Source organism: Inhella sp. (genome assembly GCF_041912635.1).
Lineage (GTDB): Bacteria > Pseudomonadota > Gammaproteobacteria > Burkholderiales > Burkholderiaceae_C > Inhella.
Genome location: NZ_JAYRMO010000026.1, coordinates 1 through 55,662, shown reverse-complemented (window position 1 = coordinate 55,662; position 55,662 = coordinate 1). Strand labels below are relative to the sequence as shown.

Below are 55,662 nucleotides of genomic sequence, written 5' to 3'. Positions count from 1 at the left end.
TCTCAGCGAGGGAGAAGTGCGAGCTTTTGGTTGCGATGGCCTGCGGTTCCTGCGTCGCTCCTGCAGACTCCAAAATCAGCACAAGGGCATTGCCTTGAAGCTCAGCTCTGTAGTTTGCCGAATTGCGAAGATTCAGAACCAAACGTGCCCTATCTCCTGCCTGGGCAATCGCCACCGAGCGCACATTGCCCTGATTGATATCGACTGAGTTCTTACCAATAGCATTACTCACGCCCGGCAAGTCAATGGCGATTCTTGCCGGCGCTTGGATTGTGAACCCTCGAGGCACATCCTTTAAGGGTTTGTCAAAATCCACTCTTACGACCTCAGCCCCAGCCTGCTGCGTTGCCTGAATTGATTTCATCAGGTTCTGCGCCCAGCCCAAGCCGGGGAAGCAGAATGTCAGCACCACGGTGAGTATTGCTCCACTTCGCTTCACAAGGTTCTCCTGCTTAGTATTCATCGCACTGCCTCCTGAAGCGTCAGGGTACTGGTCTTTTCAACCCACTCACCAGAGGGATCCTGGACAATTTCCCGGAGTACGACCTCTGCCTCACTGATCTTGAGGACTTTTCCAAAATTTTGTCCGAGGTAGTCACCAGGCTTGACGTAGTAAAGTAGGCTGTCCACCTTCAAGATAGCGTGGCGCACACCCTGACGAGCCATACTCCCTACCATATGCATACTATCAAGCGGGTATGCCTCAAGCGGCTCGCGGCGGCGATTCATTTCGGCAGCAAGCGCTGAGTTTGGCTGGGCAGCTTCTTGTTTTGACGCTACGCTGAGCTTCTGAATACTGAAGGGCTCAACTCCATCAAGACCATCGTAACTCTGAGGCAAAAATTTCTTAGGCGGAACCAGAGCTTGCACGCTAGGCTTGGCTGCACGACGCTCCGACTCGGTCCACTGCTGCAACTCGTCCAGGTTCGCCGAGCACGCCGCGAGTAAGAGCAGTGGAAGGACAGAACCACGAATCGATCCCGGCTTCATTTTTTCGCCCCCGTACCGGATCTCGTCTTTTGCTGCGCCAAAACCTCAGAGGGATCTAGGTACCTATACGTCCTGGCCGTGGCCTCTAGGACCAATATGCCGCCAACATCTTTGGCGGCCTGAGGGAAAACTTGAAGATTGTGCAACGTAACAATCCTCGAAAGATTGGAAATATCCGCAGCAAATGACCCGAAGTCATGGTATCTGCCGGCTATCCGAAGAGATATTGGCTGCTCAGCATAGTAGTCTTTCACAATCTCGGAGTTAGGCCTGAAGAGCTCAAACTGCAAGCCTCTACCCACGCCAGACTGATTGATGTCAGACAGCAGCGCATCCATTTCGGCCTTTCCAGGCAACTGCTTCTCAAGCTGCGTCACATACTCTTCGACTTGACTCTTTTGCTTTCGAAGCTCTGGCAAATTGACAGCCTGCGCGACTTTATTCTTGAAGTCCGCCTGGAGTTGCGGCTCTTTGGCAGCTTCCCCCTCAAGGATCGCTTGCTCGTCAGAAAGAACCAGGACATAGCCCAAAACGATGGCAATTACTGCAGCCACCGTAAAGCTCGCGAGTTTTGGCAAAGGCGGCCATTGCCCCGGCTCGTTTGGATTTAGGCCACGAAACTGCTCGGCAACCTCGCGACCCCACGTATTGAGATCGAACTGCGCTTTAGAGGCCATGTCAGCCCTTCCTTGCCGCAGGAGCAGCATCATTAGAAGGGTCGGGATTCAGGCCCTTGAAAGTTAGCTTGAGCGTAAAGTCGAACAGGCGCTTCGAATCGCGCGCACTAGTGGCGACATTTGTTAGCTTGATTTCCGCCAATTCCGGTCGCTCCAACCATTGCGCTTCACGGGATGCATTTCGCATGAATTCTGAAACCCGTTCTTGCGTTTGAGCCAAGCCCGTCAATGTCACCGACTTTTCTGACTGCCTGATACTGCTCAGGTATACACCCTCGGGTGTAAGACGAGCAAGTTCGTTCAGCAAGTGGACCGGCATATTTCTCTCAGCCTGCAAGGCCTCGACCGCCTTTTGGCGCCTAGTGAGCGCGTCGATCTCCTCACGAAGATTAGCAATGTCTTTGATCTGGGCGTCGAGTTGACTAATTTGCGTCTGGAGAAAAGTGTTGCGCGTCCGCTGCTGCTCGATCATGGTCTGCAGCATCAGCCAGCCCAGCGCCGCGACCCCCACGCCAACACCGAACGAAAGCGCAAGCCCCACGAAGAAGGCTTGCTTGCGCCGCTTACGACGCTCTTCGCGATACGGAAGTAGATTGATGAGGATCATTCGTGGAACCTCCGCATGGCCAGGCCGCAGGCCGTCAAATAGGAAGGTGCTTCGCGCTGGACACCACCTTCGCGCACCCCACTGCCGATCACCATATTCTCGAAGGGGTTGACCACCATACAGGCGAAGCCGGTCAGATCAGTAACCCGTTCCTTGAGCCCCCCAAGCGTTGCAGTGCCTCCAGCCAACATCACGTAATGCACCTTGTGATGGGGCGTGGATGTGAAGAAATACTGCAGGGCTCTCCCAATCTCCTGCGAGAGGCTATCCACAAAAGGCTCCAGCACCTCAGCCCGGTAGTCCTCGGGCAAATCGCCGGACAGCTTCTTTTGCTCCGCCTCCTCGAACGAAAGCCCGTACTGGCGAGATATCAGCTGAGTGAGTTGCGCCCCACCAAACGCCTGATCGCGGTCATAGAGCAACTCGTCATCGCGCAGGACTTTCAGGCTGGTGGTATCCGCGCCAATTTCGAACAGTGCCACCAGCGCATCCTTGCCCTCGCTGGGCAGCGCCTTGATCAGGCGCGACATGGCCAGTCGGGAGGCGTGCGACTCAACGTCCAGAATGACAGGTTTGAGCCCAGCAGCCTCAGCCAGACCTTGGCGATCTTGGACACGGTCCTTGCGCGACGCGGCAATCAGGACTTCAACATCCCCCACCGACGTCGGACTGGGCCCGACCACGCAAAAGTCCAGACTCACTTCGTCCAGGGAGAAGGGGATGTATTGGTTGGCCTCAGCCTCAACCTGGATCTCCATCTCCTCTTCGCGCAGCCCTGCCGGCAACATGATCTTCTTCGTGATCACCGCCGACGCGGGCATCGCTAGCACCGCCTGACGGGTGCGGGTGCCGCTTCGCGACACCACGCGCCGCACGGCGTCCGCAACCTCGTCGAACTTCTCAATGTGCCCGTCCGCAATCCAGCCCTTCTCGAAGGACTCGGAAGCGAAGCGCTCCAGCACGAATTCCCCAGACTTGTTCTGGCTCAGTTCAACCAACTTCACGCTGGTGGAACTGATATCAAGTCCAAGCATGGGCGGGCTCTTGCGCCCCAGCAACCCATCCAGTATTCCCATGCCGACACCCTTTGCCCCAACGACGGAGCGACTTAAGAACTTACTTGCATGCTAGCAGTAAAGCCTTTGTGGCCAATGGAAAAACCGGCCACTCGGGGTTTCCCACGTTGCAACCCGAGCACGTCCGAAGGGTTGGGTGTAACTCGTTGTGAAGGGAGCAGCAAGCGAAAAGGTCGCCACACTGGGGATTTCTATAATGGGTGCGCCCATGAGCAAAGCATCCGAGCCCCTGCCCCCTCCCTCTTCCGCCCCACGGGCTCGCACTTGGCACCGCGCCGCCCTGCAGTTGCTTGTGGCGGGGCTGTGCCTCTTGCTCGCCGGGCTGGTGACTGGCGCGCTTGTGATCGTTACGGCCTACCCGAACCTGCCGGACATCTCCGGACTGAGCCAGTACCGACCACATCAACCCCTGCGCATCTGGTCGGCCGATGGCAAGCTGCTGGCCGAGTTCGGGGAAGAGCGGCGGCAGTACCTGCCGATCGACCAGATTCCCAAAGTGATGCAGGACGCCGTGCTAGCCATCGAAGATGCACGCTTCTACGAACACGGCGGTGTGGACTATCTGGGTGTGCTGCGCGCAGGCTTGGCGAATTTGCAGGAATCACGCAGCCAAGGCGCTTCGACCATCACGATGCAGGTCGCGCGCAATTTCTACCTGAGCACCGAGAAGACTTTGGCGCGCAAGCTGTACGAGATCCTGCTGGCGCTGCGCATTGAATCCGAGCTCTCAAAGCGCAAGATTCTTGAGATTTACATGAATCAGATCTTCCTGGGGCATCGGGCGTATGGCTTCGCTGCCGCCAGCGAGGTGTATTTCGGCAAACCGCTGCACCAGATCAGCGCCGCGGAAGCCGCCATGCTGGCGGGATTGCCGAAGGCCCCGTCTGCCTACAACCCGATCACCAACCCCAAGCGGGCTCGTATCCGGCAGCAGTACATCCTGGACCGCATGCTGGAGAACCACTTCTTGACCGCGGCGGCGCATGCGCAGGCCAAGGCCGAAACGCTCAAGATTCGCAGCAGCCAACCGGCCCAGGTTGGCGCTGACTACGCTGCCGAGGCCGCCCGCCAGCTGTTGCTCAGTCGCTACGGCGACGACCTCTACTCCCGTGGCTTGAACGTCACCTTGAGCGTACGTGCTGATGAGCAGGCAGTTGCCTACAAGGCGCTGCGAAAGGGCCTGATGGACTACGAGCGCCGTCAGTTCTACCGCGGGCCAGAAGCCCATGCGGATCTGCCTGCCGATCCCAAGCTGGTCGATGTCCGGGTGGCGGAGGTGCTGTCCGAACACCCACCCAATGGGGAATTGCTCGCCGCCGTCGTGCTGGAAGCCGGACCGCGCAAGGTGGTGGCCGCTCTGCAGAATGGTGACTCGATCACGGTGACCGGGGAAGGCCTGAAACCCGTCGCTTCGGGTCTGGCGGAGAACGGCAACCCCAAGGTCCAGATCCGGCGCGGCTCAGTCGTGCGGGTGCAGGCCGATGCCAAGCTCGGCTGGGTGCTTACGCAACTGCCGGAAGTGGAAGGGGCTCTCGTGGCCCTGGACCCCCGCACTGGTGCCATCCGGGCCATGGTGGGTGGCTTCGATTTCGCCAAGAACAAGTTCAACCATGTGACCCAGGCGTGGCGCCAACCGGGCTCCAGCTTCAAACCCTTCATCTACTCAGCTGCTCTGGAGCGCGGCTTCACGCCGGCCACGATCGTGAATGACGCCCCGCTGTTCTTTGACGCCGGCACCACCGGCAGCCAGCCGTGGGAGCCCAAGAATTACGACGGAACCTTCGACGGCCCGATGACCCTGCGTCGCGCATTGGCCAAGTCCAAGAACATGGTGTCGATTCGCGTGCTGCGCGCGGTAGGAGCGCGGGAGGCGCAGGAGTGGATCGGCCGTTTTGGCTTCCCTGCGGCCAAGCACCCGGCCTACCTGACCATGGCACTTGGCGCAGGATCGGTCACGCCGCTGCAGATGGCCGAGGCCTATGCCGTATTTGCGAACGGTGGGCATTTGTTGCCCTCTTCCCTGATCCAGAGGGTGGTGGACGACCAAGGGCGCGTACTGTTCAGCAACCCGGCACCCGTCTTGGACGACGGCACCCGCACGCTGGATGCGCGCAACGCCTTCCTCATGAGCAGCCTGCTGCAAGAGGTGACGCGCAGTGGCACCGCGGCGCGGGCGCAGGGAACCCTTAAGCGCCCGGACCTGTACGGCAAGACCGGCACAACCAATGATTCGATGGACGCTTGGTTCGCCGGCTACCAGCCTGAGTTGGTGACCGTCGTCTGGGTGGGTTATGACCAGCCGCGCAAGCTGGGCAGCCGCGAAACGGGGGGTGGGCTGGCGTTGCCGATCTGGATCGACTTCATGCAATTCGCCTTGCGCAGCACGGCGGTGGCCGAAATCCCGCCCCCCGAGGGTGTAGTTCAGATCAACGGCGAATGGTTCTTCGATGAGTACGCCGGCCCGCAGGGTGTGAGCCGGATCGAGAACGACGACCCCAATCTGCCGCCTCCGGCGAATGCCGAGGAGAAGAAGGGCATCCTAGATCTGTTCAAGCAGTGAGGCTGAGCGTCCGCCCCGCCTGGGCGCTGGCCTCGCGGTTGAACACGCTGACGAACTCAGACCCGCTCTTGGTGTCGCGCCACGCGCCGTCCTGCCACTGGAAGTGAAACCCACCGGCGCGGCTGGCCAGCCAGATCTCGTGCAGTGGTGGTTGCTTGTTGATGACCAGCTTGCTGCCGTTGGGCAAGCTCAGCTCCAGCAGCCCGCCCGCGCGCTGGGTATCGATATCGATCACATCGTCCTGGAGCCAGGCGTCGGCCTGGGCTTCGATGCGGCGAAGCAGGGCATCAGCCCGGTCGTGGTATTCGGAATCGTTCATGCCGCTGCCTACACTGGCGCAATGAAAACAACTTGCAGTGTAGAAAGCCGTGCCCAGCGCGGCATGGCCGGCTGGGCTTTGGCCTTATCCGCATTGATGCTGCTTGGCGCCTGCGGGCAGAAGGGGCCGCTGCGGCAGCCCCCACCCGCGCAGCAGGCCACCGCAGCCTAGATCCGTGCTTCGGCTACCGCGTGGCAGGCCACGCGGATGCCCTTGAAGTCCTGCAGAGCGGGGCGTTCTTGCTTGCAGCGCTCGTTGGCGTGCGGGCAGCGCGGGTGAAAGCTGCAACCGCTGGGCGGGCTCAGCGGGTTCGGTACCTCACCCTGAACCGCGACGCGGTCACGGCCGGTCAGATGGATGTCGGGAATCGCATCCAGCAGCATGCGCGTGTACGGGTGACGCGGGTTGGCAAACAAAGCGGCCTTGTCAGCCAGTTCCACCAGGCGACCCAGATACATCACGCCGATCTGGTCCGCCATGTGCCGCACCACCGCCAGGTTGTGCGAGATGAATAGATAGGTCAGCCCCTGCTTGGCCTGCAGGTCCTTCATGATGTTCAGCACCTGGGCCTGCACCGATACGTCGAGCGCACTGGTGGGCTCGTCGCAGACCAAAATCTCGGGGGCCGTGGCCAGGGCACGGGCGATGGAGATGCGTTGGCGCTGCCCACCGCTGAACTGGTGCGGGTACTTGGCGCCATCGAGCGGGTTCAGGCCGACCATGCTGAGCAACTCGGCCACGCGGGCGCGGATGGCAGCCGGGTCCTTCAGGACGCCCTGTTCAGTCAGCGGCTCGGCCACGATGTCGGCCACCTTCCAGCGCGGGTTTAGGCTGGCATAGGGGTCCTGGAAGATCATCTGCAGGCGGCGGCGCAAGCTCAGCGAATCCTTGGCACCGAACCACTCGCGGGTGTCGCGCCCATCGAAGGCGACGCTGCCGCCGCTGGGTTTGTACAGGCCCACCAGCAGGCGCGCCACCGTGCTCTTGCCACAGCCGGACTCACCCACCAGGGCCAGGGTCTTGCCCTTGGGGATGTCGAAGCTGATGCCGTCGACGGCATGCACGAACTGCTTGGACTTGCGCTCCAGCACCCGGTTCAGCCAGGGCGCGGACACGTCAAAACGCATCGCCAGGTCTTTGACTTGCACGAGCGGGTTCATGCACGGGCCTCCGCGTGGTGCAGCCAGCAGGCCGCACGGGTGGCGCCCACCTCAATGAGCGGCGGCACATCCTGCTTGCAGCGCGGCAGGGCCTGCGGGCAGCGGGGATGGAAGGCGCAGCCGCCGGGCATGGCATTCAGGCGCGGCATCGCGCCATCGATCTGCTGCAGGCGCTCGCGATCCTCGTCCATCGCCGGAATGGAGCCCATCAAACCGATCGTGTAGGGGTGAGCCGGGCAATGGATCACCTGCTGCACGGGGCCCAGTTCAACGACGCGGCCGGCATACATCACCGCCACACGGTCACAGGTCTCGGCGATCACGCCCATGTCGTGGGTCACCAGCATCACCGCTGCGCCATGCTGGCGGCAGACGCGCTTGAGCAGTTGAATGATCTGCGCCTGGATGGAGACATCCAGCGCCGTGGTCGGCTCATCGGCCACGATCAGCTTCGGTTCGGCCGCCAGCGCCAGGGCAATGACCACGCGCTGGCGCATGCCGCCACTGAACTGGTGCGGGTACTGGTCGATGCGCGCTTCGGGCGCCGGGATGCCGGTCTGCCGCAGCAGGTCGATGGCACGCTCGCGCGCCTGTGCGGCATTCAGGGGCAGGTGCGTCAGGATGGTCTCCGTCAGCTGCTGCCCCACGGTGAAGAGCGGATTCAGCGAAGTCAGCGGGTCCTGGAAGATCGCACCGATCTTCTTGCCCCGCAGCGAGCGCATGGCAGCCGCACTCAAGTTGTCGATGCGCTGGCCCTCGAACCAGATCTCGCCGCCGCTTATGCGCCCCGGCGGCTCCAGCAGGCCGATCAGGGCCGTGCCCGTCAGGGACTTGCCTGCGCCCGATTCGCCCACCACGCCGAGGATCTCACCCGGCGCAATGTCGAAGGACACGCGGTCCAGAGCCTTGAGCACCCCTTGCCGGGTCGGGAACTCGACGCTGAGTTCGCGCACCTGCAGCAAGGCTTCCTTGTGATTCGTCGTCATCTGCAGACCCTCTAATGCAGGCGCGGATTGAGCGCGTCGCGCAGCCAGTCGCCCAGCAGGTTCACCGAGAGCGAGATCAGCACCAGCATCAAGCCCGGGAAGATCGTGATCCACCAATGGCCCGAGTACAGGAATTCATTGCCGATGCGGATCAAGGTGCCCAGCGAAGGACTGGTGGGCGGCACACCCACGCCCAGGAAGGACAGCGTGGCCTCGGTGATGATGGCCAGGGCAACTTGCAGGGTGGCGATCACCAGCACCGGCCCCAGCACATTGGGCAGCACATGGCGGCGCATGATGCGCAGCGAACCCACGCCGACCACACGCGCGGCCTGCACATATTCCTTGTTGCGCTCCACCAGGGTCGAACCGCGCACGGTGCGGGCGTACTGCACCCAGCCAGTCAGTGCGATGGCCAGGATCAGCACCGAGAAGGCCAAGGTTTCGCCGGCGTCCGGGAACAGGGTCTTGCCCACGCCGTTGATCAGCAGTGCGACCAGGATGGACGGGAAGCTCAGCATCACGTCGCACACGCGCATGATGAAGCCGTCCACCTTGCCGCCCACAAAGCCGGCCAGCAGGCCCAGCGAGACGCCGATCACCACCGAAAGCAGCACCGAGCCCAGGCCGATGAAAAGCGAGATGCGCGCGCCATAGAACAGCGCCGAGAGGATGTCGCGCCCGTAGCCGTCGGTGCCGAGCAGGAACTTCGTGCTGCCTTCAGCCATCCAGGCCGGCGGCAACGTGGCGTCCATCAGGTTCAGCGTGGCCAGATCGAGCGGGTTGTGCGGCGCGATCTGCGGTGCGAACACCGCGCAGATCACGCAGGTCAGCAGGATCAGGCTGGCCAGCAGGGCCACCGGCGAGCGCCGGAAGGAGTACCAGAGATTGCTGGCCAGGAAGCGCTGCCAGCGCGTGGGTTGAGCGCTCATGATCAGTGTCCGGTGCTGTGAACACGCAGGCGTGGGTCCACGGCGAAATACAAGAGGTCCACCACCAGATTGATGGTCACGAAGATCAGCGAGATCAAACAGAGGTAGGCGGCCATCACCGGGATGTCGGCGTTCTGCACCGCCTGGATGAACAGCAGGCCCATGCCGGGCCACTGGAACACCGTCTCGGTGATGATGGCGAAGGCGATCAGCGAACCGAGCTGCAGGCCGGTGATGGTGATGACGGGCACCAGCGTGTTGCGCAGCGCGTGGCGGAAATGCACGACCCGCTCGCTCAAGCCGCGGGCGCGCGCGAATTTGATGTAGTCGGTGCGCAGCACCTCCAGCATCTCGGAGCGCACCAGGCGCATGATCAGCGTCAGCTGGAACAGTGAGAGCGTGAGTGCCGGCAGGATCAGGTACTTGAAGCTCGTCCAACTGTGGAAGCTGGTGGTCCAGAAGCCCAGGCTCAGTACCTCATGGCGGCCATTGCTCGGCAGCCATTGCAGGTTCACCGCGAACACCATGATGAGCAGGATGCCGATCAGGAAGGTCGGCAGCGAAACGCCCACTAGCGAGAGCGCCATCACCAGCTGCGCGAAGAAGCGCCCGCGCCGGAGCGCCGCATACACACCCAGCGGAATGCCCACGCCCACCGCGATCACGGCAGCCATCAGGGCCAGTTCGATGGTGGCCGGAAAAGCCTCGGCGATCAGCGTGGAGACCTTGCGCCCCTGGCGCAGGGAAAGCCCGAATTCGCCCTGCGCGGCATTACCCAGAAAGCTGCCGAACTGAACCACGAAGCTGCGGTCCAGGCCCAGGTCGCGGCGCAGCTGATCACGCTGTTCGGGCGTGGCGTCCTGACCCAGCATGTTCGCCACCGGATCGCCCACGAACTGGAACAGGCTGAAGGCGATGAAGGCGACCGACAGCATCACCACGCCCGCCTGCAGCAATCTGCGAAGAATGAAAACCAACATGAGCGATCCTGGAGTCCAGCCGCCCGGCGGCAGCGGGCGCGCATCATGCCAGGGTTACGCGGGGGTACCGATCGGCACCAACCCCGCGTGATGCAGTTGCGCCTCCTGGCAGCAGCGGCAAAGAAAAAGCCGCCCGAGGGCGGCTTGGCTCGATGCGACCGAAGGTCGATCAGAAGCTGTGGCGGATGCCCACTTCGTAGCCGGTCGAATCGCCGGCATTGCTGGTGGCGGTAGCGGCGCGCGGAGCGGCCACGCCCTTGGTGCCACCCAGCGAGAAAGTGGTGGCGCCGTTGTTGTCCACCTTGGCCACGGTGGTGTACAGCGTGGTGCGCTTGGACATGGCGTAGTCGTAGCCCAGGGCCAGAAGCTTGGCGTCGTTGATCTGCTTGCCCGCGATGGCGCCGGTGCCGGTGGCATTGCCGTCAGCCTTGGCGAACGACAGGATCAGCTTGCCCTGGCCCATCTTGACGGTGGCGCCGAGGTTGATGATGTCCTGGTCCAGCGCGCCACGCTCGCTCTTGGTGTACATGCCGCTGAGCGCGAAGCTGCCGAAGTCATAGGCCGCGCCCAGAGTACCGGTCTTCAGCTTGTTGCCGGAGCCGTGTTGGCCGTAGGCGGCCGAGAGGTGCAGCGCCTTGTCCTTGTAGCCCAGGCGGAAGGTGTTGGCCTTGTTGGCGTCGGTGCCTTCGCCCAGCGAGGTGTCGAAGCTGCCGTAGAAGCTGCCCATGGCCGGCAGGTAGTAGGCGATCTGGTTGTCGCTACGGTTCACATAGCCGCCGCTCAGCGAGCTGTAGATGCGGTCGATGGAGGCCATGCCGCTGGTGCCGAACGGATCGAAGTCGTCCACGATGGTGCGGTCCGACAGCTTGTGACGGCCCAGGCGGATTTCGCCGAAGGAGCCCATCAGGCTGACGGTGGCACGACGGCCCCAGAACGGGCTACCGGCTTCACCGGTGTCAGGCACCACGCCATGCTCGATGTTGAAGCCTGCCTTGAGGCCGCCACCGATGTCCTCCACGCCGCGGAAACCCAGGCGGCTGGCCGAACGGCCTTCATTGACCAGCTGGTTCAGCGAGTCGGCGCCCTTCAGGTTGCGCACCGCGAGATCCATGATGCCGTACACCGTCACCGACGACTGGGCTGCAGCCAGACCCGACACCAGACTCAGGGCCGCAAAGGCCAGAACGCTCTTCTTCATGCATTGCTCCTGTTGGAAGTCACACACCGGGTAATCCCGGACTGCGGAGAATTGAACCAGACTCCTGTGACAGCTCCCTGACAAGCAAGCCTTCTCGTTGCGCACCGGCAACGAACTCGGGATTTCCTAAACTGAGCTGATGCGTCGCATCAATGAACTGGATCAGCTCTTTGTCGTTTTGGACCAGGGGCTGCGTACCCTGCTCGCCACACCCCATGCGGCGCGGGAGCGCCCCAGGCCCAGCGAAGCCGACGCCGAGCTGACCGCCGAAGAGCGCCGTGAGGCGGCGGCACTGATGCGCGTGAACCATGTGGGCGAGGTGTGCGCGCAGGCGCTCTACAGCGCCCAAGCCCTGAGCACGCGCGACGCCGCGCTGCGCGTGCACCTGGAGCACGCCGCACAAGAAGAGGAGGACCACCTGCAGTGGACCTCCGAGCGGATTGCCGAACTGGGGGGGCGCACCAGCCTGCTCAACCCGCTCTGGTGGGGCGGCGCCTTCGGCATTGGCCTGGCGGCCGGCTTGGCGGGCGATCGCTGGTCACTCGGCTTCGTCGTCGAAACCGAGCGGCAGGTCGAAGCGCATCTGCACTCGCATCTCACACGGCTGCCGGCGGGCGATCAAAGCTCCCGTGCCATCGTGGCGCAAATGGCCGCGGACGAGGCCGCCCACGGCCTGGCGGCGCAGCAAGCCGGCGCAGCCGAGTTGCCGGCCCCGATCAAACAACTGATGCGCTTGGCCGCCAAGGTGATGACCCGGACGGCCCACCACGTTTGATCAATCCGCTTCGAGCACCTCGAAGCTGGTCGTGACCTCGGCCGTGCGGCCGAGCATCACGGTGGCCGAGCAGTACTTCTCGTGCGAGAGCGCCACCGCACGGCCCACCGCCTCGGCATTCAATTGCCGCCCCTTGACGACGAAGTGCATGTGGATCTTGGTGAAGACCTTGGGGTCCACGTCGGCGCGCTCGGCCTGCAGCTTGACCTCGCAGCCCAGCACCTTGTGGCGGCCACGCTGCAGGATCAGCACCACGTCATAGGCGCTGCAGCCACCGGCCCCAACCAGCATCATTTCCATCGGCCGGGGCGCCAGGTTGCGGCCGCCGCCCTCGGGCGCGCCGTCCATATTGACCCAGTGCCCGCTGCCGGTGGCGGCATGAAAGCTCATGCTGCCCGGCCCATTCCATTGAACTGTGCATTCCATTTGACGAATCCTAGGCTGGCATGATGGCTCGCCCCTTCGCCACATAGAAATAGCCCCATGGCCAGCCGCCCTGCCCTGACCCCCGGCCCCGACAGCTACCTGCAGCGCATCCTGCGCGCCCGCGTCTACGAAGTGGCCAAGCAGACTGCGCTGGAGCCGGCGCGCAAGCTCAGCAAGCGCCTGGACAACAAGGTGCTGCTCAAGCGCGAGGACCAGCAGCCGGTGTTCAGCTTCAAGCTGCGCGGCGCCTACAACAAGATGGCGCAGCTGGCGCCCGAGCAGCTGGCGCGCGGTGTCATCTGCGCCAGCGCCGGCAATCATGCGCAGGGCGTGGCGCTGGCGGCGCGCAAACTTGGCTGCAAGGCCCGCATCGTCATGCCCGTGACCACCCCGCGCATGAAGAGCGACGCGGTGCAGGCCCTGGGCGGCGACGTGGTGTTGCACGGCGATTCCTTCTCCGACGCCTACACCGAGGCCCTGCGCCTGCAGGCCGCCGAGGACCTCGTGTTCGTGCACCCCTTCGATGACCCCGACGTCATCGCCGGCCAGGGCACGGTGGCGCTGGAAATGCTGCAGCAGCACACCGGCCCCTTGGATGCGGTTTTCGTGGCCGTTGGCGGCGGCGGTCTGATCGCCGGCGTGGCGGCCTACATCAAGGCAGTGCGCCCGGAGGTGCAGGTGATCGGCGTGCAGATGACCGATTCCGACGCCATGGCCCGCTCCATCGAGACCGGGCGGCGCGTGATGCTGGACGACGTCGGCCTGTTCTCGGACGGCACCGCCGTCAAGCAGGTGGGCGCCGAGACCCTGCGCGTGGCCAAGGCCCTGGTGGACGACTGGGTGCGCGTGGACACCGACGCCGTCTGCGCCGCCATCAAGGACATCTTCGAGGACACCCGCAGCATCGTCGAGCCAGCCGGCGCGATGGGCGTGGCCGCCATCAAGCAGCATGTGGCGCGCACGGGCAGCAAGGGCAAGACCTTTGCCGCCATCACCTGCGGCGCCAACATGAACTTCGACCGCCTGCGCTTCGTGGCCGAACGGGCCGAGGTGGGCGAGCAGCGCGAAGCCCTGTTTGCCGTCACCATCCCCGAGGCACGCGGCAGCCTGAAGCGCTTCTGCCAGTTGATCGGCTCGCGCAGCGTCACCGAGTTCAATTACCGCATCTCGGACGAGGCCCAGGCGCACATTTTTGTCGGCCTCTCGATGAGCCGGCGCGACGACGCCGAACGCTTGGTGCACACGCTGGGCAAGCATGGCTTCGCGGCCCTGGATCTGACGCATGACGAGATGGCCAAGCAGCACCTGCGCCATCTGGTGGGCGGCCGCAGCAGCCTGGCCGAGCACGAATGCCTGGTGCGCTGCGAATTCCCCGAGCGCCCCGGCGCGCTGATGCGCTTCCTGGATGCCATGCACCCGAACTGGAACATCAGCCTGTTCCATTACCGCAACCAGGGTGCGGACTACGGCCGTGTGCTGGTGGGGGTGCAGGTGCCCAGCAAGGAGCGCGCCGCGTTCCGGCGCTTCCTGGAGCAGCTGGGCTACCCCTATGTGGATGAAAGTGAGAACCCGGCCTACCGCCTGTTCCTTCGCTAGCATCGGCGCGGCAACATTTCGTAGCCGCCGCCATGACCATCCATGAATCGCTGATCTCGCCCACCGCCAACCCGGAGCTGGAGCGCGCGCTGCGCGAACGCCTGGCGCGGCGCAGCGCCATTGCCGGCGGCTTCGGGGAGCTGGAGCCGCTGGCGGTGCGCCTGGGCCTGATTCAGAACACGCTCACGCCCAAGTTCCAGAACCCGGTGCTGGCCTTGTTCGCGGCCGACCATGGCCTGGCCGTGGAAGGCGTGGGCGCGCAGTGGGGCCGCAGCACGCACGACCAGGCCATGCTGGCCCTGCAGGGCCGGCTGCCCAGCGCCGTGCTGGCCCGCCTGCATGGCCTGCATCTGCAGGTAATCGACTGCGGCATCGCCGAGGACATGGCGCCGCACCCCAAGCTGCAGCTGCGCAAGGTGGCGCATGGCACGCGCAACAGCATCTTTGGCCCGGCCATGTCGCGCGAGAACCTGCATGCCGCGCTGCGCGTGGGCATGGAAATCGCCAACAACCTGGACGGCAATGTGCTTGCCTGCGCCGGCATGGGCATGGCCTCGAACGAATGTGCGGCCCTGCTGCTTTCGCGCCTGGACGCCCGCCTGCTACGCGAGCTGCTGAGCCCGCAGTCGATGGCGACGCTGGACTTGCTGGAGGCGGTGCTGAGCCGCCACCGCGAGGCCCTGGATGCCATGGAGGCGATGGCCGCCTTCGGCGGGTATGAAATCGCGGTGATGGCCGGCGCCATGCTGGTGGCCGCCAGCAAGCGCATGCTGATCCTGGTGGATGGCCTGCCGGCCTGTGCAGCCCTGCGCTGCGCGGCCTCGATCGCCGCCCCCGTCACCGACTACGTGCTGTTCTGCCGCAGCAACCGCGAACCCGGCCTGGACACCGCCCTGCACGGCTTCCACGCCGGAGCACTGCTCTCGCTGGGCATGGACAGCGCCGACGGCACGGGCGCCACGCTGGCCTGGCCACTGGTGCGCAGCGCTGCCGCCCTGCTGTCGGACGTGCATGAATTTCCGATGCAGTCGGCCATCGCCGGCGGCACGGCTCCGGTCGCCGCACTGCAGGACGCCGAAGCGGATGGACCGGATCCCACCGCCACCACGCCGGCCGACTTCACCGAAGCCACCACGGTACCGGCCAGCGCCACCGAGCTTCTGCCACTGGCCGAACGCAGCACCTATCCCGGCAATCCCTTGCTGGACTAGGACCGGCTAGCGCAAGGTTTCCACCGGGTTGCGCCGGCGCGGCAGGCCGTCGACAGGAGCTGGCATGGGGCCGCTGATGGGCGGAGCCGCCTGGGGCGGCGCGCCGAAGGCCGTTGGTGCCGGGTTGGCGGCCGGCTGCGGCGCTTGCGCGCCGAAGGCGGCGGGCGGTGCCCCGGGCGTGGGCTGCGCCATCGGTGCCATCGGCAGCCCCTGGGGCGCGCCTGGCACCGGCGCCAGGCTCAGGCTGGGCAGGCTGCCTTGGGCGGCCGGAGGCGGCGGGTCCAGGCGCAGTTGCACCTGCACCGCGCCCTGGCGGCCGAGCGAGACACCGGTGGGCTCGACGCGCAGCAGCTGCAAGTCACCCTCTACCACCTGCCCGACGCGCACGCTGCGCGGCGTGCCGCCGTCCACGGCCAGCAGAGCAAGGCCTTCACGGTCCTGACGTTCGGGCTGACGCGCCGCAACCAGGCCCAGCAGCTGGAAGCGGGCATCGGCCGGCGCGGCCGGGGCCTGCGCGGCCTCGGGGGGCGGGCTGCTCGGCCCCAGCAGTCGATCCAGCGAAGGCGCCGCCAGGCGTTCGCTCGCGGCCAGCGGCACGGCGGGGGCGGAGCCCTGCGGCCACAGGCGCAGAGCCAGCGCGCCGGCGCTGCAGCCCACCAACGTCCACACCAGGAAGGTAGCAATTCGTTCACTCATGGCCGCCGATTATCATGAGCCGACTCCCTTGAGCTGGCCGCCGTGGCCCTTGATTCCATGCGTGTTTACTCCGGTCCCGGCGCGCGCCGTCGCGGCTTCACCCTGATCGAACTGCTGGTGGTGATCGTCATCATCGGCGTGCTGGGCGCCATGGTGGTGCCCAATCTGCTCAGCCGCGCGGACGACGCGCGCATCACCGCCGCGCGCGGCGACATCGCCCAGCTGATGCAGAACCTGAAGATGTACAAGCTGGACAACCAGCGCTTCCCCAGTGCCGAGCAAGGCCTCGAAGCTCTGGTGCAGAAGCCCACCGTGGGCAGCATCCCACCCAACTGGCGGCCCTACATCGAGAAGCTGCCCAAGGACCCTTGGGGCCACCCTTACCAGTACGCCAACCCCGGCGTGAAGGGCGAGATCGATGTCTTCAGCCTGGGCGCCGACAACCGCCCGGGCGGCGAAGGCACGGACGCCGACATTGGCTCCTGGCAGTAAGCGCCGCGGCTTCACCCTGATCGAGCTGCTGGTGGTGGTGATGCTGATCGCCATCGCCAGCGTCACGGTCAGCATGGCCCTGCGCGACCCCGCCGCCAGCCAGCTGGAACGCGAGGGCGAACGACTGGTGTCGCTGCTGGAAATGGCGCGCGCCGAAGCGCGCGCCAGCGGCCAAATCGTGCGCTGGCGGCCCGGGCCGGACAGCCAGGGCCGGCATTTCCGCTTCCTCGGCCTGAGCGAGCGCCAAAGCCTACCCACGCAATGGCTGGGCGACCCGCCGGCGGTGCTGCTGGAAGGCAACCAGACCGAGCTGCTGCTCGGCCCCGAGCCCCTGATTCCGCCGCAGGCCCTTCGCCTGAGCCTGGGGCCGCGGCAGCTGCGCATCGCCACCGATGGCCTGGCCCCCTTCAGCAGCCAGGCAGTGGAATGAAACCCGCACGCGGCTTCACCTTGATCGAAGTGCTGGTGGCCCTGACCCTGGTGGCCGTGGCCCTGGGCGCGGGCATGCGCGCCGCCGGCGCGCTGACGGACAACGCCGAGCGCTTCCAGCTGATGAGCGCCGCCCAGTGGTGCGCCGAGAACCAGCTGGTGGAGCTGCGCCTGTCGCGCCAGTTCCCGGGCGTGGGCGAAAGCCGATTCGAGTGCCAGCAGCTCGGCCGCAGCCTGCAGGGCCGGCTGCAGGTGCAGGCCACGCCGAACCCGAACTTCCGCCGCGTGGATGCCGTGGTCGGCAGCGGCGAGCACGCCAGCCTGCTGACGCTGTCGACCATCGTGGGGCGCTTCTGATGCGACGCGGTTTCACCTTGGTCGAGGTGCTGGTGGCCTTGCTGATCCTGGCGCTGATGGCCACCCTGGCCTGGCGCGGCGTGGACGGCATGCTGCGCGCGCGCGACATCAGCCAGGCCCAGCTGGACCGCAGCGCCCGCCTGCACACGGTGATGGCGCAGTGGCAGCAGGACCTGGAGCAGGTGCAGGACACCCAGCTGATCCCGGCGCTGCGCTTCGACGGCCGGCATTTGCGCCTGACACGCCGCCAGCCCGAGGGCCTGCAGGTGGTGGTGTGGTGGCTGGCCGAGGGCAAGCTGCAGCGCTGGGCCAGTGCGCCGGTGCGCAATCTGCAGGCGCTGCGGCAGAGCTTCGAAGAGAGCCAGCAGCCGCTGGCGCTGGCCAGCCGCTCGCTCAGCACCCTGGAAGGCGTGGCCGGCTGGCAGATGGCCTACTACTTCAACAATGCCTGGGCCAATGCGCAGTCGAGCGGCGACCTGGTGGAAGACGCGGCGCTACGCGACAAGCGGGAGCGCGAGGCCGGCAGCAAGCCGCAGCAGCCTGACCCGCAGAACCCTCAAGGTGGTCAAGGGGGTCAAGGTGGCCAGGCCGGTCAAGGCACGCAGGGCCCCACCCGCGCCACTCTGCCCAAGGCCGTGCGCATGCAGCTGGATTTCGAACCCGGCCAGTTCGGCGGCCCCCTGGTGCGCCAGGTCCTGCTGGGGGCTTCCTGATGCGAACCCGCCAGCGCGGGGCGGCCCTGCTGACCGCCTTGCTCATCGTCAGCTTGGTGGCCACTCTGGCCGCGGCCATGGTGTGGCGGCAATTGCGCGCCGTGCACCTGGAAGCGGCGGACCGCGCGCGCGCCCAGGCGCATTGGGTGCTGCTGGGCGCGCTGGACTGGGCCCGCCTGATCCTGCGCGAGGACCAACGCGCCAATACCAGCGAGCCGGTCGATCATCTCGGTGAGGTCTGGGCCGTGCCCCTGGCCGAGGCACGCCTGTCAACCTTCCTGGCCGCGGACAAGCAGAACGCCAAGGAGGATGAAGGCCCCGAGGCCTTTCTGTCCGGCCGCATCGACGACGCCCAGGCGCGCTACAACCTCAGAAACCTGATAGATAGCAGCAAGGACATCCCGGCGCTGGAAAAGCGCACCGTGGGGCGCCTGTTCCAGTCCGCCGGCCTGCCGGCCGACATGGCCGAGCAGTTTGTTCAGCAACTGAACCGCGCCCTACAGGCCAGCGACGACAGCGCCGACGCCCCGATGCGCCCGCAGACCGTGGCCCAACTGGCCTGGCTGGGCCTGCCGCCGGATGCGGTGCGCGCGCTGGAGCCCTGGGTGGTGATCCTGCCGCAGCCCAGCCCGGTCAACGTCAACACGGCGCCGCGCGAGGTGCTGGCGGCGCTGTTCGACAACATGGACCTCGCCACCGCCGAGCGCCTGGTGCAGCAGCGGCGCACTCAACCCTTCCGCAACGTCGCCGAGATCCAGCGGGTGCTGGGGCGCGCCGCAGAGGGCGGCGTGGACGCCAAGCGCATTGATGTCAAGAGCGACCACTTCCTCGTCACCGGCCGGCTGCGCCTGGACGACCGGGTGGTGGAACAGCGCTCGCTGGTGCAGCGCACCAACGACTCCGAAGTCAAGCTGCTCTGGCGCGAACGCGTCAGCCCGCCACCCGGTACTAGCACCCAGACCGGCGCCCTGGGCGCTCCCTAGAATCGCCCGCCCTCTGCTCCGAGCCCTTCCAGCCCCTGCGGGCCGACGCCTGATTCCTTCATGAGCACCCTGCTGATCCTGCTGCCACCCCGAGAACGCCTGCAGGCCGGCGCACGCAGCGCCCGGGCCGGCGCCACGGCGCGGGCGTCGGAGTTCGACTGGGTGCTGCAGCGCGGTGACACCCTGGAGCAGGGCCGCAGCCCCGCCGCTGCCCTGCCCAAGGCCGATCAACTGGTGCTGCAACCCCATGCGCTGGACTGCAGCTTCCACCGCGCCACGCTGCCGCGCGCGCCCGCCGCGCGCTGGCGCGCCGCGCTGGCCGGGCTGCTGGAAGAACAGCTGCTGGAAGAACCGGAGCAGCTGCATTTCGCGCTGCCACCGGGCGCCGCACCGGGGCAGGAACTCTGGGTCTGCGTGACCGCCCGCGCGCCGCTGGAGCAGGCCGTGGCCACCCTGGAAGCGGCGCAGCGCTTTGTGGATCGCATCGTGCCGCCCGGCACTCCGCTGGCTTCGGCAGACGAAACCCCGCGCGCCCATGTGCTGGCCGACGAGCAAGGCGCCCCGCTGCTGCTGCTGGCGCAGGCCGAGGGCCTGCTGCTGCGGCCGCTGCGCGGCCCGGCCCCGCTGCTGCCCGCAGGCACGCAGTGCAGCGCCGAGCCCGAAGTGGCCGCCGCGGCCACCGCCCAGCTGGGCGCCGCGGGCGAGGCCCTGCCGCTGCGCAGCCGCGCCCAGTTCGCGCTGGATGCGCTGGGCTCGGGCTGGGACTTGCGCCAGTTCGAGCTACGCCCGCGCATCCAGGGCCTGCAGCGCATCCACCAGGCCCTGCACCGCTTCATGCAGCCGGCCTGGCGGCCGGTGCGCATCGGCCTGCTGGCCCTGCTGGGCCTGCAGCTGGTTGGCCTGAATGCGCTGGCGTGGCAGCAGCGGCAGCAGATCCGCAGCCAGCAGCTGGCCATCGACCAGACCCTGACCCAGACCTTCCCGCAGGTGCGCGCGGTGCTGGATGCGCCGGTGCAGATGCAGCGCCAGATGGACCTGCTGCGCGCGCAGGCCGGGGCGCTGGGTCCGCAGGACCTGGAGCCGCTGCTGGCCGCCGCCGCCAGCGCCTGGCCCGAGGACCGCGGCCCCGCCGAGGCCCTGGGCTTCGAACCCGGCCAGCTCAGCCTGGCCAGCGCGGGCTGGACCGAGGCCCAGATCGAGCTGCTGCGCCAACGCCTGGCCAGCGAAGGCTGGAGCCTGGCCCACGAGCAGGGCCGGCTGATCCTGCGCCGCGCCAAGAATTGATTCCCTCATGAACGCCCCCCGTCTGCCCACCGCCCTGCAACCCGCCTGGGCCCGCGCCCGGCAACAGTGGCAGGGCCTGGCGCCGCGCGAGCGCCTGGGCCTGCAGCTGGCCGCGGCTGCCCTGCTGGTGCTGGCCCTGTTCTGGCTTGGCATCCAGCCCGCCTGGCGCACCTTGCGTCAGGGCCCGGCCCAAGCATCCCAGTTGGAGGCCCAGCTGCAGCAGATGCAGCAATGGGCAGCCGAGGCGCAGCAGCTGCGCCAGCTGCCCGCCGTGCCGCCGGCCCAGGCCCAGCAGGCCTTGAAGGCCGCCACCGATTTCCTCGGCCCCGGCGCACGCCTGGACCTGCAGGGCGAACGCGCCCGCGTCAGCGTCACCGAACTCAACGGCGAGGCCCTGAACCGCTGGCTGGCCGAGGTGCGCAGCAGCGCCCGCGCCCGTCCCATCGAGGCCCAGCTGCAGCGCGGCCCGCGGGGCTACAGCGGCCACATCGTGCTGGCGCTCGGGGGTGGGCTGTGACGAAGCGCTGGGTCGTGATCGGCCTGGTCTGCGGCCTGCTCATCGCATTGATCTGGCAGGCCCCGGCACGCTGGCTCAGCAGCTGGGTGGCCCAGGGCAGCGAAGGGCGGCTGCAGCTGGTGGAGCCGCGCGGCAGCCTGTGGCGCGGCAGTGCTGGCCTGGTGTTGAGCGGTGGCGCGGGCAGCCGCGACGCCAGCCGCCTGCCCGGTCGCCTGCACTGGCGCCTGAGCTGGCGCAGCGGCCCGCAGCTGCGCCTGAACCTGGACTGCTGCAGTGCCGGCGAGCTGGCGCTGCCGCTCAAGCCCAGCTGGGGTCGCCTGCGCGTGGAACTGCCGCAGCAGCAGGGCCCGCTGCTGCGCCTGCCGGCCGCCTGGCTGAACGGCCTGGGCACGCCCTGGAACACCTTGCAGCCCAGCGGCCAGCTGCGCCTCTCGGCCCAGGCAGCAGCCTTCGAATACCAGGGCGGCCGCTGGCAGCCGCAGGGTCAACTGGACCTGGAGCTGCACCAGTTCGGCTCGCGTCTTTCCACCCTGCCCAGCCTGGGCAGCTACCGCTTGCAGCTGCTGGCCGTGCCGCAGGGCCCGGTGCAGCTGCAATTGCAGACCCTGGAAGGCGCGCTGCAGCTGCAGGGCAGCGGCCGCCTGGAAGGACGCCTGCAGTTCCAGGGCGAAGCGCGCGCCAACCCGGGCCAGGAAGCGGCCTTGAACAATTTGCTGAACATCATCGGCCGCCGCCAGGGCGAGCGCTCGGTGATCACGATCGGATGACGATGAAGACCTCCATCACCCTGCTGCGCGCCGCCACGCTGGGCCTGAGCCTGGCCCTGCCCACGCTGCCCGCGCTGGCCACTGGCCCGGCGCTCAAGTCCGACGCCCCGGTGGCGCTGAACTTCGTCAATGCCGACATCGAGGCCGTCAGCCGCGCGATGGGCAATCTGCTGGGCCGCAACATCCTCGTCGACCCGCGCGTCAAGGGCACCATCACGCTCTATGCCGAGCAGCCGCTGAAGGCCCAGGACGCCTTTGCGCAGTACCTGGCGGCGCTGCGCGGCCTGGGCTTCTCAGTGGTGGACGTGGCCGGCATCCTCAAGGTGCTGCCCGAGGCCGACGCCAAGCTGCAAGCCACCACGGTGGCGGTGGACGAGCTGAAGGTGCGCGGTGATCAGATCCTGACCCAGGTCTTCCTGCTCAAGCATGAGAACGCCAACAACCTGGTGGCGGTGCTGCGGCCCCTGGTCAACGTCAACAACACCATCAACGCCAACCCGGGTAACAACAGCCTGGTCATCACCGACTACGCCGACAACCTCAAGCGCATTGCCAAGATCGTGGCGGCGCTCGACAGCCCCGCCAGCTCGGATGTCGAGGTCGTGCCGCTGCAGCATGCGGTAGCCAGCGACATTGCCGGCCTGGTGCAGAAGCTTGGCGAAGGCGCGGCCATTCCCGGCGCCGCGCCGGGCGCTGGCGGCACCACCAGCGTGATTGCCGACCCGCGCGCCAACACCCTGATCCTGCGCGCCCCCAATGCCGCACGCCTGGAGGCGCTGAAGGCCCTTGTGCTGAAGCTGGACCGCCCGGGTGGCGGCGCCACAGGGGGCATCCACGTCGTCTACCTGAAGAACGCCGACGCCGCCAAGCTGGCCCAGGTCCTGCGGGCGGCCTTCGGCGCCCAGAGCAGCGGCAGTTCGGGCGGCAGCAGCGGCGCGGTGGGCTTTGCTGCAGCGGTGGGCGCGGCGGCTCAGCCGCAAATGCCCAATTTGGCCAATGCGGGCAACAACAGCGGTGCCACCAGTGCTGCGGCCACGGCCCCGGTCGCGCAATCCGCGGGCCCTTCGACCGGCGGCTTCATCCAGGCCGATCCCTCGACCAATTCGCTCATCATCACGGCGCCGGAACCGCTCTACAAACAGGTCCGCGCCGTTATCGACCAGCTCGATGGCCGCCGTGCTCAGGTCTACGTCGAAACCATGATCGTCAAGGTGGATGCCAGCAAGGCCGGCCAGTTCGGCGTGCAATGGCAGCACCTGTTCGGCACCGACAGCAAGACCGGCGGCATCTCCGGCACTAACTTCGGCAGCGGCAACTCGAACATCCTGGGCCTGATTGCCAGCGTGATTTCCGCCAAGGGAGGCACGCTGCCCAGCACCGGCCCCTCGGCCGGCCTGAACCTGGGTCTGGCGCACAAGGTGGGCGAGCGCTTCACACTGGCCGCACTGGCCAACTTCCTGGAAACCGAGACCGGCGCCAACATCCTCTCCACGCCCAATCTGGTGGCGCTGGACAACGAGGAGGCCAAGATCGTCGTCGGCCAGAACGTGCCCTTCGTGACCGGCAGCTTCACCAATACCGGCGGTACGGGCAACGCCGCCAACCCCTTCCAAACCATTGAGCGCAAGGACGTCGGCCTGGTGCTGCGCGTCAAAGCGCAGATCGGTGAAGGCGGCGCCATCCGCATGGTGGTCTATCACGAGAACTCGTCGGTGGTGCCAGGCAGCTCCAGCAGCGCCGGCCTGATCACCGACAAGAACGCCATCGAGACCACGGTAACGGTGGATGACGGCGGCCTGCTGGTGCTGGGCGGCCTGATCAAGGACGAATACACGGACGGCAACGACGGCGTGCCTGGCCTGTCCAAGATTCCACTGCTGGGCAATCTGTTCAAGAGCGAAAGCCGCAAACGCGTGCGCTCCAACCTGATGGTCTTCCTGCGCCCCACGGTGCTGCGCACGGCCGACGAGGCCACCGGCCTGACTCTGAGCCGCTACGAGCAGATCCGCGCGCACCAGCAGGCGGCGCAGCCGGCCGCCACAGCCGTGCTGCCCGACACCGGCGCCCCGGTCCTGCCCGCTCAAACCACCGTGCCGCCCAAGTCCACCGGCCCGGTCGCCCCCTGATGGCCACCAGCCGCTACCCCCTGCCCTACGCCTTCGCCAAGGCGCAGCTGCTGCTGCTGGAGGACACCCAGGACGAACTGATCCTGTGGGCCCCGCAGCCCTTGCCGCTCAGCGCCGTGTCCGAGGTGCAGCGTCTCCATGCCGTCGACCGCCTGGAACATGAGGACCCGGGGCGGCTGCGCGAGCGCATCAGCGCGGCCTATGCTGGTAACGAAAGCAGCGCCGCCACCGTGGTGGGCGAAGTGGAATCGGCAGTGGACCTGAGCCGTCTGCTGCAGGACCTGCCCGCGGTGGAAGACCTGCTCGAGGCCGCCAACGACGCGCCCATCATCCGCATGCTCAATGCGCTGCTGACGCAGGCCGCCAAGGACGGCGCCAGCGACATCCACATCGAGCCCTACGAGCGCAGCAGCTCGGTGCGCTTCCGTGTCGACGGCTCGCTGCGCGAGATCGTGCAGCCCAACCGCGCGCTGCACGCTGCGCTGATCAGCCGCCTGAAGATCATGGCCGAGCTGGACATCGCCGAGAAACGCCTGCCGCAGGATGGCCGCATCTCGCTGCGCATTGGCGGACGTGCCATCGATGTGCGCGTCTCCACGCTGCCTTCCGCTCACGGCGAGCGTGCGGTGCTGCGTCTGCTCGACAAGAGCGAGAGCAAGTTCAGCCTGGAAGGCCTGGGCATGGACGGCGCGGTACTGAGCCAGTTCAAGCGCCTGACCGCGCAGCCCCATGGCATCGTGCTCGTCACCGGCCCCACCGGCTCGGGCAAAACGACCACGCTCTACGCCGCGCTGCAGACGGTGGACACCGCCGGCACCAATGTGCTCACCGTCGAAGACCCGATCGAGTACGAGCTGCCGGGCATCGGCCAGACCCAGGTCAACGCCAAGATCGAATTGACCTTCGCCAAGGCCCTGCGCGCCATCCTGCGCCAGGACCCGGACGTCATCATGATTGGCGAAATCCGCGACTTCGAGACCGCGCAGATCGCCATCCAGGCCTCGCTGACCGGTCACCTGGTGCTGGCCACCCTGCACACCAACGACGCGCCCTCGGCCGTCACCCGCCTGACCGATATGGGCGTCGAACCCTTCCTGCTGAGCTCCAGCCTGCTGGGCGTACAGGCGCAGCGCCTGGTGCGCAAGCTCTGCGGCAGCTGCAAGCGCCAGGACGAGCAAGGCCATTGGCACCCGGTGGGCTGCCCGGAATGCAGCCACACCGGCTACAAGGGCCGCACCGGCGTGTACGAACTGATGGTGGCCGACGATGCCATCCGCGGCCTGATCCACAACCGCGCTGCCGAGTCCGAACTCTGGGCGGCGGCGCGAGCCAAGGGCATGCGTTCGATGCGCGAGGACGGCGAGCGCCTGGTCAAGGCCGGCGTCACCTCGCTGGAAGAAGTCTTGCGCGCGACCCGCGACTGAAGTCATCGCCCGCTGACCCATGCCCGCCTTCAAGTACGAAGCCCTGAACGCCGCCGGCAAGACGCAGAACGGCCTGATCGAGGCCGACAACGCGCGCGCCGCACGCGCCCTGCTGCGCGAGCAGAAGCTCACCCCGCTGGCCGTCGAGCAGGTGGCGCAGCAGAGTGGTCAGGAGGGCCGTTGGACGCTCAAGGCCAAGGTGTTCTCCAGCAGCAGCTTGGCCGTGTGGACGCGCCAGCTCGCCGGTCTGGTGGGCAGCGGTTTGCCGCTGGAGCGTGCGCTCACCGCCCTGGCGGACGAAGGCGAGCACCCACGCCAGCGCGAGCTGATCGCCCAGCTCAAGGCCGAGGTCAACGCCGGCGCCTCCTTCGCCCATGCGCTCAGCCAGGCACCGCGCGAGTTCGACGAGGTCTACCGCGGCGTGGTGGCGGCCGGTGAGTCGAGCGGCGCCCTGGGCGCGGTGCTCGAATCCCTGGCCGACGACCTGGAGGAACGCCAGGCCTTGCGCGCCAAGCTGGTGGGGGCGATGGCCTATCCGGCCATCGTCAGCGTCATCGCCATCGTCATCGTCACCTTCTTGGTCACCTACGTGGTGCCGCAGGTGGCGCAGGCCTTCACCACCACCAAGAAGGCCCTGCCGGCACTCACCGTCTTCATGCTGGCCTTGAGCGCCTTCGTGCGCAACTGGGGTTGGGTGTTGCTGCTGGCGCTGACCGGCGGCGGCATCGCGTTGGCGCTGGCGCTGCGTGGCGAAGCCTTCCGCCAGCGCTTCGATGCCGCCTGGCTAAACCTGCCCTTGCTGGGCCGGCTCTCGCGCGGCTACAACGGCGCGCGCTTTGCCGCCACCCTGGGCATGCTGGCGGGCGCCGGGGTGCCCATCCTCAAGGCCCTGCAGGCCGCGGCCGAAACGCTCTCCAACCGTGCCATGCGGGCCGATGCGCTCGACGCCCTGGTGCAGGTGCGCGAAGGCGCCCCGCTGGGCGCGGCCCTGGCCGGCAAGAAGCGCTTTCCCGGCCTGCTGGCCATGTTCGCCCGCCTGGGTGAGCAGACCGGCAAGCTGCCCGAGATGCTGAGCCGCGCCGGCCGTCAGCTCGGCAACGAAGTGCAGCGCCGCGCGCTGGCCCTGGCCACGCTGCTGGAGCCCTTGCTGATCGTGGTGATGGGTGCGGTGGTGATGGTGATCGTGCTCTCAGTGCTGCAGCCCATCATCCAGTTGCAGAGTTTTGTGAAGTAAGGAAGGTGCCGACCATGGCCATGAAGACGCACCAGATCGAAGTCCAGAAGTTCAAGTCCGCCAGCAATTCCAGCCACGGCAGCGTGAGCTTTCGCGTCGACGCCCTCGTCAGCCCCCGGCGGCCGGATGAAGACGACATCGACCCGGCCAGCGTGCTGACGATGAGTGAGGCCAATGCCCGCGTCTTGATGGCCCTGCTGAAAACCCAGCTCGCCGCCTTCGACGGCCGCAAGGCACGCAGCCAGCGCTGAAACGAAAAGGGCAGCCGAAGCTGCCCTTGTTTCGCTTGCGCGGCCTTGCGGCCGCTGCAATCAGAAGCGGTGACGCATGCCGACCGCGAAGTTGTTCGAGTCCTCGCCCGCCTTGGCGGTGAAACCGCCCAGGAAGCCGGCCTGACCCGGGGCAGCCTGGCCCAGCCCCTTGTTGTTGAAGTGGGTCATCACGACATTGAAGTCGGTGCGCTTGGACAGCGAGTAGGTGTAGACCGCGCCGTACGAGTCGGTGTCCGCATTGAAGCGGGTCTTGTCGTCGAAGCGGTTGTAGGCCACGTACACGGTGTGCGGGCCGGTCATCAGCTTGTAGCCGATGCTCATGGCCTGGCCGTCCATGACGAAGGCCTGCTTATACATGCCCACCAGCGAGTTGGTATCGATCTGCGCAGCCAGCACCGTGCCCAGGTTGGAGTTGGGCACCGCAGCGTTCGAGGCGGCGTTGATCTGGGTACGCAGGCCCGGGATGATCTGACCGTTCAGTGCGTTGGTCAGGCCGCTCAGCAGCGCAGACAAGCCCGAGGGGTTCGGGTCGCTGACGTCGTTGTAGAGGAAGCTCAGCTTGCCCGGGCCGACATCCATCGACAGGCCCAGGGTCTGGGTGCGCAAGGAACGCTGGCCCAGCTCGTTCTTCTTGGTGTTGTAGCCCAGGCCAATGGCGAAGGGGCCGCTCTTGTACTGCGCCATGGCGCCGTAGAAGCTGCCTTGCGAGCTGGAACCCTCACCGGCGGCGGCCATGAAGTTGGCCGTCAGGCCGCCGGTCTGGATGCGGTACTGCACCGAGTTGCTCTGGCGGATGTCGATCACCGCCGGTACGGCGGCCACCTGGCCGGCAGCCAGGCTGGACTGGGTGTTCAGCGGATCGAAGGTGGCGTTGATTTCATAGGCCGGCGTGTACTGACGGCCGGCCATGATGGCGCCGGCAGGAGTGACCAGACCCACAAAGGCCTGACGGTCCCAGAAGCGGGCGTTGCCGATGTTGACGCCGAAGGCCGAAGCGGCCAGGCCGCTACCCAGGGTGCCCAGGGCGCTCTGCAGCGCGCCATTCAGGCCGGCGGTGGCGCCACCGATCAGTTGCGCGGCCACCGGGGCCGGGATCTGTGCGGGCAGGGCGAAGGCGACCGGGGTGGCGCCGAAGATGATCTCGCGCTTGCCCCAGCGGTCAGGCACCTGCTGGCCCGAGGGCGGCACATTGCTGTTGGAGCCGGTATCCACTTCGAGGCGGTTTTCCAGCACAGCCAGGGCACGCCAGCCGCCGCCGATGTCTTCATTGACGCGGATGCCCAGGCGCGAGCCGTCCATGATGCCGCTGATGACATGGGTCTTGTCGCCGCCCAGCAGGCCGGTGGTGCGGCTGACGCCGGCATCCAGAACGCCGTAAATGGTGACGCTGGACTGGGCCCAGACCGGGGCCATGGCTGCGGCCAGGGTGCAAAGGGCGAAAGCCGATTTCTTCACAAGGGTCTCCTGCGGGTGGAATAGGGTTGGCGCGCATTGTGACGGCGGCCTCTCGCGGCGCCGGGCGACGTTGCTGAGTTCCAACAGAGCGCGCGGCCAGCGAAGATCCGGCTTTCCCCGATTGCGCCTTGCACCATGCAGCTCCCTCAGTACCAACCCGAATCGCCGCTCGATCCGCTCTCCGACGACGAGCTGTCCGCCCTGGATGATCAGCTTGCCGATCTGCCCGGCGACGGCGCCCTGAACATCGAGGCCCTGGACGGCTATTTGTGCGGCCTTCTGCTGAGCCCGCAGCCGCTGGCCGAGCGCCCCGGCGCGGACTGGCTGCCGCTGATCTGGGGCAGCGAAGGCGCTGATGCCGACCCCTTTGCCAGCGGCAAGCAACGCAAGCGCCTGGTGCTGGCTGTGCTGCGCCATCTGCGCGCGCTCGACCACGAACTGCACCAGAACCCCCAGGCCTGGGAACCCATCCTGAGCGTGGCGGAGGACGATGAGGGCGAATGGGTGGACGCGTTGGACTGGTGCGCCGGCTTCATGCTGGCGGTCGATCTGGATGCTCAGGCCTGGACGGCCCGCTTCCAGGACCCGGAATGGGCGGAGCTTCTGGCCCCCATCGCCCTGCTGGGCGCCGATGAAGAGACGCTGACGGATGCCGACCGCGCACGTCTTGACGATTTGTCCGAGTTGGACGCCTTGAGCCGCAGCGTGCCCGAAGCTGTGTTGGGCATGGCGGCGCGCTGAACCCGGCCGGGGCGTGCATCTGCCGCGCCGGATCGACCCGCTGCGGGCTGCTCCGCCTTCACAAATCGGCCCGGCGTCCGTAAAAGAAGGCGTCCGCTGATTTCCGGAGGCGCTGATGAGCCGTACCGCCCTGGCCTGTGTGCCCTGCCCCCACCCGCGCATCCCGCTGGCGCAGATGCGTACCGTCTACGACTGTGAGGAGGTCCAGACCAAGCTGGACAAGCTCATCGCCCAGGAGCACGCGCCGCTCAAGGCCACCTACGAGCGCATGCTGTCCAAGGGCGCGCAGCGCTTCCAGGTCAAGCCCAGTGGCCTGCCGGTGATGGCCGAGCTCTACGAGGAGCTGCCGAACTTCCACGACGTGCTGGACGACGTGCGGCGCCAGATTGCGCTGTGCGCCGACAGCGGCGACGCCCTGGAGATCACGCCCTTGCTGCTGCTCGGCCCGCCCGGCGTGGGCAAGACCCACTTCGCCCGCCAGCTTGCCGAGCTGCTGGGCACCGGCATGGGCTTTGTCTCGATGAGTTCGCTCACCGCTGGCTGGCTGATCGGCGGCGCCTCCAGCCAATGGAAGGGCGCCAAGCCCGGCAAGGTCTTCGAAGCCCTGGTGGACGGCCAGTACGCCAACCCGGTGATGGTGGTCGACGAGATCGACAAGGCCGCCGCCGAAGCCAGCTACGACCCGCTGGGCGCGCTCTACAGCCTGCTTGAGCACGACACCGCCCGCGCCTTCACCGACGAATTCGCCGAGGTGGCGCTGGACGCCAGCCAGCTGATCTGGGTCGCCACCGCCAACGATGCCCGCGCCATCCCCGAGCCCATCCTGAACCGCTGCAATGTGTACGAGATCGAAGCGCCCGATTTCGAGGCGGCGCGCGGCATTGCCCGGCGGCTGTACCGGAACATCCGCGGCGCACACGAGTGGGGCCGGCAGTTTGGCGAGGAGCCGCTGGAGTCCGTGCTGGATGCGCTGGCCGCCGTGCCGCCCCGCGAGATGCGACGCGCCTGGATGACGGGCTTTGGCAATGCCAAGCTGGCCGCACGCGGAGAGGTGCAGCTGGCTGACCTGCCGGCGGCCGGCAGCGGCCGGCGCGGGCCGCTGGGATTCACCAGCTGACCCGCCCCCTTCTCTTCACTTCGCCCACCCCACCGCCGGCCGTGCGCCGGCGGTTTTGTTTCGGCACCCCCTTGAAGCCTGGAGAGGCGCCCCTATACTTGCGTCTACTAGCACTCACAACCATTGAGTGCTAACAGTTCGGCGGCCCTGGTCCCCACCTCGCGCCGCTCCGTTTTTTCTGCAAGGAGAACCCATGAAGCTGCGTCCCCTGCACGATCGCGTGATCGTGAAGCGCCTGGAAAACGAAACCAAGACCGCCTCGGGCATCGTGATCCCCGACAACGCCGCCGAGAAGCCCGACCAGGGCGAGGTGCTGGCCGTCGGCCCGGGCAAGCGCAATGACAAGGGTGATTTCGTTGCCCTGAACATCAAGGTCGGTGACCGCGTGCTGTTCGGCAAGTACAGCGGCCAGACTGTCAAGGTCGATGGCGAAGAGCTGCTGGTGATGAAGGAAGACGACCTGTTCGCGGTCGTTGAAAAGTAATCCGGCACCCGCCTCACTGAACTGAATTCGGAGATAGACACATGGCAGCAAAAGACGTCATTTTCGGCGGCGAAGCCCGCGCTCGCATGGTTGAAGGCGTGAACATCCTGGCCAACGCGGTCAAGGTCACGCTGGGCCCCAAGGGCCGCAATGTGGTGCTGGAGCGCTCGTTCGGCGCCCCCACCGTGACCAAGGACGGTGTGTCCGTGGCCAAGGAAATCGAGCTGAAGGACAAGCTCCAGAACATGGGCGCCCAGATGGTCAAGGAAGTGGCTTCCAAGACCAGCGACAACGCCGGTGACGGCACCACCACCGCCACCGTGCTGGCCCAGGCCATCGTGCGCGAAGGCATGAAGTACGTGGCCGCCGGCATGAACCCGATGGACCTGAAGCGCGGCATCGACAAGGCGGTCACCGCCCTGGTCGCCGAGCTGAAGAAGGCCTCCAAGGCCACCACCACCAGCAAGGAAATCGCCCAAGTCGGTTCGATCTCGGCCAACAGCGACGAGTCGATCGGCCAGATCATTGCCGACGCGATGGACAAGGTTGGCAAGGAAGGCGTCATCACCGTCGAAGACGGCAAGAGCCTGAACAACGAGCTGGATGTCGTCGAAGGCATGCAGTTCGACCGCGGCTACCTGTCGCCCTACTTCATCAACCAGCCGGAAAAGCAAGTTGCCCTGCTGGACAACCCCTTCGTGCTGCTGCACGACAAGAAGATCAGCAACATCCGTGACCTGCTGCCGACGCTGGAAGCCGTCGCCAAGGCTGGCCGTCCGCTGCTGATCGTCGCCGAAGAGGTCGACGGTGAAGCCCTGGCCACCCTGGTGGTCAACACCATCCGCGGCATCCTGAAGGTCGTCGCCGTCAAGGCTCCGGGCTTCGGCGACCGCCGCAAGGCCATGCTGGAAGACATCGCCATCCTGACCGGTGGCAAGGTCATCGCCGAGGAAGTCGGCCTGACGCTGGAGAAGGTCACCCTGGCCGATCTGGGCCAGGCCAAGCGCATCGAAGTCGCCAAGGAAAACACCACCATCATCGATGGCGCCGGTGCCGCGGCCGACATCGAAGCCCGCGTCAAGCAGATCCGCATCCAGATCGAGGAAGCCACCAGCGACTACGACCGCGAGAAGCTGCAAGAGCGCGTGGCCAAGCTGGCCGGCGGCGTGGCCGTCATCAAGGTCGGTGCCGCCACCGAAGTCGAGATGAAGGAAAAGAAGGCCCGCGTGGAAGACGCGCTGCACGCCACCCGTGCCGCCGTTGAAGAAGGCATCGTCGCCGGCGGCGGCGTGGCCCTGCTGCGTGCCCGTCAGGCTGCTGGCGAGATCAAGGGCGCCAACGCCGACCAGGACGCCGGCATCAAGCTGGTCCTGAAGGCCATCGAAGCGCCGCTGCGCGAGATCGTGTTCAACGCCGGTGGCGAGCCGAGCGTGGTCGTCAACGCCGTGCTGAACGGCTCGGGCAACTACGGTTTCAATGCCGCCAACGACACCTACGGCGACATGATCGAGATGGGCATCCTGGATCCGACCAAGGTGACCCGCACCGCGCTGCAGAACGCCGCCTCGGTGGCCTCGCTGATGCTGACGACCGAAGCCATGGTCGCCGAAGCGCCGAAGGAAGACGCTGCTCCGGCCATGCCGGGTGGCGGCATGGGCGGCATGGGCGGCATGGACATGTAAGACCCGCACGCGTACCCCTTGGGGTGCGCACTGCGGCAATCCTGCCTGTGTGGAAGGGCTTCGCCTTAGGGCGAAGCCCTTTTTGCTTTTCATAATGCAGCGCATGAACCCGCATCCGCTGCTAGGCCCGCTGGTCGACATCGTTCTGGCGAAATTGCCCGAGTTGGGTCGCAATCTGCAGGAATCGATCCAGCAGGCCATCAAGCTCAAGCACCTCGGGCTGCAGGAGGCCTGGAACCGCCGCCGTTCGCGCTTCCAGTTCGAGTTCGAGACCAGCCTGCGCCCGCTGCTCGCGCAGGCCCGTCAAGGCGTGGACCCGCTGGCGCCGAAGCGTCATGTCGGCATGAACGAGCTGGCCCTCGTGGACGAGCACCAGGCGCTGCGTGATGTGGGCGTGGCCCATGTGGTGGAGTTGGCCAACGAGGCCAGCCGCACCGAGCTGTTCCAGCTCAACAACTTCTTCGCTGGCCTGGCGCGCAAGGATGCGCGGCCGGCGCGCGAACCCAATCTCTTGCGCCCGGCCCTGTTCGCGCGCGCGCTGGCCGACGCCCTGGCCGGCCCCGATCTGCGCGCCGATGGCCATTACGCGCTGATGCAGGCCGTAGCGCCTGCCATGGCCGGCGCGCTGGTGCCGGTCTACCAGGCGCTCACCGCGGAACTGCAGCGGCACAACCTGACGGAGCTGGTCAGCACCACGGACATCAGCCGGGCCGACCGGCGCCCCTACAGCAGCGTGCCCGGTGGCCTGGACCAGTTGCGCGCGCGCGTCGACGCCATCGAAGCGCACGATGCGGCGACAAGTGCGTCCAAGCCCGGCGGGGGCGATCTGCTGAAGCGTCTCTACGACCAGATGCTGGCGGACCCCAAGTTGCTCCCCCCGGTCAAGGCCCAGCTTGCACGCCTGCAGGTGGTGGTGGCCCGCCTGGCTCAGCAAGACCCGCAGCTGCTGCGCCAACAGGACCACCCGACCTGGCGTCTGATCAATGCCGTGGCGGCCTACGGCGCTGCCTTCCACGACGGCAGCGACAAGCGCCTGCGCGACTTCCTGCAGTTCCTTGACGATCAGACAGAGATGCTGCTGGCCGCGCCCGCCCTGGGACGCCAGCAGTTCGAAAACCTTCAGCGCCTGCTGGACGCCTTCATTGCACGCCAGGCACGCGAGCGCAGCACGCCTTCCACCGTGGCCCTGGCCGCCCTGGAGCGCGAACGCCAGCGCCATGAGTGGACGAACATGCTGCGCGAGCAGCTTGACGCCCAGCTGCACGGCGCACGCATCAGCCCCTCGGTGCGCGAGTTCCTGCTCGGCATCTGGATCGAGGTGATCGTGCAGGCCATGGTGCTGGACGGGCATGAGTCACCGGCCGTGATGTCGCTGATCCAGGTCGTCGACGACCTGGTGGACAGCCTGCAGCCGGTGCGCACCGACGAGGAACGCGAGCGCTTGCGCCAGCGCCTGCCGGCGCTGATCGCGCGCATCTCGCATGGGCTGAGCGGCATCGCGCTGTCGGACAGCAAGCGCGAGGCCATCCTCAACGGGCTGGCCGGCCAGCATGCGCGCGCGCTGCGCGGAGTGGCGGCCGAGCCACGCCGCGCAGCCGCGCCGCCCATCCAGCCCGCCGGCGGGGCGCAAGACAGCGAGGTGCGACGCCTGCTGGACGAACGCGAGAGCCAGTACTCGTCGGTGTGGGCGCACGCCGAAGTCAATCGCGCCGAGTTGCCGACCCAGCCTCTGCCCCTCACAGGCGTGCCCGACGAACAGGCGCGCCAATCCATCGAGGTCTGGATGCGCCAGCTGGCGGTCGGCGGCTGGTTCCACATGTTCGTGCAGAGCCATTGGCTGACCACCCAGCTGGTCTGGATCAGCGAAGGCCGGCAGTTCTTCGCCTTTGTCGGCCAGGATGCCGACGAGCGCCACTCACTCACCGCGGGGGCGCTGGAGCAGCTCTACGCCAAGGGTCTGGTGATGTACCTGGAGCAGGAAGGCCTGCTGGAGCGCGCGGTTGCCACGCTGATGCAGAACCTCGACCCGTGAGGTGGGTGTGGGGAATTGCCCTGCTGCTGATTGCGGCCGGGGCAGGTGCGGCCGAAGTGCCCGGCGTGGCCGAGCGCCCGCGCATCGGCCTGGTGCTCTCGGGCGGCGGTGCGCGCGGGCTCACGCACATCGGCGTGCTCAAGGTGCTGGAGCGCGAGCGCATCCCGGTCGACCTGATCGCCGGCACCTCGATGGGCGCCATCATCGGCGGCCTCTATGCCAGCGGCATGGACGCCGCCAGCCTGGAACGCGAGCTGCTGCTGCTGGACTGGGCGCAGGTGTTTGCCAGCCGCGTCGACCGCCAGCACCTCTCGCTGCGCCGCAAGGAAGAGGACTTCGCGTTCTCAGATGCGGTGGAACTCGGCGCCCGCAACGGCGAGCTGCGCGCCCCGCAGGGCACGGTCTCCAGCCGCGGCCTCGAGGTGCTGCTGCGCCGGCTGACGCTGCCGGTGCGGGAGCACACCCATTTCGACCGCCTGCCCACGCCCTTTCGCGCTGTGGCCACCGACATGGAGACCGGCGAGGCCCTGGTGATGGACCAAGGCGACCTGGCGCTGGCCCTGCGCGCCTCGATGAGCGTGCCCGGCGTGTTCGCCCCCATCGAGCGCGAGGACCGTCTGCTGGGCGACGGCGGCCTGGTCAACAACCTGCCCGTTGACGTGGTGCGGCGCATGGGCGCGCAGCGGGTGATTGCCGTGAATGTGGGCACGCCGCTCTCGGGCCGCGCTGCGCTCGGCAGCCTGCTGGGCCTGACGACCCAGATGATCAACATCCTCACCGAGCAAAACGTCAAGCGCAGCCTGGCCACCCTCTGGGATGAGGACGTGCTCATCAGCCCCGGCCTCGGCGAGCTGAGCTCGGCGGACTTCGAGCGCGCGGCCGAATTCATTCGCATCGGCGAGGCCAGCACCGAGGCCCTGCTGGCCGAGCTGCGCCCGCTCGCGCTGGGCCCGGCCGACTACGCGCGCTGGCGCCAAGCGCGCAGCCGCAGCGAGCCTCCCAGCCCGCGCCTGGCCGCGCTGCGCTTCGAGGGCAGCGAGATCACCCGCCCCGAGCGCTGGCTGCCGGTGCTGGCCAGCCAGGCCGGCGCCGCCTTCGACGCCACCAAAGCCGTGCGCGACACCCGCCTGCTGGCGGCCAGTGGCGACTACGCGCGCGTCGACTTCCGCCTCGAACCCGGCCCCGCGGGCGACACCCTGGTGTTCGATCTGGAAGACAAGCCCTGGGGGCCGCACTACTTCAAGATCGGTCTGGACCTGGCCACCGATTCCGAAGGCCTGGGCAGCTTCAATCTGCGCCTGACGCACAACCGCCACTGGCTCAACCGGCTCGGCGCGGAATGGCGCAACCAGCTGGCCATCGGCCGCTCGCCCCGCCTGTTCAGCGAGTGGTACCAGCCCCTTTCCAGCCAATCGGGCACCGGCAGCGACTGGTTCGGCTCCGCCTGGGGCGAGCTGCTGCTGCGCCGCGTGCGGCTGTTTGACGAGCAGGGCACCGAATACGCGCAGTTGCGCCGGCGCGCCTTTGCCACCGGCGTGGACCTGGGCAAGCCCTTCGGGCGCATGGGCGAGCTGCGCATCGGCCCCTGGCAGGAGGCCACCCGCTGGACACGCCTGCTGGGCGAGCTGAGCGCACCCGCCCCGGCCCTGCGTCAGTTGCAGCATCTCTACGGCCTGCGTGCGCAGGCTCGGGTCGATCAGCTGGACGAGGCCAACTTCCCGCGCGAGGGCTGGCGCCTGGTGATGAGCGGCGTGCTGGGCCACCAGACTGGGGTGGACGAACGCGCCCACCGCCTGGAACTGGAGGCCACACAGGCACGCAGCTGGGGCCCCGACACGCTGAACCTGCATGCCCGCCTGGCCCGCACGGAACCGGTGCCAGGCATCCCCGGCGGGCCTTATGCACTGGGCGGCTTCCTGCAGCTCTCGGGCTTGCGCAGCGAGCAGCTCAGCGGCAATGCCCTGCTGCTGTTGCGCGCCGGCTGGTACCGGCGCCTGGCCGACGCGCCGGTGCTGACGCGTGGCTGGTTTTTGGGAGGCTCGCTGGAGGCGGGCAACACCTGGCTGGCGCCGCGGGATATCAGTCTGCGTGGCCTGCGCTGGGGCGCCTCGGCCTATCTGGGCGCAGACACCGGCATCGGGCCGCTCTATCTGGCGCTGGGGCGCGCAAACGACGGCGCCACCAGCCTCTATCTCTTCCTCGGCCGGCCCTGATTCAGGCCAGCTGCGGCTGGCGCAGTGCCTGCCACAGCGCTGCCCAGGCCTCGCGCACCGCAGGGCTGAAGCCCGGACCGAGGGCCTGCTCCAGCTCCGGCATCAGGGCCTGGCCCAACTGATCCAGGTCCAGCGCGGCCGGCCAGGCGCGGGCATCGGGCTCGGGCCGGCCCAGACCATGGATCAAGGCATCGATTCGGCCCACCAGGGCCAGCTCGGCCGGCAGCGCCAGCTGTTCACGCAGGCGCGGCGCCCACTGGCCAGCGCGCGGCTGCATCTGGGCCCAGGTCAGGCGCACAAGCTGGAACTGGAAGGGCGACATGGTGAACTCCGGCGGCAGGGAACAGCCCGAAGTGTGGGCCGGCGGTGTCAACCAGGCGTTTCAAACCCGCGCGAACAGGTTTCAGTTGTTCGCAATCGGTGAATAAGCGCTTCAGCGGAGCAAGCGTTCGACCGCCGCCAGCAGCTCGGCCTTGGCGAAGGGCTTGTCCAGATGCGGGCAGCCCGTCTCGTCCAGGAAGCTGCTGGCACCGGGGCTGAGGGTGTCGCCGGTGACGAACAGCAGGCGGCGCAGCAGCTGCGGATAGCCGGCCTTCAGTTCGCGCCACAGCGCGGCGCCGTCCAGCCCAGGCATGCGCAGGTCGGAGATCACCGCGTCAAAGCGCGCCATCTGCAGCAGCTCCAGGGCTACTTCACCGGTTTCGGCGCAGGCCACCTCGTAGCCTGCCCCCTCCAGCAGGGTACGCAGCAGGTCGGCAATCTCAGCCTCGTCGTCCACCACCAGCAGGCGCGCCTGGGCCGGTGCATCGGCGGGCGCTGGCGGTAGCTCGGCCGGCGCCTCACTCTGCCCGCTGATGGGCAGGCTGATGCGGAAACAGGCGCCCTGGCCGGGCCGCGGCGGCTCCAACTGCAGCGCCCCACCATGCTCGCGCACCAGGGAGCGCGAGACCGCCAAGCCCAGTCCGGTGCCCATGCCCTCGGGCTTGGTGGTGAAGAAGGGCTCGAAGATGGTCTCGCGCAGCTCGACCGCTACGCCCGGGCCGCTGTCCTGCACGCGCAGCCAGACGCGCGACTCGCGGCCCGCCCGCGGCTGCTCGACCCCGCTGCTGATGCCCAGCCGGCGCGGCGGCTCGACCTGCGCCAGCGCCTGCTGGGCGTTGACGATCAGGTTCAGCACCACCTGGCCCAGTTGGTCGGCATCGGCATGCACCGTGGGCAGCGCCGGGTCGAGCTGCACATCGAGCTGGATGCCGTGGCTGCGCAAGCCGTACTGCAGCAGATCCAGCGCGGCCCGCACCAGCTCGTTCAGGCCCACCGCAGTCCGCTCGCCCGGGCGGCTGCGCGCCATGTTCAGGAAGGTGCGCACGATCCGCCCACAGCGCTCGGCCGCCTCACGAATGCGCAGCGCATCGTCCGCCAGCGCGCTGCCCTGGGCCTTTTCTTCCAGCAGGCTGGCACGGCCCATGACGATGGCCAGCGGGTTGTTCAGCTCATGCGCCACGCCGGCCAGCAGGCTGCCCATGGCACCCAGCTTCTCGCTCTGGCGCAAGGCCTCGCGCTGACGCTCGATCAGCGCCTGCGCACGCACTCGCTCACTCACGTCGATGATCGAGGCCGTGTAATGGGTCTGCCCCTTGACCTCGATGCGCCACAGCGCCATCTCGATCGGGAAGCGCTCGCCGTCGGCGCGCAGCGCCTGCATCTCCAGGCGCTTGCCCATGATGCGCGGCGCCCCGCCCTGCCCGACCCGGCGCATGCCCTCGTTATGGGCCGCGCGGAATTCGGGCGGCACCATGATCTCGGCCACCGTACGGCCCAGCACCTCGTCACGCTGGCGCTGGAACATGGCCTCGGCGGCCGGGTTGAATTCGACGATGCGGCCCTCGGCGTCACTCGTCACCAGCGCCGCCAGTGCGTGGTCGACGATCGAGGTCTTGATGACCTCGGCACGCAGCGCAGCCTCCAACTGCTCCTGCGCCTCGCGCGCCTGATTCTTGACCTCGGTGAGATCGCGCGCAAAGCCCAGCACCCATTGCACCGGGCGCGCCTGCGCCGGGTAGGGGCGCAGCGACTCCTCGGTGTAGCGCAGGCCGACGCCGGCGTAATCGGCCCAGCCCTCCCAGTGCAGGGTCGCGCCCTCGAAGACCTGGTCGAACACGGCCCGGTTGCGCTCGGCCACGCCTTCGCCGCGGATCTCGCTGACGGTGCGGCCGATCAGCTGCTCGGCGCTCAGACCCAGGAACTCCAGCGTGGCGCGGTTGGCGTAGCAGTAGCGCTGCGCGCGATCGAACACCACCACGCGTGCCGGCACGTCCTCCAGCAGCGCCCGCAGCAGCTCGGCGTCCAGCTCCAGATTCACATGCCCTCGGGCGCAGGCACGAACACGTAGCCGACGTTGCGCACGGTCTTGATGACCTCGGGGCGATCGGGGTTGCGTTCGATCTTGCGGCGCAGGCGCATCACGCGCAAGTCGATCGAGCGGTCGAACACCTCCCAGCCGCGGTTGTGCGCCTGCTCCATGATCTGGTCGCGGTTCAGCGGCCGGTTGGGGTGGCGGGCAAACAGGGCCAGCAGGTCGAATTCGGCGGCGGTGATGTCGATCTCGGCGCCATCGGCACCGAGCAGCTGGCGGGTTTCCAGATCGAGACTGCAGACACCGAAGCGCACACGCTGACTGGGCGCCGGTGCGGCAGCCGCCGCACCTGCAACGGGCTCGGCCGGCTGCAGGCGGCGCGCCACCGCGCGCACGCGCGCCAGCAGCTCGCGCAGCTCAAAAGGCTTGGGGATGTAGTCGTCGGCGCCCAGCTCCAGGCCGACGACGCGGTCGATCGACTCGCTGACCGTCGTCAGCATGACGATGCCGACGCGCGGATGGGTGCTGCGCAACCAGCGCGCCAGCGACAGGCCGTTTTCGCCCGGCATGTTGACGTCCAGCACGGCCAGGTCGGGTACGGTGGTCTCGATCAGGCTGCGCGCCTGCGCGGCATCTGCAGCCTGACGAACGTCCAACCCATGGCGGCCGAAGTACTCGGCCAGCAGACTGCGCAGCTCCGACTCGTCATCCACAACCAGCACACGCAAGGGGGCGGCTTGATTCACGCGGGATTCCTCCTGCGCGGAATGATAGAGAGGCGGTGCGATGGACATGGCGGACGGGCTCTGAGCGGTGTGCCCATGTTGCCCATGCGCCGTATCAGCCCGGTATCAGGCCCACCGGACCCTGTTTCAAATGTTTCAGTGGATATCAGCGCATCCAGCCGATCGCCAGGCCCAGCAGCAGCACCGTCACCGGCAGCAGCCAGTGCGGCAGTTCGCGGCGCGGGGCGCTGGGCAGCTCGTCCAGCAGGTCTTCGGCGAAGGCTTCACTGCGGTACAGAGGGTGTTGCATGGCAGTCTCCTGACGATGACTGCACTGTGACGCCCCCCTGTTTCAGCTAGATGTCAGCGCCGTCGCCCTCGGTTTCATTCGTTGCAGCCGGCGGCGGCTGCAGCTGCGCCCACTCATGCAGGCAATGCGCGGCATCGGCCACGCCGATGTTCTTCAGCGCCGAGAACAGCGCCACGCCGATGTCGGCTTCATCGGTCAGGGCATAGGCGGCCAGCTGCTCCTGGGTGTCAGCCAGGATCTTGGCGCGCTCCTTTTGCGTGAGCTTGTCGGCCTTGGTCAGCAGCACCAACAGACGCACCTCGCCGGCGTAGATGCGCTCGGCCATGAAGTCGATCAGCTGGCGGTCCAGGTCGGTCAGGCCGTGGCGGCTGTCGACCATCTGCACCACACCCACCAGCGGGCCGCGCTCCACCAGGTAGTCGGCCATCACCTTCTGCCAGCGCGCCTTGGCGTCGCGGTTCACCGCCGCGTAGCCGTAGCCGGGCAGGTCGGCCCAGAGCTGGTTGGGGGCGTCCTTCGGACCGACGTGGAACAGGTTGATGTGCTGCGTGCGGCCCGGCGTCTTGGAGGCGAAGGCCAGACGGCGGTGCTGGGCCAGGGTGTTGATGGCGGTGCTCTTGCCGGCGTTCGAGCGGCCGACGAAGGCGACTTCGGGCAGGCCGGTCTCGGGCAGCTGGTGCAGCTGTGCCGCGGTGGTGAAGAAGCGCGCGGTGTGGGCCCAGCCGAGCACCTCGCGGTCGGTGACCGGAACGGTCGGGGTGGGGGTGGGCTCGGTCATGAGGGGCGGCATTGTAAGATTCGCGGCCTTTTTCCCGGCCCGCCCCCTGTTTGCCCTGGGCGCGGCCGTCTTGCAAGACGCTCAAAAGCCAAGAAAGCGCCCGCCACCATGAAGACGCCGCTGCGCCTCCTCGCCCTGACCCTGATCGCCGCCAGCGCCCACGCCAGTGCGCCGCAGCCCGCCGCCAAGCCCGATCTGGCCAAGGGACAGGCCATCTCGTCGCAGGTTTGTGCCGCCTGCCACACGGCCGACGGTTCGCGCGGCAGCCCGGCCAACCCCATCCTGGCCGGCCAGCACCCCGAATACCTGGCCAAGCAGCTGGCCGACTTCAAGAGCGGCAAGCGCAAGAACGCCATCATGGCGGGCTTCGCCGGCACGCTCAGCGAAGACGACATGCGCAACGTCGCTGCCTTCTACGGCAGCAAGACGGCCAAGCCGGGCTTTGCCAAGAACAAGGACAGCGTGGCCCTGGGCCAGCAGATCTACCGCGGTGGCATTGCCGCCAAGGGCGTGCCGGCCTGCGCCGGCTGCCATAGCCCGAACGGTGCCGGCCTGCCGGTGCAGTACCCGCGCGTGGGCGGCCAGCATGCCGACTACACCGAGGCCCAGCTGAACGCCTTCCGCGCCGGCTCCCGGGTGAATGTCCAGATGAGCGCGATTGCCGCCAAGATGAACGACGCCGAGATCAAGGCCGTGAGCGACTACATCGCCGGCCTGCGCTGATCCACGCCCCGTCCCCTGAAAAAGGCCAGCCCCGCGCTGGCCTTTTTTGTTTCCGCTTAAGGCAAAGCCTCCCACCCCCGGGACAATCCGGCCCGCCATGTTTTCGTCCCAGACCCGCCGCGAGCTGTTCGAGCTGCTGGCGTCGATGCGTTTCGCCATCGCGCTGCTGACCCTGATCTGCATTGCCTCCGTGATCGGCACGGTGCTCAAGCAGCGCGAACCCCTGAACAACTACATCAATGAGTTCGGGCCCTTCTGGGCCGAGCTGTTCGGCCGCCTGGACCTGTTCACGGTCTACAGCGCGCCCTGGTTCCTGGTGATCCTGGCCTTTCTGGTGATCTCCACCAGCCTGTGCATCGCCCGCCAGACGCCCAAGATCCTGCACGACTGGAAGGACGCCAAGCTGCGCGTGCGCGAGCAGTCACTCAGCGCCTACCACCATCACGCCGTGGCCGAATGGACCCAGGATGCGCTGGCCGCCCGCCAGACCCTGGCCGAACGCCTGGCCGCGCAAGGTTGGCAGCTGAAGGAGCAGGAGCGCGAAAGCGGGCGCCTGCTGGCCTCGCGCAAGGGCAAGGTGCACAAGCTCGGTTACCTGGCCGCGCATGGCGCCATCGTGCTGGTCTGCCTGGGCGGGCTGCTGGACGGCGACCTGATCGTGCGCCTGGCGCTGAAGCTGCAGGGCAAGCAGCTGTTCACCGGCTCCGGCAATGTCACGAACCCCGAGCCCTACCGCCTGGACACCCGCAATCCCAGCTTCCGTGCCAATCTGTTCGTGCCCGAGGGGCAGCGCTCCAACACCGCGGTGCTCAGCCTGCCCGGCGGCATTGCCCTGCAGGAGCTGCCCTTCGAGCTGGAGCTGAAGAAGTTCATCGTCGAGTACTACGACACCGGCATGCCCAAGCTCTTTGCCAGCGAGGTGCTGCTGCGCGACGCCGACGGCGAACGCACGGCGCGCGTCGAGGTGAACAAGCCCCTGATCCACAAGGGCATGGCGATCTACCAGAGCAGCTTCGAGGATGGCGGCTCCAAAGTGACCCTGCGTGCCGAGCCCCTGGCGGGTGGCCGCGCGCTGGAGATCGACGGCCAGGTGGGCGGCAAGCTGCCCCTGCCGAGCTTCCAGACCACGCTGGAAGTGGCCGAGCTCAGGGTCATCAACGTCGAGGACTTCGGCCAGGTGAGAGGCGCGGCCGAGGCCGCCAGCGCGCCGGCCAAGCATGCCTTCGGCGGCGGCTCGGCCGCCAAAGACCCGAGCAAGAAGACCCTGCGCAACATCGGCCCGGCCATCACCTACCGCCTGCGCGACGCCGCCGGCCAGGCGCGCGAGTTCCACAACTACATGCAGCCGGTGGAGCTGGATGGCCAGCGCGTCTACCTGATGGGCATGCGCGAGAGCAGCAATGCCGAGTTCCGCTACCTGCGCATCCCCGCCGACGAGAACGACAGCCTGGAGGGCTGGCTGCGCCTGCGCCGCGCCCTGCACGACCCGGTGCTGCGCAGCACGGCCGCACAGGCCTATGCCCATGCCGCCACCGACAAGCCCGAGCTGCGCGGCCAGCTGTCGGCCTCGGCCGACAAGGCCCTGGCCCTGCTGGCCGGCGCCGAGAAGATGGACGACGGCCCGCCCGGCGGCCTGCCGGCGCTCTCGCACTACATCGAGAAAACCGTGCCCGCGCCCGAGCGCGAACGCGTGTCGGCCGTGCTGCTGCGCGTGCTCTCGGGCGCGCTGTCGCAGCTGGACGAGACCGCGCGCCAGGCCGCCCAGGTCAGCGTCCCGCCCGCTTCCGAGCCGCGTCAGGCCTTCCTGACCCAGGCCCTGCTCTCGCTCTCCGACTCGGTCTTCTACCCCGCCCAGCACCTGTTCACCCTGCAGGGCTTCGAGCAGCGCCAGGCTTCGGTATTCCAAGTCACGCGTGCCCCTGGCCAGAAGCTGGTCTATCTGGGCGCCATATTGCTGATGCTGGGCGTGTTCGCCATGCTCTACATCCGCGAACGCCGCCTCTGGCTCTGGCTGGCACCGGCTGCAGCCGGCAGCGGCACCCAGGTGCTGCTGGCCTACTCCAGCCAGCGCCAGGGCAGCGAAACCGAGCGTGAATTCGAGCAACTCAAGACCCTGATCCAGCCATGAACACCACCGCCCTGCCCCTGCCGACCCGGTCATTGCTTGCGCGGCGCTCGCTGGCCGACTGGGCCTTTGCCGCGCTCACGCTCACCGGCCTGGCCCTGGCCTTCTGGCGCTACTCGGGCTCGATGGACGGCTACGAGCAGGGCATCCTGCTGTGCAGCGCCCCGGCGCTGATTGCCCTGGGCTGGTTCTGGAAGCCGCTGCGCACGCTCACCGTGGTGGTGGGTGCGGCCACGCTGCTGGCGCTGGCGCTGTACAGCGGCAAGAGCGACGGATTTGGTGCCGATCTGCAGGCCGGCGAGCAGCTCTTCCTGATGAAGTACGCGCTGGCCAGCCAGAGCGCCATCCTGTGGATGGCCTTCCTGGTCTTTCTCTCCACCACCTTCTACTGGGCCGCGCTGGCCTGGCGTGGCCAGGCGGCCATGCTCGAATCGGGCGGCACCAAGCTGGCCTGGGCGGCGGTGACGATGGCCCTGATCGGCACCCTGGTGCGCTGGTTCGAGAGCCACCAGATCGCCCCCGACATCGGCCACATCCCGGTCAGCAATCTGTACGAAGTCTTCGTGCTGTTCACCTGGATGACCACACTCTTCCATCTGTATTTCGAGGACCGTTTCGGCACCCGTGCGCTGGGCGCCTGGGTGATGCTGGTGGTCTCGGCCGCGGTGGGCTTCTTGCTCTGGTACTCGGCCTCGCGGGGCGCGCATGAGATCCAGCCCCTGGTGCCGGCGCTGCAGAGCTGGTGGATGAAGATCCACGTGCCGGCCAATTTCGTGGGCTACGGCTGCTTTGCGCTGGCTGCCATGGTGGCGCTGGCCTATCTGCTGAAGACCGCTGCGACCCGCTCGCTGTGGCTGGGCCTGGTGGCCCTGCCGCTGGGCCTGGTGGCAGTGCTGCTGAACTTCGCGCTGTTCGGCGGCTTCGCCGAGGGCACCACGGCCGGCCTGATCGCCTGGGCACGCAAGTTCGGCGGCGTGGGCGTCTTCCTGGCCCTGTGCGTGGGCTTACGCGCACGCGTCACCGAGCGCCTGCCCGCCCTGCCCCAGCTGGACGAACTGATGTACCGCGCCATCGCGCTGGGTTTTGCCTTCTTCACCATCGCCACCATCCTGGGCGCCTTCTGGGCCGCCGAGGCCTGGGGCGGCTACTGGAGCTGGGATCCGAAGGAAACCTGGGCGCTGATCGTCTGGCTGAACTACGCCGCCTGGCTGCACATGCGCCTCATCAAGGGCCTGCGTGGCTCCATGGCGGCCTGGTGGGCGCTGGTGGGGTTGCTGATCACCACCTTTGCCTTCCTGGGCGTCAACATGTTCCTGAGCGGATTGCATAGCTACGGAGAACTGTGATGAAGAAGTGGGCCGCGCTTCTCCTCGGTGCCTGCTGGTTCGGGGGCTGCGCGGCCGAGGCGCTGCGCATCGCGACCGGCGAGTTCCCACCCTACGCGACGGCAGGCCGCACGGACCAAGGCATCGCCTTGAGCATCGTGCATCGCGCCTTCGAACTGGGCGGGCACCAGGTGCAGTTCACCTTTTTGCCCTGGTCGCGCGCGCAGCTGGAAACTGAACGCGGCCACTGGGACGCCTCAGCGCACTGGGGCGCATCGGACGAGCGCAAGGCCAAGTTCCTGCTCAGCGACAACTTGCTGACCGAGCAATGGGTCTTCCTGCACCGGCGCGCGATGAAATTCGACTGGAGCGCGCTCGAAGACCTGTACCCCTACGTCATCGGCATGACGCGCGACTACACCTACACGCCCGAACTGTGGGCCGCGGCACGTGCCGGGCGACTCATCAGCTCCTCGGTTCCAAATGATCTGGCCGGGCTGAAGATGCTGCAGGCCGGCCGCATCGATGTGCTGCCGCTGGAGCGCAACGTGGCCTGCGATCTGCTGGTGCAGCACTTCGACGATGCCGCCGCCGGCCAACTGGCCGCGCATCCGCGCCCGATGACCGATCTGTTCAGCACCCATGTCATCTTCCCGAAGGACAAGGCGCGCAGCGAGCAGTTGCGCGCCGACTTCAACCGCGGTCTGAAGAAGCTGCGCGAGACCCCCGAGTACAACAAGCTGCGCACCAACGTGCGCTGCCCCAGCAGTTGGGCCGTTGTAAGGAGTGCCGCCCCAGATGCGACGCATGTGGCCCATCAGGAGTCCGCGCATGAAAGTCCCCGCCTCTGAGATCACCCCGCGCGCGCTGTTCGAGCAGCGCCGCCTGCTGCTCAGCGCCCTGGCCCTGCCCACCACATTGGCGGCTAGCCCCGCTCTGGCCAAGGGCGCGCCCCTGGCGGCCACACGCAGCGCGCTGCCCGGCGCCCTGGTGATGGACAAGCCCACCGAGTACCGCGACGCCACCAACTACAACAACTACTACGAGTTCGGCCTCGACAAGGACGAACCGGCCCGCCAGGCCCAGCGCCTGCGCACCCAGCCCTGGACGGTGCAGGTGGATGGCGAATGCCTGAAGCCGCAGACCTTCGGTCTGGAAGAGCTGCTCAAGCTCGCCCCGATGGAAGAGCGCATCTACCGGCTGCGCTGTGTCGAGGGCTGGAGCATGGTGATTCCGTGGATCGGCTACTCGCTCGCCGAGCTGCTGAAGAAGGTGGAGCCCACGGGCAAGGCCAAGTACGTCGAATTCGTGACTTTGGCCGACAAGGCGCAGATGCCCGGCCTCTCGGCCAACGTGCTGGACTGGCCCTATCGCGAGGGCTTGCGCCTGGACGAGGCCCTGCACCCGCTCACGCTCCTGAGCTTTGGCATGTACGGCGAGGTGTTGCCCAAGCAAAACGGGGCGCCGCTGCGCCTGGTGGTGCCCTGGAAGTACGGCTTCAAGTCGGCCAAGAGCCTGGTGCGCATCCGCCTGACCGAAAAGATGCCGGTGACGAGCTGGAACGCCGCCGCGCCGCGCGAATACGGCTTCTTCAGCAACGTGAACCCGCAGGTGGACCACCCGCGCTGGAGCCAGGCCAGCGAGCGCCGCATCGGCGAGGACGGCCTGTTCGCCAAGCGCCGCCCCACGCTGCTGTTCAACGGCTACGCCGAGCAGGTGGGGCAGCTCTACACCGGCATGGACCTGCGCCGGTGGTTTTGAACGCCCTGACGCACCGCGCCGCCAAGCCCCTCGCGCACCTGCTGTGCGCGCTGCCCCTGGCTTGGCTGGTCTATGCCGCGGCCACGAACCAGCTCGGTGCCAACCCAGCCGAGGCCCTGATCCGCGGCCTGGGTGACTGGGCGCTCAAGGGCCTGCTGCTGACGCTCGCCATCACGCCGCTGCGCCAGAAGTTCCACCTGCCCGCGCTGCTACGTTTTCGGCGCCTGATCGGCGTCTGGACTTTCGCCTACGCCAGCCTGCATCTGCTGGCCTATGCCTGGCTGGACATGGGGCTGGACCTCGGTGAGATCGCCCGCGACATCGCCAAGCGCCCCTTCATTCTCGTCGGCATGCTCAGCTTCGCCCTGCTGCTGCCGCTGGCCGCCACCTCGTTCAACGCCGCCGTGCGCTGGCTGGGCGGCAAGCGCTGGCAAGCCCTGCACCGGCTGGTCTATCTGATTCCGTTCACGGTGGGCCTGCACTTCTGGTGGATGCGGGCGGGCAAGAACAACTTTGGCGATCCGTTCTTCTACAGCCTGCTGTTTGGGCTGGTGCTGGGGTGGCGCGGGTGGCGTTGGTTGAAGCCAAGGCTGGCGGCGGCCTGACGCGGTCCACGCCAGCCGTCGGGTCCCTCAAATCGGTGACAAGAAGTGCGCCTGAGCCCCGTTCTAATCGCGGGCCAGCCCAGGTGCAAGCCTGCCGCCGCATGCCAGGAAGGATCTCATCTTGAACCGAACCGTTGCCCGGTGGCCACTCAGCGTGCTGCCGCTGCTCGCCTTGCTGTCCGCCTGCGGCAGCGACCCCGGCCCAGACGCTTCGCCCGCACCGAGTCCCTCGCAGGGGCAGGTGGCGCCTGCGAGCGCGGCGCAGCAGGTCAGCTTCTACGCCGCCTCGCGCTTTGCCGAGCAAGCGAGCTTTGGCCCCACACCGGCCCTGGTGGCGGAGGTTCAGGCCAAAGGTTTTGAGCGCTGGATTGACGAGCAACTGGCGCTGCCCGCCTCGGGCTTCGACTTGAGCGTCTACCTCAAGGATCCCAAGCCAGCCCCAGTGGGCGTCTATCACCGCTTCGAGCAGGAGATGGCGCAGCTGTTTCACGCCGCACCCGATCAGTTGCGCCTGCGCATGAGTTGGTCGCTGTCGCAGTTCCTGGTGATTGCCTCCGGAAAGATCGAGCCCGCTGGCGTCACGACGTACCTGAATCTGCTCCAGCAGCATGGCCTGGGCCGCTACGCGGAGTTGCTGGAGCAGATCAGCCGCAACCCGGCCATGGGGTTCTACCTGGACAACACCCAGAACCGCCCCAAGAGCGCGCAATGCCCAGCCTGCGCCCCCAACGAGAACTACGCGCGCGAGCTGATGCAGCTGTTCAGCATCGGCGTGGTGAAGCTCAATCCGGACGGCACCCCGGTGCGCGACGCCAAGGGCAGGTTTGTCGAAACCTACAGCCAGCGCGATGTCGAGGAACTGGCCCGCGTGCTGTCAGGCTGGCGCTGGAAAGAGGCCGGCCCCGGCGCCTCGGTCTGGACCTTTTACGTCGAACCCATGGTGCCCTCGCCCTACGCGCATGAGCGGGACTCCGGCGCCAAACGGGTGCTGGGGCGCGAATTCCCGGCGGGGCAAAGCCACGATAAAGACCTGCGCGATGCGGTGGAACTGCTCACCAGCCACCCCAATGCCGCGCCCTTCGTGGCCGTGCGATTGATCCAGCACTTCGTCAAGAGCCAGCCCTCGCCGGCTTATGTGCAGCGCGTAGCAGCCAAGTTCCGCGATAACGGGCAAGGCCTTGTGGGAGACATGAAAGCGGTGCTCAAGGCGGTGCTCCTGGACCCCGAGGCCCGCGCCGGCGACACCCCCACCTCGAACGCAACGCAGGACGGCAAGTTCCGCGAACCGCTGCTCTTCGCCACGGCCCTGTGGCGCGGCCTGGGCTGCCGCAGCTACCCGGCCTACGACTGGGGAGGACCGGCCATGACGCAGGCGCAAAAGCCCTTCAATGCGGCCTCGGTGTTCAGCTTCTATGCGCCCACTGATCGCGCGCCAGGCAGCAACTTGCTCGCCCCCGAACAACGCCTGTTCACCCAGGTCGAGCTGCGGGAGCGACTGCAGTTGCCGACTGCCGTGATCACTTGGCTTCCGAGCGGCGGGCGGCGCTATGACGGTTACGAGAAGGCCGGTTGCCCCGTCGATGAACTGGCCGCCCAGTTTGCGCATTCACCCGCAGCCTTTGCCGACTGGGTGTCGCGCCGCTACTTCCGTGCTGCCATGCCGCCGACGCTGCGCAACACCGTGGCGCAGTTCATGGCCGACCCCCAGGCCCCGTTCCAGCGCGAGGACGCCCGCCACGGCGCCCTGATGACCCTGGGCTACGCCCTGAGCACCCCCAGCTACGGAGTGATGCGATGAGCCTGAACCGACGTCAATGGCTGGCCCGCTGTGCGGCCGGCGGCTTAGCCACCGGCTTGGGTGCGTGGAGCCTGCGGGGCAACGCCGCGCCGGGCGACTACCGCAGCTTGGTCGTGATTTACCTGGATGGCGGCAACGATGGCAGCGATTGCCTGGTGCCCACCGATGGCGCCTACGCCGATTACGCCCGCTGCCGACAGAACCTGGCCCTGCCCAAGGAAAGCCTGCTCGCGCTGCCCGCCCCCACCATCGGCCACAGCTTTGGGCTGCACCCGGCCCTGGGGCCGCTGCGTGGGCTCTACGAACAAGGGCGTCTGGGCTTCATTGCCAACGTGGGGCCGCTGGTGGAGCCTTGCACCGCCGCCAGCATCCTGGCCGGCCAGTCCGATGTGCCGCCGCTGCTGGGTTCGCACAGCGACCAGACCGCCATCGTGCAGGGCTGGGGGGTTTCGGAAGACCAGAGTGGCTGGGCCGGACGTGGGCTGGAACTGCTGCCGGCGCGCCTGCGCCACGGCCTGAGCGCCCTCACCTGGAGTACCCATCGCACTCTGGTGCAGGGGCGCCGCTCACCGGTGTCCTACTTCGACCCCGAGGGCAGCAGTTGGTGGGGTCTGGGGGATTTGCTCCGACCTCAAGAAGCCGGCATGCAAATGTTGGCGCGTATGGCGCAATGGCAGTCCGCAAACGCCTACGAGGCTGAGTACGCACGTACCTTTTCCACGGGCTTTAGTGACGCCACCGCCGTGGCCAAGGCCATGGCCCAGGCCCAGACACCCAGCCAGGATTTCGGCAGCAACGACCGCATTGCCACCGGGCTGCGCCGCCTGGCTTCGGTGCTACCCGTTTTCAAGGCCCAGGGCCTGAAGCGCCAGGTCTTCCAACTGCACTGGGGCGGCTTTGACACCCATGCCAACCAGCGTGGCAGCGGCAGCACCACGCAGGACGCGCAGCTTGACCTGCTGGCCAAGGCCCTGGCGGCTTTCGACGCGGCCAATCGCGCCAGTGGCATGGATCAGGAGGTGGTGACGCTGGTGATGACCGAGTTCGGCCGCACCCTGCGGCCGGGCTCCGGCGGCGGCAGCGAACACGGCTGGGGCAACCACTGGTGGCTGTTCGGCGGCCCCGTGGCAGGCGGTCAGGCGGTGGGCACCTTCCCCAGCCTCGTGCTGGGCGGCCCGGACGACAGCGACGGCGGCAAGAACGGCCGGCTGGTGCCGAGTCTCAGCAGCGACCAGGTCGGTGCCACGCTGATGGAGTGGCTTGGTTTGGAGTCTGCTGCCTTGCTTGACGTGTTCCCCCTGCTGGCGAACTTCCCCACCAAGACCCTGCCGCTGCTGCGCGCCTGAGCCATGGCCGATATCCGACTGACCGCTGGAAATGACGTCTACATCCAGCCCGAAGAGGCCGCCAACGAATGGAACGATGTGTATGGCGGTGATGGCCACGACACGATCAAGCTGCGCATGGGCGTGGCCATTGGCGGCAAGGGCAACGACCACATCGAGCGCATTGCGGGCGGCTTCGGCACCCTGCAGGCTGCCTACTGGGATGCCGGCGACGGCCTGCGCGTCAACCTGGCAGAAGGATGGGCCGAGGATGGCCAGGGGGGCCGCGACACCTTGATCGGCGTCACCGTCGTCCACGGCAGTGGCGCACAGAACGCTTGGCTTCAAGGCTCAGACCGGGACGAGTACTACTGGACCAACGGTGGTTCGGACGAGTTTTTCGGTGGCGCGGGCCGCGACGGCGCCGCCCTGAACGGTTGGTTCGAGCCCGCCCCAGGCCAGCCCTGGCGCGAGGCCTTGTTGTCGGACTTGGACATCCAGGTCTCGGCCGACGGACGCATCGCCCTCATCACTCCGAAGAGCGGCAAGGGCATCAGCATCAAGCTGGTGGATGTCGAGTACGTGGATGTGCAGCTCAAGCCCGGGGGGGATTGGCGCACCCTGGTGCGCTTTGATCTGACCGACTTCATCCAACCCGAGACCCAGGCCCGTGAAGGCCTGCTGGCCGGCAGCGGCGCGCGCTGGAATGCCAGCCAGCCTTTGGGCAGTGCCGTCGCGCTGACCTACAGCTTCGTGCAGCAATCCAGCGAGCCGGGCTTTCGCCCCTTCACAGCGGCGGAGCAGCAGTTGGTGCGCGAGCTGCTGGCGCAAACCGCCAGCCTGACGCAACTGAGCTTCACGGAAGTGACCGAGTCTGGCAGCACGGCCGGGCAGCTGCGCTTCGGCATCAGCCAGCAGGCCAGCACCAAGGGCCAGGCCTATTTGCCCGGCAGCGGGGGCGAGCGTGCGGGCGATGTGTGGATGGACGTGGAGTCCATGGCCCAACTCAGCCCCGGCAGCGAGGGCTACCAGGCGCTGCTGCATGAGCTGGGCCACGCCCTGGGACTGCGGCACCCACGCAACGTGGACCCGGGCGACAGCTGGCCGACCCAGCTCAGCGAAGCCGATGACCGCAGCGCACTGAGCGTGATGTCGCAGGTGCTCTCCAGCGACGGGCTGTTCCGCGCGGAATGGGGGCCGCTGGATGTGCTGGCTCTGCGACAGCTCTACGGCAGCCGCAGCAGCGCCGCAAGCGACACCCTGCACCGCCTCAGCGCCAGCGACGGCCAGATGCAGACCACCCTGGTGGATGACGGGGGCATCGACACCCTCGACGCCTCTGCCTTGGGCAGCGGCGTGAGCCTGGACCTGCGGCCCGGGCGGCAAAGCAGCACCGGCACGGCGGACGATGGCCGCACGGCAGTGGGCAACCTGGGCATCGCGGGCGGCAGCTGGATTGAGCACGCCATTGGCACCGCGCTAGACGACGTGCTGCTGGGCAACAGCCTGGACAACCAGCTCACTGGCGGCCTGGGCAATGACTGGCTGGACGGCGCCGAGGGTACCGACACCGCGGTGTTCAGCGGCCGCCGTGCGGACTACGAGCTCAGTACGGCCTTCGGCAAGACCTATGTCAAGGCGCGCGATGGCCTGAGCGGCTTCGACACCCTGGTGAACATCGAACGCCTGCAGTTCAGCGATGGCCTGGTGACGCTGGCCGCCAGCGCCTTGGGCAGCGATGTGGTGGTGCGAGTAGACGAGGACAGCGCGCTCAGCCTGCGCCTGCCCGACCCCAGCGACTTGGCGCGCACCGCCGTGACCTACCGCCTGCTGGGCAGCGCGAGCAACGGGCAAGCCAACCTGAGTGCCGATGGGCAGCTGAGCTACACGCCCAAGGCCAATTTCTGGGGCGTGGAAGCGCTCCGCTTCGAAATCAGCAGCAGCAGCGGCAGCAACCACTACCTCGTGCATGTGGAGGTGCTGCCCGTAAACGACGCAGCGCCCCAGGTCAGCGACCTCACGGTGCGTGCGCTCTCCGGCGGCCTGCTGCGCGGCCAACTGCCGCCGGCCAGCGACGCCGATGGCGATGCCCTGAGCTATGCGCTGGCCATCGAACCCGGCCAGGGCACGGCCCTGGTGGGCACCGCGGGCGCCTTCGAGTACCGCGCCCCGGCCGGTTTTGCCGGGCCCGACCGCTTCAGCTTCAGCGTCAGCGATGGCCAGGGCGGCATCACCCTGCGCAGCGTGACGCTGGACGTGGTGGCCGCCCGCCGTGGCACCGACGGCCCTGACGTCCTGGGCGACAGCCCGTTGGCCGATCGCTTCGAAGCCGGTGCTGGCAATGACCGCATCACCGGCGGCGCTGGCGACGACCAAATCGACGGCGGTGCCGGCATCGACACCGCCGTGTACGCCGGCGCGCGCGTGCCGCTGAGCCGCAGCACCGAAGGCTGGACCCTGAGCGCCGGCAGCGAAGGGCGTGACCTCCTCAGCCAGGTAGAGCGCGTGCAGTTCGCCAATGCCCATGTGGCACTGGACCTGGATGGGCACGCCGGCTCCACGGCGCAGATCCTGCGTGCGCTGTTCGGCAAGGACTTCCTGGCCAACCCCACTTTCGTGGGCATCGGCCTGCAACTCTTTGATGCCGGCGTGCCTTATGCCGACGTGGTGCGGCTGGCGCTGGGCACCGAGCTCTTTGCTCAGCTGGCGGGCGGGCGCTCCCACAGCGCCTTTGTGCAGCATGTCTACGAGAACGTGATGGGCATGGCGCCGAGTGCGGCAGACCTGGCCGGTTTCACGGCCCTGCTGGATCAGGGCGTCTACACGCAGGAGTCCCTGGCCCTGCTGGCCTGCCAGATCGAGTTCAACACCCAAAGCGTGGAACTCGTCGGCCTGGCCGCCAGCGGCCTGGAGTTCCTGCCCGCCGGCTGATCAGCGCCGTGCCAGGGCCAGGGCCGCGCCGAAGCCCATGAAGGTCAGCGCGGCGCCGCGGTTCACCAGCCGCCCGCCGCGCTCCGAGCTGAGCCAGCGCCGCGCGCCCTGGGCGCCCAGGGCATAGGCGCAGTGAATCAGCACCACCAGCGCGCTGTAGCTCAGCACCAGCAGCAGAAATTGCGGCCAGTAGGCACGGCCCGGCTCGATGAACTGCGGGAACACCGAGAGGAAAAAGAAGATCGCCTTGGGGTTGGAGAACTGCAAGGTGATGCCCGCCGCGAAGCGGCGCGAGAAAGAGGCCGCCGCCACCTCCCGGGCCCCCAGGTGCAGCGGCGGCGCGCGCCATAGGCGCAGGCCCAAGTAGATGAGGTACAGCGCGCCCATCCACTTCACCACCGTGAAGGCGAGCGCAGAGCCGGCCAGCAGCAGGCCCAGGCTGGTGGCCGAAAGCGCCGCCACCACGCCCGCGCCGCAGGCCACGCCCAGGATGCCGCCCCAGGCGCCGCGCAGGCCAAAGCGCAGCGCGTTGGAAAGCGTCATCACCACGCCAGGGCCCGGGCTCAGCACCGTCAGCGCGGCGACGGCCAGAAAGAGCAAATACAGGCTCATGGCCCGATGTGCTCGAAACGCACCCGCTGTTGGCCGTCCACCTCCAGCGTGCCGAAGAACATCGCGTGCGGGCGCGCCCACAGGCCACTGGCGTTGTAGAGCGGGCGGTAGACCACCAGGGGCTCCAGGGTCTCGCTGTGGCGGGCGCAGCCGATCACCTCGTACTCGCCGCCCTTGTAGTGGCGGTAGCGGCCGGTGGGGGTGGCGGGCAGCGGGGGCAGGTCGGTGCTCCTAGTGAAACTCGTACAGTTCATCCCATCGCCAAAGCCCTCACAACTCCGGCGCGCTGCAAGTTTGCAGCTGGAATCCGACGCATTGGCCACATCAGCTCACAAATCAAGACCTCAATGAACCTGACCCACGCCTACTTGAAAGCTGCAGCAGATTCCGGCCGAGGCGTCCTGTCCCTGCTGATGGAAGCGGCCCGACTTCGTCTTTCCCCAACAAGGTTGGGCCTGTCGGAATACATCGACTTCCAGCTCTACAAGACCGATATCGCGTGGGAAAAGAAGAGAGCCTTTGGCGGTCAGAGAACGCAGGCAGCGGCGGAAGAACTGCTGATTGATGACTACTCGCGATTCCTTAGCCTTGACAAGGTGACGATGTACGCCTTGCTGGCTGGCTTGAACTTGCCGATTCCGAAGATCAGAGCTGTGTACCGGTCGCTCCGACCAAACGCCATCGGCTCGCTGAACAGCGCGGACCAGCTGGCGGAGTTCATCTCCATTCCAGACAACTTGCCGCTTTACATCAAGCGCTCATTCGGTTCGTACGGCAGAGGTAATGTGTTGGTCAAAGGGTATGAGATGGGGTTCGTGCTCCTGGGCAACGGCGAAAGGGAACCAATCGCGGACTTCTGCGCTTCGCTAGATGACGGCCGCACCTTGGGCTGGATCCTGCAGGATCCATTGACCCCTCATAGAAACATTGCAGCACTCACAGGCTCGAACAAGATTTCCGGGCTTCGAGTTCACACCTTTTTGCAGAGTGACGCAGTCAAAGTCACCAAGGCCATTTTTAAGGTCAACGCCGGTGTGCGCGACTCGGACAACTTCGAACACGGCGCAAGCGGCAACATGCTGGCTGCCCTGGACATCCGCTCGGGCAGAGTGATCAGGGCCATTGCTGGTGTTGGACTTCACCAGACACAGCTCCAGCAACATCCCCGCACCCAGATCCCTTTAGTCGACTTTGAAATACCTTACTGGAGAGAGGTCGTTGATTTGGTCACCGATGCGCAGAAGGCTTTCCCAGGCTTCATCTGTCCTGGCTGGGACATAGCGATTTGTGATGACGGTCCGAAGATTTTGGAGGTTAATACCTTTGGCGATGTCGACTTGTCCCAGCACGCGTACAGGCGCAGCTTCTTCGACGAGGAGTTCATGTCCTGCTTGCAAAGTCGGCACCTGGGCGACTTCCTATTTTCTCAAGCCGACCAGCACAAAGTCTCCAAGGCAAATAATCGCAAGGGAGCCCGCCGCCGCCATTGGCGCTGGTAGCGGCCAAATCCGGCCCCTCGTCGTTTCGTGTGGAACCCAACACCAACAATCGTGGTCGTAGCTCGGGCCCTGTGGGCATGTGGGCAGGCCGCGCAGTAGGCTGTCCACATGTCCATGGGGCGGTCTGATTAGTAATGTGCCTCAGCACCGCCACGGATCTCCGGAATTGGATGCGGCGGACAGCGCGCCACATTCACGATGAGTCGGGCGACGAGGCCGCGCAGCTCGAAGCGGCGGTTGAAGCGGTAGGCGAAGGCGGCGAGGTAAGTGTCGGCATGCTT

The 55,662-nt window shown here is 67.2% G+C and carries 54 protein-coding genes (1 of these 54 only partly in view); 33 read left to right on the top strand and 21 right to left on the bottom strand.

The features are described 5' to 3' along the window. The 5 genes from pilQ to ACE3QP_RS15440 form a co-directional block, all read right to left on the bottom strand. Positions 1–463, bottom strand: partial view of a type IV pilus secretin PilQ gene (gene pilQ, locus ACE3QP_RS15460; protein WP_374437381.1) — the 5' end (the start) only. The gene continues 1,694 nt to the left of window position 1, outside the view; only the first 463 of its 2,157 coding nucleotides appear in the window; its start codon is at positions 461–463; its stop codon lies off the left edge, out of view. Then, positions 460–870, bottom strand: coding sequence for a pilus assembly protein PilP (locus ACE3QP_RS15455; RefSeq protein WP_374437380.1), 411 nt, complete (start codon positions 868–870; stop codon positions 460–462). Before ACE3QP_RS15455 ends, pilQ begins: the two co-directional genes overlap by 4 nt. A 116-nt stretch (positions 871–986) precedes the next feature. Continuing rightward, positions 987–1,700, bottom strand: a complete 714-nt coding sequence (locus tag ACE3QP_RS15450) for a type 4a pilus biogenesis protein PilO (RefSeq protein WP_374437379.1) — start codon at positions 1,698–1,700, stop codon at positions 987–989. Continuing rightward, a complete protein-coding gene (locus tag ACE3QP_RS15445) occupies positions 1,669–2,274 on the bottom strand; it encodes a PilN domain-containing protein (RefSeq protein WP_374437378.1) in 606 nt (201 codons plus the stop codon). The genes ACE3QP_RS15450 and ACE3QP_RS15445 overlap by 32 nt, the downstream gene beginning before the upstream one ends. Then, positions 2,271–3,350 (bottom strand): pilus assembly protein PilM, encoded by a 1,080-nt coding sequence (locus ACE3QP_RS15440; RefSeq protein ID WP_374437377.1) that lies wholly within the window; start codon positions 3,348–3,350, stop codon positions 2,271–2,273. The genes ACE3QP_RS15445 and ACE3QP_RS15440 overlap by 4 nt, the downstream gene beginning before the upstream one ends. Before the next feature lie 208 nt (positions 3,351–3,558). Here ACE3QP_RS15440 and ACE3QP_RS15435 point away from each other — a divergent pair, with 208 nt between their 5' ends. Then, positions 3,559–5,910 (top strand): penicillin-binding protein 1A, encoded by a 2,352-nt coding sequence (locus ACE3QP_RS15435; RefSeq protein ID WP_374437376.1) that lies wholly within the window; start codon positions 3,559–3,561, stop codon positions 5,908–5,910. Here ACE3QP_RS15435 and cyaY read toward each other — a convergent pair. After that, complete coding sequence (gene cyaY / locus ACE3QP_RS15430; RefSeq protein WP_374437375.1) at positions 5,900–6,229, bottom strand: iron donor protein CyaY; 330 nt, start codon at positions 6,227–6,229, stop codon at positions 5,900–5,902. The two genes, ACE3QP_RS15435 and cyaY, sit on opposite strands and share 11 nt — an antisense overlap. A gap of 21 nt (positions 6,230–6,250) precedes the next feature. Here cyaY and ACE3QP_RS15425 point away from each other — a divergent pair, with 21 nt between their 5' ends. Continuing rightward, positions 6,251–6,400: a lipoprotein gene (locus tag ACE3QP_RS15425; RefSeq protein WP_374437374.1), complete on the top strand. Its 150-nt coding sequence runs from the start codon at positions 6,251–6,253 to the stop codon at positions 6,398–6,400. Here the strand turns inward: ACE3QP_RS15425 and ACE3QP_RS15420 are convergent. From ACE3QP_RS15420 to ACE3QP_RS15400, 5 genes are all read right to left on the bottom strand, one after another. Then, positions 6,397–7,389 carry an ABC transporter ATP-binding protein gene (locus tag ACE3QP_RS15420; RefSeq protein ID WP_374437373.1) on the bottom strand — a complete coding sequence of 331 codons (993 nt, stop codon included), beginning with the start codon at positions 7,387–7,389 and terminating at the stop codon, positions 6,397–6,399. The genes ACE3QP_RS15425 and ACE3QP_RS15420 overlap by 4 nt on opposite strands. Continuing rightward, entirely contained in the window at positions 7,386–8,375 is a 990-nt protein-coding gene (locus ACE3QP_RS15415; protein ID WP_374437372.1) for an ABC transporter ATP-binding protein, read from the bottom strand. Before ACE3QP_RS15415 ends, ACE3QP_RS15420 begins: the two co-directional genes overlap by 4 nt. Positions 8,376–8,386: 11 nt before the next feature. Then, positions 8,387–9,307, bottom strand: coding sequence for an ABC transporter permease (locus tag ACE3QP_RS15410; protein ID WP_374437371.1), 921 nt, complete (start codon positions 9,305–9,307; stop codon positions 8,387–8,389). A gap of 2 nt (positions 9,308–9,309) precedes the next feature. Next, the gene (locus ACE3QP_RS15405) at positions 9,310–10,287 is read right to left on the bottom strand and encodes an ABC transporter permease (RefSeq protein WP_198109638.1); all 978 of its coding nucleotides are present in this window, start codon (positions 10,285–10,287) and stop codon (positions 9,310–9,312) included. A 169-nt stretch (positions 10,288–10,456) separates the two neighbouring features. Then, positions 10,457–11,485 (bottom strand): porin, encoded by a 1,029-nt coding sequence (locus ACE3QP_RS15400; RefSeq protein WP_374437370.1) that lies wholly within the window; start codon positions 11,483–11,485, stop codon positions 10,457–10,459. 139 nt (positions 11,486–11,624) lie between these two features. Between ACE3QP_RS15400 and coq7 the strand changes: the two genes are divergently transcribed. Then, positions 11,625–12,260: a 2-polyprenyl-3-methyl-6-methoxy-1,4-benzoquinone monooxygenase gene (coq7, locus tag ACE3QP_RS15395; protein ID WP_374437369.1), complete on the top strand. Its 636-nt coding sequence runs from the start codon at positions 11,625–11,627 to the stop codon at positions 12,258–12,260. Here the strand turns inward: coq7 and ACE3QP_RS15390 are convergent, their stop codons facing one another. Continuing rightward, a complete protein-coding gene (locus ACE3QP_RS15390; RefSeq protein WP_374437368.1) occupies positions 12,261–12,686 on the bottom strand; it encodes an OsmC family protein in 426 nt (141 codons plus the stop codon). A gap of 57 nt (positions 12,687–12,743) precedes the next feature. Here ACE3QP_RS15390 and ilvA point away from each other — a divergent pair, with 57 nt between their 5' ends. Next, positions 12,744–14,282: a threonine ammonia-lyase, biosynthetic gene (ilvA, locus tag ACE3QP_RS15385; protein ID WP_374437367.1), complete on the top strand. Its 1,539-nt coding sequence runs from the start codon at positions 12,744–12,746 to the stop codon at positions 14,280–14,282. Positions 14,283–14,314: 32 nt separating this feature from the next. Next, positions 14,315–15,493 (top strand): nicotinate-nucleotide--dimethylbenzimidazole phosphoribosyltransferase, encoded by a 1,179-nt coding sequence (locus ACE3QP_RS15380; RefSeq protein WP_374437366.1) that lies wholly within the window; start codon positions 14,315–14,317, stop codon positions 15,491–15,493. 6 nt (positions 15,494–15,499) lie between these two features. Here ACE3QP_RS15380 and ACE3QP_RS15375 read toward each other — a convergent pair whose 3' ends face one another. Beyond that, complete coding sequence (locus ACE3QP_RS15375; protein ID WP_374437365.1) at positions 15,500–16,189, bottom strand: hypothetical protein; 690 nt, start codon at positions 16,187–16,189, stop codon at positions 15,500–15,502. 57 nt (positions 16,190–16,246) lie between these two features. On the opposite strand from ACE3QP_RS15375, the gene gspG reads away from it, so the two are divergent. Genes gspG through ACE3QP_RS15315 form a run of 12 tightly spaced genes read left to right on the top strand, consistent with a single transcriptional unit; the run spans position 16,247 to position 26,766 of the window. After that, positions 16,247–16,681, top strand: a complete 435-nt coding sequence (gene gspG, locus ACE3QP_RS15370; RefSeq protein ID WP_374437364.1) for a type II secretion system major pseudopilin GspG — start codon at positions 16,247–16,249, stop codon at positions 16,679–16,681. After that, positions 16,608–17,111 carry a Tfp pilus assembly protein FimT/FimU gene (locus ACE3QP_RS15365; protein WP_374437363.1) on the top strand — a complete coding sequence of 168 codons (504 nt, stop codon included), beginning with the start codon at positions 16,608–16,610 and terminating at the stop codon, positions 17,109–17,111. The genes gspG and ACE3QP_RS15365 overlap by 74 nt, the downstream gene beginning before the upstream one ends. Beyond that, entirely contained in the window at positions 17,108–17,467 is a 360-nt protein-coding gene (gene gspI / locus ACE3QP_RS15360) for a type II secretion system minor pseudopilin GspI (protein WP_374437362.1), read from the top strand. The genes ACE3QP_RS15365 and gspI overlap by 4 nt, the downstream gene beginning before the upstream one ends. Beyond that, complete coding sequence (locus ACE3QP_RS15355) at positions 17,467–18,180, top strand: type II secretion system protein J (protein WP_374437361.1); 714 nt, start codon at positions 17,467–17,469, stop codon at positions 18,178–18,180. The genes gspI and ACE3QP_RS15355 overlap by 1 nt, the downstream gene beginning before the upstream one ends. After that, entirely contained in the window at positions 18,180–19,163 is a 984-nt protein-coding gene (gene gspK / locus ACE3QP_RS15350) for a type II secretion system minor pseudopilin GspK (protein ID WP_374437360.1), read from the top strand. The genes ACE3QP_RS15355 and gspK overlap by 1 nt, the downstream gene beginning before the upstream one ends. Positions 19,164–19,223: 60 nt before the next feature. Next, positions 19,224–20,447, top strand: coding sequence for a type II secretion system protein GspL (gene gspL / locus ACE3QP_RS15345; RefSeq protein ID WP_374437359.1), 1,224 nt, complete (start codon positions 19,224–19,226; stop codon positions 20,445–20,447). Positions 20,448–20,454: 7 nt separating this feature from the next. After that, positions 20,455–20,964 carry a type II secretion system protein GspM gene (gene gspM, locus ACE3QP_RS15340; protein WP_374437358.1) on the top strand — a complete coding sequence of 170 codons (510 nt, stop codon included), beginning with the start codon at positions 20,455–20,457 and terminating at the stop codon, positions 20,962–20,964. After that, positions 20,961–21,731, top strand: a complete 771-nt coding sequence (gene gspN / locus ACE3QP_RS15335; RefSeq protein WP_374437357.1) for a type II secretion system protein N — start codon at positions 20,961–20,963, stop codon at positions 21,729–21,731. Before gspM ends, gspN begins: the two co-directional genes overlap by 4 nt. A 2-nt stretch (positions 21,732–21,733) precedes the next feature. Next, complete coding sequence (gene gspD, locus ACE3QP_RS15330; RefSeq protein ID WP_374437356.1) at positions 21,734–23,857, top strand: type II secretion system secretin GspD; 2,124 nt, start codon at positions 21,734–21,736, stop codon at positions 23,855–23,857. Next, complete coding sequence (gene gspE / locus ACE3QP_RS15325; protein WP_374437355.1) at positions 23,857–25,281, top strand: type II secretion system ATPase GspE; 1,425 nt, start codon at positions 23,857–23,859, stop codon at positions 25,279–25,281. The genes gspD and gspE overlap by 1 nt, the downstream gene beginning before the upstream one ends. A gap of 19 nt (positions 25,282–25,300) precedes the next feature. Further along, complete coding sequence (gene gspF / locus ACE3QP_RS15320; protein WP_374437354.1) at positions 25,301–26,515, top strand: type II secretion system inner membrane protein GspF; 1,215 nt, start codon at positions 25,301–25,303, stop codon at positions 26,513–26,515. A 14-nt stretch (positions 26,516–26,529) separates the two neighbouring features. After that, on the top strand, positions 26,530–26,766 hold the full coding sequence (locus tag ACE3QP_RS15315; protein ID WP_374437353.1) for a hypothetical protein: 237 nt from the start codon (positions 26,530–26,532) through the stop codon (positions 26,764–26,766). Between the two features lie 60 nt (positions 26,767–26,826). Here ACE3QP_RS15315 and ACE3QP_RS15310 read toward each other — a convergent pair whose 3' ends face one another. Next, entirely contained in the window at positions 26,827–28,242 is a 1,416-nt protein-coding gene (locus ACE3QP_RS15310) for a porin (RefSeq protein ID WP_374437352.1), read from the bottom strand. 135 nt (positions 28,243–28,377) lie between these two features. Here ACE3QP_RS15310 and ACE3QP_RS15305 point away from each other — a divergent pair, with 135 nt between their 5' ends. From ACE3QP_RS15305 to ACE3QP_RS15280, 6 genes are all read left to right on the top strand, one after another. Beyond that, on the top strand, positions 28,378–28,983 hold the full coding sequence (locus ACE3QP_RS15305; RefSeq protein ID WP_374437351.1) for a UPF0149 family protein: 606 nt from the start codon (positions 28,378–28,380) through the stop codon (positions 28,981–28,983). Between the two features lie 115 nt (positions 28,984–29,098). Then, positions 29,099–30,100, top strand: a complete 1,002-nt coding sequence (locus ACE3QP_RS15300; protein ID WP_374437350.1) for an AAA family ATPase — start codon at positions 29,099–29,101, stop codon at positions 30,098–30,100. Between the two features lie 193 nt (positions 30,101–30,293). Continuing rightward, positions 30,294–30,584, top strand: a complete 291-nt coding sequence (gene groES / locus ACE3QP_RS15295) for a co-chaperone GroES (RefSeq protein WP_128197167.1) — start codon at positions 30,294–30,296, stop codon at positions 30,582–30,584. Positions 30,585–30,625: 41 nt separating this feature from the next. Next, a complete protein-coding gene (groL, locus tag ACE3QP_RS15290) occupies positions 30,626–32,266 on the top strand; it encodes a chaperonin GroEL (RefSeq protein ID WP_374437349.1) in 1,641 nt (546 codons plus the stop codon). Between the two features lie 103 nt (positions 32,267–32,369). Continuing rightward, a complete protein-coding gene (locus tag ACE3QP_RS15285) occupies positions 32,370–34,298 on the top strand; it encodes a DUF1631 family protein (RefSeq protein WP_374437348.1) in 1,929 nt (642 codons plus the stop codon). A gap of 5 nt (positions 34,299–34,303) precedes the next feature. After that, positions 34,304–36,511, top strand: a complete 2,208-nt coding sequence (locus ACE3QP_RS15280) for a patatin-like phospholipase family protein (protein ID WP_374437347.1) — start codon at positions 34,304–34,306, stop codon at positions 36,509–36,511. A gap of 1 nt (position 36,512) precedes the next feature. Here ACE3QP_RS15280 and ACE3QP_RS15275 read toward each other — a convergent pair whose 3' ends face one another. The 5 genes from ACE3QP_RS15275 to yihA form a co-directional block, all read right to left on the bottom strand. Beyond that, complete coding sequence (locus ACE3QP_RS15275) at positions 36,513–36,833, bottom strand: hypothetical protein (RefSeq protein WP_374437346.1); 321 nt, start codon at positions 36,831–36,833, stop codon at positions 36,513–36,515. A 111-nt stretch (positions 36,834–36,944) separates the two neighbouring features. After that, complete coding sequence (locus ACE3QP_RS15270; protein WP_374437345.1) at positions 36,945–38,870, bottom strand: PAS domain S-box protein; 1,926 nt, start codon at positions 38,868–38,870, stop codon at positions 36,945–36,947. Next, positions 38,867–39,610 carry a response regulator gene (locus ACE3QP_RS15265; RefSeq protein WP_374437344.1) on the bottom strand — a complete coding sequence of 248 codons (744 nt, stop codon included), beginning with the start codon at positions 39,608–39,610 and terminating at the stop codon, positions 38,867–38,869. Before ACE3QP_RS15265 ends, ACE3QP_RS15270 begins: the two co-directional genes overlap by 4 nt. Before the next feature lie 145 nt (positions 39,611–39,755). Continuing rightward, entirely contained in the window at positions 39,756–39,899 is a 144-nt protein-coding gene (locus tag ACE3QP_RS15260) for a hypothetical protein (RefSeq protein ID WP_198109666.1), read from the bottom strand. 46 nt (positions 39,900–39,945) lie between these two features. Then, positions 39,946–40,677, bottom strand: coding sequence for a ribosome biogenesis GTP-binding protein YihA/YsxC (gene yihA, locus ACE3QP_RS15255; protein WP_374437343.1), 732 nt, complete (start codon positions 40,675–40,677; stop codon positions 39,946–39,948). A 108-nt stretch (positions 40,678–40,785) separates the two neighbouring features. On the opposite strand from yihA, the gene ACE3QP_RS15250 reads away from it, so the two are divergent. The 9 genes from ACE3QP_RS15250 to ACE3QP_RS15210 all read left to right on the top strand — a co-directional run bounded on the left by ACE3QP_RS15250 (position 40,786) and on the right by ACE3QP_RS15210 (position 53,270). Beyond that, positions 40,786–41,400 carry a cytochrome c gene (locus ACE3QP_RS15250; protein ID WP_374437342.1) on the top strand — a complete coding sequence of 205 codons (615 nt, stop codon included), beginning with the start codon at positions 40,786–40,788 and terminating at the stop codon, positions 41,398–41,400. Between the two features lie 97 nt (positions 41,401–41,497). Continuing rightward, on the top strand, positions 41,498–43,528 hold the full coding sequence (locus tag ACE3QP_RS15245) for a cytochrome c biogenesis protein ResB (protein WP_374437341.1): 2,031 nt from the start codon (positions 41,498–41,500) through the stop codon (positions 43,526–43,528). Continuing rightward, positions 43,525–44,871, top strand: coding sequence for a c-type cytochrome biogenesis protein CcsB (ccsB, locus tag ACE3QP_RS15240; protein ID WP_374437340.1), 1,347 nt, complete (start codon positions 43,525–43,527; stop codon positions 44,869–44,871). Before ACE3QP_RS15245 ends, ccsB begins: the two co-directional genes overlap by 4 nt. Next, on the top strand, positions 44,871–45,701 hold the full coding sequence (locus ACE3QP_RS15235; RefSeq protein ID WP_374437339.1) for a substrate-binding periplasmic protein: 831 nt from the start codon (positions 44,871–44,873) through the stop codon (positions 45,699–45,701). Before ccsB ends, ACE3QP_RS15235 begins: the two co-directional genes overlap by 1 nt. Next, positions 45,682–46,611: a protein-methionine-sulfoxide reductase catalytic subunit MsrP gene (gene msrP, locus ACE3QP_RS15230; RefSeq protein WP_374437338.1), complete on the top strand. Its 930-nt coding sequence runs from the start codon at positions 45,682–45,684 to the stop codon at positions 46,609–46,611. Before ACE3QP_RS15235 ends, msrP begins: the two co-directional genes overlap by 20 nt. Then, positions 46,602–47,216, top strand: coding sequence for a sulfite oxidase heme-binding subunit YedZ (locus tag ACE3QP_RS15225; RefSeq protein WP_374437337.1), 615 nt, complete (start codon positions 46,602–46,604; stop codon positions 47,214–47,216). The genes msrP and ACE3QP_RS15225 overlap by 10 nt, the downstream gene beginning before the upstream one ends. 121 nt (positions 47,217–47,337) lie before the next feature. Then, the gene (locus ACE3QP_RS15220; protein WP_374437336.1) at positions 47,338–49,014 is read left to right on the top strand and encodes a DUF1800 family protein; all 1,677 of its coding nucleotides are present in this window, start codon (positions 47,338–47,340) and stop codon (positions 49,012–49,014) included. After that, positions 49,011–50,360 carry a DUF1501 domain-containing protein gene (locus ACE3QP_RS15215; protein WP_374437335.1) on the top strand — a complete coding sequence of 450 codons (1,350 nt, stop codon included), beginning with the start codon at positions 49,011–49,013 and terminating at the stop codon, positions 50,358–50,360. The genes ACE3QP_RS15220 and ACE3QP_RS15215 overlap by 4 nt, the downstream gene beginning before the upstream one ends. 3 nt (positions 50,361–50,363) lie before the next feature. Beyond that, positions 50,364–53,270, top strand: a complete 2,907-nt coding sequence (locus ACE3QP_RS15210) for an Ig-like domain-containing protein (RefSeq protein ID WP_374437334.1) — start codon at positions 50,364–50,366, stop codon at positions 53,268–53,270. On the opposite strand, the gene ACE3QP_RS15205 is transcribed toward ACE3QP_RS15210, so the two are convergent. Further along, entirely contained in the window at positions 53,271–53,882 is a 612-nt protein-coding gene (locus tag ACE3QP_RS15205; RefSeq protein ID WP_374437333.1) for a LysE family translocator, read from the bottom strand. Beyond that, positions 53,879–54,136 (bottom strand): DUF1653 domain-containing protein, encoded by a 258-nt coding sequence (locus ACE3QP_RS15200; protein ID WP_374437332.1) that lies wholly within the window; start codon positions 54,134–54,136, stop codon positions 53,879–53,881. The genes ACE3QP_RS15205 and ACE3QP_RS15200 overlap by 4 nt, the downstream gene beginning before the upstream one ends. Positions 54,137–54,229: 93 nt before the next feature. Between ACE3QP_RS15200 and ACE3QP_RS15195 the strand changes: the two genes are divergently transcribed. Beyond that, positions 54,230–55,381: a sugar-transfer associated ATP-grasp domain-containing protein gene (locus ACE3QP_RS15195; RefSeq protein WP_374437331.1), complete on the top strand. Its 1,152-nt coding sequence runs from the start codon at positions 54,230–54,232 to the stop codon at positions 55,379–55,381. Positions 55,382–55,662: the final 281 nt, after the last annotated feature.

Bases quoted from the DNA above. Each gene is read 5' to 3' on its own strand.
- ACE3QP_RS15315 (WP_374437353.1), top strand. From the start codon at position 26,530: ATGGCCATGAAGACGCACCAGATCGAAGTCCAGAAGTTCAAGTCCGCC.
- gspE (WP_374437355.1), top strand. From the start codon at position 23,857: ATGGCCACCAGCCGCTACCCCCTGCCCTACGCCTTCGCCAAGGCGCAG.
- ACE3QP_RS15205 (WP_374437333.1), bottom strand. From the start codon at position 53,882: ATGAGCCTGTATTTGCTCTTTCTGGCCGTCGCCGCGCTGACGGTGCTG.
- ilvA (WP_374437367.1), top strand. From the start codon at position 12,744: ATGGCCAGCCGCCCTGCCCTGACCCCCGGCCCCGACAGCTACCTGCAG.
- cyaY (WP_374437375.1), bottom strand. From the start codon at position 6,229: ATGAACGATTCCGAATACCACGACCGGGCTGATGCCCTGCTTCGCCGC.
- groES (WP_128197167.1), top strand. From the start codon at position 30,294: ATGAAGCTGCGTCCCCTGCACGATCGCGTGATCGTGAAGCGCCTGGAA.
- ACE3QP_RS15235 (WP_374437339.1), top strand. From the start codon at position 44,871: ATGAAGAAGTGGGCCGCGCTTCTCCTCGGTGCCTGCTGGTTCGGGGGC.
- groL (WP_374437349.1), top strand. From the start codon at position 30,626: ATGGCAGCAAAAGACGTCATTTTCGGCGGCGAAGCCCGCGCTCGCATG.
- gspG (WP_374437364.1), top strand. From the start codon at position 16,247: ATGCGTGTTTACTCCGGTCCCGGCGCGCGCCGTCGCGGCTTCACCCTG.
- msrP (WP_374437338.1), top strand. From the start codon at position 45,682: ATGAAAGTCCCCGCCTCTGAGATCACCCCGCGCGCGCTGTTCGAGCAG.
- ACE3QP_RS15440 (WP_374437377.1), bottom strand. From the start codon at position 3,350: ATGGGAATACTGGATGGGTTGCTGGGGCGCAAGAGCCCGCCCATGCTT.
- ccsB (WP_374437340.1), top strand. From the start codon at position 43,525: ATGAACACCACCGCCCTGCCCCTGCCGACCCGGTCATTGCTTGCGCGG.
- ACE3QP_RS15410 (WP_374437371.1), bottom strand. From the start codon at position 9,307: ATGAGCGCTCAACCCACGCGCTGGCAGCGCTTCCTGGCCAGCAATCTC.
- ACE3QP_RS15300 (WP_374437350.1), top strand. From the start codon at position 29,099: ATGAGCCGTACCGCCCTGGCCTGTGTGCCCTGCCCCCACCCGCGCATC.
- yihA (WP_374437343.1), bottom strand. From the start codon at position 40,677: ATGACCGAGCCCACCCCCACCCCGACCGTTCCGGTCACCGACCGCGAG.
- gspD (WP_374437356.1), top strand. From the start codon at position 21,734: ATGAAGACCTCCATCACCCTGCTGCGCGCCGCCACGCTGGGCCTGAGC.
- ACE3QP_RS15210 (WP_374437334.1), top strand. From the start codon at position 50,364: ATGGCCGATATCCGACTGACCGCTGGAAATGACGTCTACATCCAGCCC.
- ACE3QP_RS15445 (WP_374437378.1), bottom strand. From the start codon at position 2,274: ATGATCCTCATCAATCTACTTCCGTATCGCGAAGAGCGTCGTAAGCGG.
- ACE3QP_RS15195 (WP_374437331.1), top strand. From the start codon at position 54,230: ATGAACCTGACCCACGCCTACTTGAAAGCTGCAGCAGATTCCGGCCGA.
- ACE3QP_RS15415 (WP_374437372.1), bottom strand. From the start codon at position 8,375: ATGACGACGAATCACAAGGAAGCCTTGCTGCAGGTGCGCGAACTCAGC.
- ACE3QP_RS15250 (WP_374437342.1), top strand. From the start codon at position 40,786: ATGAAGACGCCGCTGCGCCTCCTCGCCCTGACCCTGATCGCCGCCAGC.
- ACE3QP_RS15425 (WP_374437374.1), top strand. From the start codon at position 6,251: ATGAAAACAACTTGCAGTGTAGAAAGCCGTGCCCAGCGCGGCATGGCC.
- ACE3QP_RS15405 (WP_198109638.1), bottom strand. From the start codon at position 10,287: ATGTTGGTTTTCATTCTTCGCAGATTGCTGCAGGCGGGCGTGGTGATG.
- gspF (WP_374437354.1), top strand. From the start codon at position 25,301: ATGCCCGCCTTCAAGTACGAAGCCCTGAACGCCGCCGGCAAGACGCAG.
- ACE3QP_RS15390 (WP_374437368.1), bottom strand. From the start codon at position 12,686: ATGGAATGCACAGTTCAATGGAATGGGCCGGGCAGCATGAGCTTTCAT.
- ACE3QP_RS15435 (WP_374437376.1), top strand. From the start codon at position 3,559: ATGAGCAAAGCATCCGAGCCCCTGCCCCCTCCCTCTTCCGCCCCACGG.
- coq7 (WP_374437369.1), top strand. From the start codon at position 11,625: ATGCGTCGCATCAATGAACTGGATCAGCTCTTTGTCGTTTTGGACCAG.
- ACE3QP_RS15355 (WP_374437361.1), top strand. From the start codon at position 17,467: ATGCGACGCGGTTTCACCTTGGTCGAGGTGCTGGTGGCCTTGCTGATC.
- ACE3QP_RS15365 (WP_374437363.1), top strand. From the start codon at position 16,608: ATGTCTTCAGCCTGGGCGCCGACAACCGCCCGGGCGGCGAAGGCACGG.
- ACE3QP_RS15260 (WP_198109666.1), bottom strand. From the start codon at position 39,899: ATGCAACACCCTCTGTACCGCAGTGAAGCCTTCGCCGAAGACCTGCTG.
- ACE3QP_RS15275 (WP_374437346.1), bottom strand. From the start codon at position 36,833: ATGTCGCCCTTCCAGTTCCAGCTTGTGCGCCTGACCTGGGCCCAGATG.
- ACE3QP_RS15215 (WP_374437335.1), top strand. From the start codon at position 49,011: ATGAGCCTGAACCGACGTCAATGGCTGGCCCGCTGTGCGGCCGGCGGC.
- gspI (WP_374437362.1), top strand. From the start codon at position 17,108: ATGAAACCCGCACGCGGCTTCACCTTGATCGAAGTGCTGGTGGCCCTG.
- ACE3QP_RS15420 (WP_374437373.1), bottom strand. From the start codon at position 7,389: ATGAACCCGCTCGTGCAAGTCAAAGACCTGGCGATGCGTTTTGACGTG.
- ACE3QP_RS15245 (WP_374437341.1), top strand. From the start codon at position 41,498: ATGTTTTCGTCCCAGACCCGCCGCGAGCTGTTCGAGCTGCTGGCGTCG.
- ACE3QP_RS15400 (WP_374437370.1), bottom strand. From the start codon at position 11,485: ATGAAGAAGAGCGTTCTGGCCTTTGCGGCCCTGAGTCTGGTGTCGGGT.
- gspL (WP_374437359.1), top strand. From the start codon at position 19,224: ATGAGCACCCTGCTGATCCTGCTGCCACCCCGAGAACGCCTGCAGGCC.
- ACE3QP_RS15380 (WP_374437366.1), top strand. From the start codon at position 14,315: ATGACCATCCATGAATCGCTGATCTCGCCCACCGCCAACCCGGAGCTG.
- ACE3QP_RS15375 (WP_374437365.1), bottom strand. From the start codon at position 16,189: ATGAGTGAACGAATTGCTACCTTCCTGGTGTGGACGTTGGTGGGCTGC.
- gspK (WP_374437360.1), top strand. From the start codon at position 18,180: ATGCGAACCCGCCAGCGCGGGGCGGCCCTGCTGACCGCCTTGCTCATC.
- gspM (WP_374437358.1), top strand. From the start codon at position 20,455: ATGAACGCCCCCCGTCTGCCCACCGCCCTGCAACCCGCCTGGGCCCGC.
- ACE3QP_RS15285 (WP_374437348.1), top strand. From the start codon at position 32,370: ATGAACCCGCATCCGCTGCTAGGCCCGCTGGTCGACATCGTTCTGGCG.
- ACE3QP_RS15305 (WP_374437351.1), top strand. From the start codon at position 28,378: ATGCAGCTCCCTCAGTACCAACCCGAATCGCCGCTCGATCCGCTCTCC.
- ACE3QP_RS15200 (WP_374437332.1), bottom strand. From the start codon at position 54,136: ATGAACTGTACGAGTTTCACTAGGAGCACCGACCTGCCCCCGCTGCCC.
- ACE3QP_RS15450 (WP_374437379.1), bottom strand. From the start codon at position 1,700: ATGATGCTGCTCCTGCGGCAAGGAAGGGCTGACATGGCCTCTAAAGCG.